At 65.6% G+C, this 56,316-nt stretch carries 52 protein-coding genes (2 of these 52 running past the window's edge); 23 read left to right on the plus strand and 29 right to left on the minus strand.

What is annotated here, in order from left to right; all coding sequences use genetic code 11:
- Positions 1-134 carry the end of a phasin family protein gene (locus tag J6500_RS12460; protein WP_225712998.1) on the plus strand. Its footprint begins 211 nt before the window's first position, so the window shows 134 of its 345 coding nt (coding positions 212-345); its start codon lies beyond the left edge, outside the window; its stop codon occupies positions 132-134.
- A 104-nt stretch (positions 135-238) separates the two neighbouring features.
- Here the strand turns inward: J6500_RS12460 and J6500_RS12465 are convergent, their stop codons facing one another.
- Positions 239-1,672 carry a TadE/TadG family type IV pilus assembly protein gene (locus J6500_RS12465; protein ID WP_225712999.1) on the minus strand — a complete coding sequence of 478 codons (1,434 nt, stop codon included), beginning with the start codon at positions 1,670-1,672 and terminating at the stop codon, positions 239-241.
- Positions 1,673-2,160: 488 nt separating this feature from the next.
- On the opposite strand from J6500_RS12465, the gene clpS reads away from it, so the two are divergent.
- Entirely contained in the window at positions 2,161-2,493 is a 333-nt protein-coding gene (gene clpS, locus J6500_RS12470) for an ATP-dependent Clp protease adapter ClpS (RefSeq protein WP_225713000.1), read from the plus strand.
- Between the two features lie 274 nt (positions 2,494-2,767).
- Positions 2,768-5,176 (plus strand): ATP-dependent Clp protease ATP-binding subunit ClpA, encoded by a 2,409-nt coding sequence (gene clpA, locus J6500_RS12475; RefSeq protein ID WP_225713001.1) that lies wholly within the window; start codon positions 2,768-2,770, stop codon positions 5,174-5,176.
- A gap of 430 nt (positions 5,177-5,606) precedes the next feature.
- Here clpA and J6500_RS12480 read toward each other — a convergent pair whose 3' ends face one another.
- Complete coding sequence (locus J6500_RS12480; protein WP_225713002.1) at positions 5,607-5,960, minus strand: PilZ domain-containing protein; 354 nt, start codon at positions 5,958-5,960, stop codon at positions 5,607-5,609.
- Between the two features lie 154 nt (positions 5,961-6,114).
- A complete protein-coding gene (locus J6500_RS12485; protein WP_225713003.1) occupies positions 6,115-7,071 on the minus strand; it encodes an AraC-like ligand-binding domain-containing protein in 957 nt (318 codons plus the stop codon).
- A 209-nt stretch (positions 7,072-7,280) separates the two neighbouring features.
- On the opposite strand from J6500_RS12485, the gene J6500_RS12490 reads away from it, so the two are divergent.
- Together J6500_RS12490 and J6500_RS12495 are read left to right on the plus strand one after the other, a co-directional pair.
- Positions 7,281-8,297: a carbon-nitrogen hydrolase family protein gene (locus J6500_RS12490; RefSeq protein WP_225713004.1), complete on the plus strand. Its 1,017-nt coding sequence runs from the start codon at positions 7,281-7,283 to the stop codon at positions 8,295-8,297.
- Between the two features lie 11 nt (positions 8,298-8,308).
- Entirely contained in the window at positions 8,309-9,343 is a 1,035-nt protein-coding gene (locus J6500_RS12495) for a phenylacetaldoxime dehydratase family protein (protein ID WP_225713005.1), read from the plus strand.
- Positions 9,344-9,486: 143 nt separating this feature from the next.
- Here J6500_RS12495 and J6500_RS12500 read toward each other — a convergent pair whose 3' ends face one another.
- The gene (locus J6500_RS12500; protein WP_225713006.1) at positions 9,487-10,416 is read right to left on the minus strand and encodes a glycine/sarcosine/betaine reductase selenoprotein B family protein; all 930 of its coding nucleotides are present in this window, start codon (positions 10,414-10,416) and stop codon (positions 9,487-9,489) included.
- Positions 10,417-10,507: 91 nt separating this feature from the next.
- Here J6500_RS12500 and J6500_RS12505 point away from each other — a divergent pair, with 91 nt between their 5' ends.
- The 4 genes from J6500_RS12505 to tsaA all read left to right on the plus strand — a co-directional run bounded on the left by J6500_RS12505 (position 10,508) and on the right by tsaA (position 13,281).
- Complete coding sequence (locus J6500_RS12505; protein WP_225713007.1) at positions 10,508-11,599, plus strand: lytic transglycosylase domain-containing protein; 1,092 nt, start codon at positions 10,508-10,510, stop codon at positions 11,597-11,599.
- A 7-nt stretch (positions 11,600-11,606) separates the two neighbouring features.
- The gene (locus J6500_RS12510) at positions 11,607-11,750 is read left to right on the plus strand and encodes a hypothetical protein (RefSeq protein ID WP_225713008.1); all 144 of its coding nucleotides are present in this window, start codon (positions 11,607-11,609) and stop codon (positions 11,748-11,750) included.
- Positions 11,751-11,811: 61 nt separating this feature from the next.
- Positions 11,812-12,786: a Bug family tripartite tricarboxylate transporter substrate binding protein gene (locus tag J6500_RS12515; protein ID WP_225713009.1), complete on the plus strand. Its 975-nt coding sequence runs from the start codon at positions 11,812-11,814 to the stop codon at positions 12,784-12,786.
- Between the two features lie 3 nt (positions 12,787-12,789).
- Positions 12,790-13,281 carry a tRNA (N6-threonylcarbamoyladenosine(37)-N6)-methyltransferase TrmO gene (gene tsaA / locus J6500_RS12520; RefSeq protein WP_225713010.1) on the plus strand — a complete coding sequence of 164 codons (492 nt, stop codon included), beginning with the start codon at positions 12,790-12,792 and terminating at the stop codon, positions 13,279-13,281.
- A 231-nt stretch (positions 13,282-13,512) separates the two neighbouring features.
- Here tsaA and J6500_RS12525 read toward each other — a convergent pair whose 3' ends face one another.
- From J6500_RS12525 to J6500_RS12540, 4 genes are all read right to left on the minus strand, one after another.
- Positions 13,513-13,938, minus strand: coding sequence for an HIT family protein (locus J6500_RS12525; protein ID WP_225713011.1), 426 nt, complete (start codon positions 13,936-13,938; stop codon positions 13,513-13,515).
- 52 nt (positions 13,939-13,990) lie between these two features.
- Positions 13,991-15,226 (minus strand): GNAT family N-acetyltransferase, encoded by a 1,236-nt coding sequence (locus J6500_RS12530; protein WP_225713012.1) that lies wholly within the window; start codon positions 15,224-15,226, stop codon positions 13,991-13,993.
- Between the two features lie 156 nt (positions 15,227-15,382).
- Positions 15,383-16,135, minus strand: a complete 753-nt coding sequence (locus J6500_RS12535) for a glycerophosphodiester phosphodiesterase (RefSeq protein ID WP_225713013.1) — start codon at positions 16,133-16,135, stop codon at positions 15,383-15,385.
- A 3-nt stretch (positions 16,136-16,138) separates the two neighbouring features.
- Entirely contained in the window at positions 16,139-16,606 is a 468-nt protein-coding gene (locus J6500_RS12540; protein WP_225713014.1) for a RidA family protein, read from the minus strand.
- Positions 16,607-16,867: 261 nt separating this feature from the next.
- On the opposite strand from J6500_RS12540, the gene J6500_RS12545 reads away from it, so the two are divergent.
- Both J6500_RS12545 and J6500_RS12550 read left to right on the plus strand, forming a co-directional pair.
- Positions 16,868-17,734: a cell envelope integrity EipB family protein gene (locus J6500_RS12545; RefSeq protein WP_225713015.1), complete on the plus strand. Its 867-nt coding sequence runs from the start codon at positions 16,868-16,870 to the stop codon at positions 17,732-17,734.
- 240 nt (positions 17,735-17,974) lie between these two features.
- A complete protein-coding gene (locus tag J6500_RS12550; protein WP_225713016.1) occupies positions 17,975-18,376 on the plus strand; it encodes a RidA family protein in 402 nt (133 codons plus the stop codon).
- A 39-nt stretch (positions 18,377-18,415) separates the two neighbouring features.
- On the opposite strand, the gene J6500_RS12555 is transcribed toward J6500_RS12550, so the two are convergent.
- Both J6500_RS12555 and J6500_RS12560 read right to left on the minus strand, forming a co-directional pair.
- Positions 18,416-19,732 carry a DNA polymerase IV gene (locus J6500_RS12555; RefSeq protein ID WP_225713017.1) on the minus strand — a complete coding sequence of 439 codons (1,317 nt, stop codon included), beginning with the start codon at positions 19,730-19,732 and terminating at the stop codon, positions 18,416-18,418.
- Complete coding sequence (locus tag J6500_RS12560) at positions 19,711-20,010, minus strand: DUF3572 domain-containing protein (RefSeq protein ID WP_225713018.1); 300 nt, start codon at positions 20,008-20,010, stop codon at positions 19,711-19,713. Before J6500_RS12560 ends, J6500_RS12555 begins: the two co-directional genes overlap by 22 nt.
- A gap of 239 nt (positions 20,011-20,249) precedes the next feature.
- Here J6500_RS12560 and J6500_RS12565 point away from each other — a divergent pair, with 239 nt between their 5' ends.
- Complete coding sequence (locus J6500_RS12565) at positions 20,250-20,615, plus strand: response regulator (RefSeq protein ID WP_027538546.1); 366 nt, start codon at positions 20,250-20,252, stop codon at positions 20,613-20,615.
- A gap of 16 nt (positions 20,616-20,631) precedes the next feature.
- Positions 20,632-22,005, plus strand: a complete 1,374-nt coding sequence (locus J6500_RS12570) for a PleD family two-component system response regulator (protein ID WP_225713019.1) — start codon at positions 20,632-20,634, stop codon at positions 22,003-22,005.
- A 134-nt stretch (positions 22,006-22,139) separates the two neighbouring features.
- On the opposite strand, the gene J6500_RS12575 is transcribed toward J6500_RS12570, so the two are convergent.
- Both J6500_RS12575 and J6500_RS12580 read right to left on the minus strand, forming a co-directional pair.
- Positions 22,140-23,348, minus strand: a complete 1,209-nt coding sequence (locus tag J6500_RS12575) for a serine hydrolase domain-containing protein (protein WP_225713020.1) — start codon at positions 23,346-23,348, stop codon at positions 22,140-22,142.
- 133 nt (positions 23,349-23,481) lie between these two features.
- Positions 23,482-24,096, minus strand: a complete 615-nt coding sequence (locus J6500_RS12580; RefSeq protein ID WP_225713021.1) for a TetR/AcrR family transcriptional regulator — start codon at positions 24,094-24,096, stop codon at positions 23,482-23,484.
- Positions 24,097-24,229: 133 nt separating this feature from the next.
- Between J6500_RS12580 and J6500_RS12585 the strand changes: the two genes are divergently transcribed.
- Complete coding sequence (locus J6500_RS12585) at positions 24,230-25,462, plus strand: MFS transporter (RefSeq protein ID WP_225713022.1); 1,233 nt, start codon at positions 24,230-24,232, stop codon at positions 25,460-25,462.
- Between the two features lie 80 nt (positions 25,463-25,542).
- On the opposite strand, the gene rpmG is transcribed toward J6500_RS12585, so the two are convergent.
- The 6 genes from rpmG to topA form a co-directional block, all read right to left on the minus strand.
- Complete coding sequence (rpmG, locus tag J6500_RS12590) at positions 25,543-25,710, minus strand: 50S ribosomal protein L33 (protein ID WP_018271988.1); 168 nt, start codon at positions 25,708-25,710, stop codon at positions 25,543-25,545.
- 127 nt (positions 25,711-25,837) lie between these two features.
- Positions 25,838-27,163: an LLM class flavin-dependent oxidoreductase gene (locus J6500_RS12595; protein WP_225713023.1), complete on the minus strand. Its 1,326-nt coding sequence runs from the start codon at positions 27,161-27,163 to the stop codon at positions 25,838-25,840.
- A 235-nt stretch (positions 27,164-27,398) separates the two neighbouring features.
- Positions 27,399-28,136, minus strand: coding sequence for an NUDIX hydrolase (locus J6500_RS12600; protein ID WP_225713024.1), 738 nt, complete (start codon positions 28,134-28,136; stop codon positions 27,399-27,401).
- Positions 28,137-28,172: 36 nt separating this feature from the next.
- Positions 28,173-28,613, minus strand: a complete 441-nt coding sequence (locus J6500_RS12605) for a DUF983 domain-containing protein (RefSeq protein ID WP_225713025.1) — start codon at positions 28,611-28,613, stop codon at positions 28,173-28,175.
- Entirely contained in the window at positions 28,601-30,940 is a 2,340-nt protein-coding gene (gene rnr, locus J6500_RS12610) for a ribonuclease R (RefSeq protein WP_225713026.1), read from the minus strand. Before rnr ends, J6500_RS12605 begins: the two co-directional genes overlap by 13 nt.
- A complete protein-coding gene (topA, locus tag J6500_RS12615) occupies positions 30,941-33,694 on the minus strand; it encodes a type I DNA topoisomerase (protein WP_225713027.1) in 2,754 nt (917 codons plus the stop codon).
- A 229-nt stretch (positions 33,695-33,923) separates the two neighbouring features.
- Between topA and J6500_RS12620 the strand changes: the two genes are divergently transcribed.
- Entirely contained in the window at positions 33,924-34,163 is a 240-nt protein-coding gene (locus J6500_RS12620) for a hypothetical protein (protein WP_225713028.1), read from the plus strand.
- Positions 34,164-34,354: 191 nt separating this feature from the next.
- Here the strand turns inward: J6500_RS12620 and J6500_RS12625 are convergent, their stop codons facing one another.
- Positions 34,355-34,870, minus strand: coding sequence for a winged helix-turn-helix transcriptional regulator (locus tag J6500_RS12625; RefSeq protein WP_225713029.1), 516 nt, complete (start codon positions 34,868-34,870; stop codon positions 34,355-34,357).
- 49 nt (positions 34,871-34,919) lie between these two features.
- Between J6500_RS12625 and J6500_RS12630 the strand changes: the two genes are divergently transcribed.
- Complete coding sequence (locus J6500_RS12630) at positions 34,920-35,693, plus strand: SDR family NAD(P)-dependent oxidoreductase (protein WP_225713030.1); 774 nt, start codon at positions 34,920-34,922, stop codon at positions 35,691-35,693.
- Positions 35,694-35,853: 160 nt separating this feature from the next.
- Positions 35,854-36,012: a hypothetical protein gene (locus tag J6500_RS12635; RefSeq protein WP_225713031.1), complete on the plus strand. Its 159-nt coding sequence runs from the start codon at positions 35,854-35,856 to the stop codon at positions 36,010-36,012.
- 63 nt (positions 36,013-36,075) lie between these two features.
- Here J6500_RS12635 and J6500_RS12640 read toward each other — a convergent pair whose 3' ends face one another.
- Entirely contained in the window at positions 36,076-36,684 is a 609-nt protein-coding gene (locus J6500_RS12640) for an FMN-dependent NADH-azoreductase (RefSeq protein ID WP_225713032.1), read from the minus strand.
- 99 nt (positions 36,685-36,783) lie between these two features.
- On the opposite strand from J6500_RS12640, the gene J6500_RS12645 reads away from it, so the two are divergent.
- Positions 36,784-37,185, plus strand: a complete 402-nt coding sequence (locus J6500_RS12645) for a winged helix-turn-helix transcriptional regulator (protein WP_225713033.1) — start codon at positions 36,784-36,786, stop codon at positions 37,183-37,185.
- A 45-nt stretch (positions 37,186-37,230) separates the two neighbouring features.
- Here J6500_RS12645 and dprA read toward each other — a convergent pair whose 3' ends face one another.
- Positions 37,231-38,340, minus strand: a complete 1,110-nt coding sequence (gene dprA, locus J6500_RS12650; RefSeq protein WP_225713034.1) for a DNA-processing protein DprA — start codon at positions 38,338-38,340, stop codon at positions 37,231-37,233.
- 104 nt (positions 38,341-38,444) lie between these two features.
- On the opposite strand from dprA, the gene J6500_RS12655 reads away from it, so the two are divergent.
- The gene (locus J6500_RS12655; protein ID WP_225713035.1) at positions 38,445-39,683 is read left to right on the plus strand and encodes an amidase; all 1,239 of its coding nucleotides are present in this window, start codon (positions 38,445-38,447) and stop codon (positions 39,681-39,683) included.
- 116 nt (positions 39,684-39,799) lie between these two features.
- Here the strand turns inward: J6500_RS12655 and plsY are convergent, their stop codons facing one another.
- The 4 genes from plsY to J6500_RS12675 form a co-directional block, all read right to left on the minus strand.
- Positions 39,800-40,396: a glycerol-3-phosphate 1-O-acyltransferase PlsY gene (gene plsY, locus J6500_RS12660; protein WP_225713036.1), complete on the minus strand. Its 597-nt coding sequence runs from the start codon at positions 40,394-40,396 to the stop codon at positions 39,800-39,802.
- A gap of 332 nt (positions 40,397-40,728) precedes the next feature.
- Positions 40,729-42,030 carry a dihydroorotase gene (locus tag J6500_RS12665; protein WP_225713037.1) on the minus strand — a complete coding sequence of 434 codons (1,302 nt, stop codon included), beginning with the start codon at positions 42,028-42,030 and terminating at the stop codon, positions 40,729-40,731.
- Positions 42,031-42,035: 5 nt separating this feature from the next.
- Positions 42,036-42,989, minus strand: a complete 954-nt coding sequence (locus J6500_RS12670; RefSeq protein WP_225713038.1) for an aspartate carbamoyltransferase catalytic subunit — start codon at positions 42,987-42,989, stop codon at positions 42,036-42,038.
- A gap of 270 nt (positions 42,990-43,259) precedes the next feature.
- Positions 43,260-45,002 carry a SulP family inorganic anion transporter gene (locus J6500_RS12675; protein ID WP_225713039.1) on the minus strand — a complete coding sequence of 581 codons (1,743 nt, stop codon included), beginning with the start codon at positions 45,000-45,002 and terminating at the stop codon, positions 43,260-43,262.
- A gap of 252 nt (positions 45,003-45,254) precedes the next feature.
- Between J6500_RS12675 and J6500_RS12680 the strand changes: the two genes are divergently transcribed.
- Both J6500_RS12680 and J6500_RS12685 read left to right on the plus strand, forming a co-directional pair.
- Positions 45,255-46,913, plus strand: coding sequence for an acyl-CoA dehydrogenase family protein (locus J6500_RS12680; protein WP_225713040.1), 1,659 nt, complete (start codon positions 45,255-45,257; stop codon positions 46,911-46,913).
- A gap of 10 nt (positions 46,914-46,923) precedes the next feature.
- Positions 46,924-47,697, plus strand: coding sequence for a CPBP family intramembrane glutamic endopeptidase (locus J6500_RS12685; protein ID WP_225713041.1), 774 nt, complete (start codon positions 46,924-46,926; stop codon positions 47,695-47,697).
- Positions 47,698-47,857: 160 nt separating this feature from the next.
- On the opposite strand, the gene J6500_RS12690 is transcribed toward J6500_RS12685, so the two are convergent.
- Positions 47,858-51,100 (minus strand): cadherin-like domain-containing protein, encoded by a 3,243-nt coding sequence (locus J6500_RS12690; RefSeq protein WP_225713042.1) that lies wholly within the window; start codon positions 51,098-51,100, stop codon positions 47,858-47,860.
- A gap of 215 nt (positions 51,101-51,315) precedes the next feature.
- Between J6500_RS12690 and J6500_RS12695 the strand changes: the two genes are divergently transcribed.
- A complete protein-coding gene (locus J6500_RS12695) occupies positions 51,316-52,251 on the plus strand; it encodes a LysR substrate-binding domain-containing protein (RefSeq protein WP_225713043.1) in 936 nt (311 codons plus the stop codon).
- A gap of 261 nt (positions 52,252-52,512) precedes the next feature.
- Here J6500_RS12695 and J6500_RS12700 read toward each other — a convergent pair whose 3' ends face one another.
- From J6500_RS12700 to J6500_RS12710, 3 genes are all read right to left on the minus strand, one after another.
- Positions 52,513-53,439 carry an AEC family transporter gene (locus tag J6500_RS12700; protein ID WP_225713044.1) on the minus strand — a complete coding sequence of 309 codons (927 nt, stop codon included), beginning with the start codon at positions 53,437-53,439 and terminating at the stop codon, positions 52,513-52,515.
- A gap of 2 nt (positions 53,440-53,441) precedes the next feature.
- Entirely contained in the window at positions 53,442-53,924 is a 483-nt protein-coding gene (gene ruvX / locus J6500_RS12705) for a Holliday junction resolvase RuvX (RefSeq protein WP_225713045.1), read from the minus strand.
- Positions 53,925-54,117: 193 nt separating this feature from the next.
- Positions 54,118-55,053 (minus strand): cyclase family protein, encoded by a 936-nt coding sequence (locus J6500_RS12710; protein ID WP_225713046.1) that lies wholly within the window; start codon positions 55,051-55,053, stop codon positions 54,118-54,120.
- A gap of 311 nt (positions 55,054-55,364) precedes the next feature.
- Between J6500_RS12710 and J6500_RS12715 the strand changes: the two genes are divergently transcribed.
- Positions 55,365-56,316, plus strand: partial view of a DNA/RNA non-specific endonuclease gene (locus J6500_RS12715; RefSeq protein ID WP_225713047.1) — the beginning only. Its footprint extends 1,208 nt past the window's final position; only the first 952 of its 2,160 coding nucleotides appear in the window; it begins with the start codon at positions 55,365-55,367; its stop codon lies off the right edge, out of view.

Genomic DNA, 56,316 nt, shown 5'->3' on the forward strand with positions numbered 1-56,316 from the left:
TGCGCACCAGCTACGAGACGTTCGTTGCTGAGTCACAGAAGATCGCCGGTCTCTACGGCGATTGCGCCAAGCAGGCGTTCAAGCCTTACGAAGGTCTGGTCGCGAAGTTCGCTCCGGCGACCGCCTCGCACTGAGCCGGGCGCCGCCAAGCGCGTCGGATCGTCAAAAACAAAAGCCCGGCCAGCAATGGCCGGGCTTTTTCGTATGCGCTTGATGCGCCGCCTGCTTGATCCGCGGCCTACTTGGAGACGCGCAATTGTGTGAGCTGCGTGCCGATCGTGTTGAACACCGTCAGCGTCTGCGACGCTGACTTGACCAGGAAGAACTTGTCGGGGCTGCTGGCGCAATATTGCAGGACCTCCGAGGTCGGATCGCCCGGCGTACCGGTGTTCACCTGGATGGTGTAGATCGTGTAGGCCGGCGCACCGGTCTTGGGATCGGTCACGGCCTTGATGTTGTCGCACAGGGCCTTCTGCCGCGCGTCGATCTGGCCGCCGAATTGGGTCTGGCCATCGCCGTAGGACGGCCAGCGGTCCTGGGTGTTGAGACCATCCGAGAGCAGGATGATTGCGCGGGTATAGGTGTAGTTGCCGTCCTCGGCCGGTGCGTTGAGCGGCGCGCCCGTCTGCAGCGACTGCCAGGCCCAGGCGAGCCCGATCGGCTGATTGGTGCCGCCAGTGGGCTGCATGGCGTTGATCATATTCTTGATCGCGGTCCAGTCGTAGCTCAGCGCCATAACCGGCTGCAGCAGTGGGTTATTACCGGGTTTGCAGTAGTATTCGCTGTTCGAATAGTATTCCTCGGCCGGAAATAGCGTCGCGACATTGGTTGTAGTCGGCGCTGTGCTTTGTGCGTCGTACGGCTGGGTACGGTCGGTGACGCAGCCGGTCCATTTCGAATGGTCCGGCGTCCAGGTCTTGCCGTTGTTTACGCAGCGGCTTTTTTTCGTGTAGCTGGGATCGCTACAGCTTCCATAGGTGTTGCCCGGACTGCTGTTCTCCCAGTCGGTCCAATCGATCCAGCTCTGATTGTAGTTGCTGGCGCCGACATTGACGTCCTTGGCGAACGGAACCACCGAGATGTAGACGTCGCCGGCGTTCTTGGAGAGCCCGCTGAGTTGATCGACAAGGCTCGCAGCCGCGGTTCGCAGCGCCTCGATCTTGCCGTCGTCCTTCATCGATCCGGTGTTGTCGAGCGCCATTGCCACGCGCATCCGGTTGACGCCCCAGGTCGACGTGGAACTGGTGTTGAAATTGACGCTGGGAAAGCCGGCGAGCTTCAGGAAGTCGGTGTTCACCGCGCCGGAGCCGTTGACCTTGACCGTGGCGTTGGTCGAGCCGCTAGCCGCCGTGTAAGTTGCGTTAATGGTGACCGACTTGGCGTCCGTATTGGTATAAAGCGCGGTGAAGTAGGCCTGCGCCTTTGTGTTGATATCAGCCGCCGTTATGGTGCCGTTGGTAAGATCCTTAGCAATCATCAGCGAGGTGGAATCCAGCGCGGCCTGCATCGAGGAGCGGGCGCTGTTGGCACGGGAATAGTCGATTGCAACGCCCACGAAGCTGAGGATCGGGACTGCCGCGAGGGCGAAGATCACCGCGATATTTCCGTCAGTTGCCGCCGAAAACCGGCCAACCGCCGTCCGTGCGCGAGAAAAAATGGTCGAACTAAGCATGGCGCTCTCGTCAGAATGGACCAGGTGCGCCATTTCGGCGCGCGCCACTAAACAGATGATGAATCCGGCGGCGTAAACGGCGGAAGCTGCGCCGCGCCGGGTGCAAGGCCGGGCAAAAGCCGCATTTATCCTCAACGCCGGCTAAACCGGAGGCCCGACTCCTTTGTCAAATCGCGCGGAAACCATTAACCTTGCCGGGATTGCCGCCGCCGGAATCGGGCGGCTGTCAGCCGGGTGGGCGGACGCTTCCGCGCTTGCGGCAAGCTGCCGTCGGCCCCATATTCGGAAGGCCGACCCAGCCGCTGGGTCGGGACCGGGAGCGGCAGTCCGGAAGGCGTTGCTGGAAGTTTCCGTAACGCTGCGGCCAGTTGCGCCAGCGTTCCGATACGCCTCCGGTTCTCCACGGGAATTCGAACGCTTGAGCCATGTTGCGATCCACGTCCATCATCCAATCGCCGCCGGCGGCATCCACGGCGTCAGCTGCCCGAATGAGCAATGACGAGCCCCGCAACGGCGGGACCGGAGGGCCGTCGACCTCGGTCATCACCAAGGTCAAGCCGAAGACCAAACGTCCGAACCTGTATCGCGTCCTGATCCTGAACGACGACTACACGCCGATGGAGTTCGTCGTTCACGTGCTGGAACGGTTCTTCAACAAGGACGCCGAGGCGGCAACCAAGATCATGCTCCATGTGCATCATCACGGGATCGGCGAGTGCGGGGTGTTCACCTACGAGATCGCCGAAACCAAGGTGACGCAGGTGATGGATTTCGCGCGCAAGCATCAGCATCCGCTGCAATGCGTGATGGAAAAGAAATAGTTCAGCGGTAACGGCAGGCGGCAACCGGTGCCCTTGATCCGCCGCCGCGGCGGAACGGGACCTCCAGCTGTGACTGAAACGAGCGGCGTTCCCGTACGAGTACGGATGCCAGCCGCGCGTTCGCACCGGTGCCTGAAATTTAGAGGAAAACCACCGCGGCGGGACCGGCCTTTCGCCACGATCCGTCGTAACTATATCAGAGGGGATCACGAAGGTTGCTGTTGCCTGACCGGGTAAGGGCGATCATGATGGCCGGGGGCCATAGAGGACGCGAATGCCTACTTTTTCCCAAAGCCTGGAACAATCTCTGCATCGTGCATTGGCGATCGCGAACGAGCGTCACCATCAATACGCGACGCTCGAACATCTGCTGCTGTCGCTAATCGATGACTCGGATGCGGCGGCGGTGATGCGGGCCTGCAGCGTCGATCTCGACAAATTGAGGACGAGCCTCGTCAACTATCTCGAGACCGAATTCGAGAACCTGGTGACGGACGGCGCCGACGACGCCAAGCCGACCGCCGGGTTCCAGCGCGTGATCCAGCGCGCGGTGATCCATGTCCAGTCGTCCGGTCGCGAGGAAGTGACCGGGGCCAACGTGCTGATCGCGATCTTCGCGGAGCGCGAGAGCCATGCCGCGTATTTCCTGCAGGAGCAGGACATGACGCGCTACGACGCCGTCAACTACATCAGCCACGGCATCGCCAAGCGGCCCGGCGTCTCCGAGGCACGGCCGGTGCGTGGCGTCGACGAAGAGACGGAGACCAAGGGCAACGAGGACGCCAAGAAGAAGGGCGAGGCGCTCGAGACCTATTGCGTCAACCTCAACAAGAAGGCGCGCGACGGCAAGATCGATCCGGTGATCGGGCGCAACGCCGAGATCAACCGAGCGATCCAGGTGCTGTGCCGCCGCCAGAAGAACAACCCGCTGTTCGTCGGTGAAGCCGGCGTCGGCAAGACCGCGATCGCCGAAGGCCTCGCCAAGCGCATCGTTGACAGCGACGTGCCGGAGGTGCTGGCGGCTGCGACCGTGTTCTCGCTCGACATGGGCACGCTACTGGCGGGCACCCGCTACCGCGGCGATTTCGAGGAGCGGCTCAAGCAGGTGCTGAAGGAGCTGGAGGCGCATCCGAACGCCATCCTGTTCATCGACGAGATCCACACCGTGATCGGCGCAGGGGCCACCTCCGGCGGCGCGATGGACGCATCCAACCTGCTGAAGCCGGCGCTGGCCTCGGGCACGATCCGCTGCATGGGCTCGACCACCTACAAGGAATACCGGCAGCACTTCGAGAAGGACCGCGCGCTGGTGCGGCGCTTCCAGAAGATCGACGTCAACGAGCCGACGGTGGAAGACGCCATCGCGATCCTCAAGGGCCTCAAGCCTTATTTCGAGGACTACCACCGGCTGAAATACACCAATGAGGCGATCGAGGCGGCGGTGCAGCTCTCCTCGCGCTACATCCACGACCGCAAGCTGCCCGACAAGGCGATCGACGTGATCGACGAGTCCGGCGCGGCGCAGATGCTGGTCACCGAGAGCAAGCGCAAGAAGACGATCGGTATCAAGGAGATCGAGACCACGATTGCGACCATGGCGCGGATCCCGCCGAAGAGCGTGTCGAAGGACGACGCCGAGGTGCTCAAGCATCTCGAGCAGACCCTGAAGCGCGTCGTGTTCGGCCAGGACAAGGCGATCGAGTCGCTGTCGGCGTCGATCAAGCTGGCGCGTGCCGGCCTGCGCGAGCCGGAGAAGCCGATCGGCTGCTACCTGTTCTCGGGCCCGACCGGCGTCGGCAAGACCGAAGTGGCGAAGCAGCTGGCGGCGTCGCTCGGCGTCGAGCTGCTGCGCTTCGACATGTCCGAATACATGGAGCGGCATACCGTGTCGCGCCTGATCGGCGCGCCTCCCGGCTATGTCGGCTTCGATCAGGGCGGCCTCTTGACCGACGGCGTGGACCAGCATCCGCATTGCGTGGTGCTGCTCGACGAAATCGAGAAGGCGCATCCGGATCTGTACAACGTGCTGCTGCAGATCATGGATCACGGCCGGCTCACCGACCACAACGGCAAGCAGGTCAACTTCCGTAACGTGATCCTGATCATGACCACGAATGCGGGCGCCGCCGATCTCGCACGGCAGGCCTTCGGCTTCACCCGCAGCAAGCGGGAAGGCGACGACCATGAGGCGATCAACCGGCAGTTCGCGCCCGAGTTCCGCAACCGGCTGGATGCGATCGTTTCCTTCGCGCACCTCAATGCCGACGTTATCGGCATGGTGGTCGAGAAGTTCGTGCTGCAGCTGGAAGCTCAGCTCGCCGATCGCGACGTCACGATCGAGCTGTCCGAGCCGGCCAAGGCCTGGCTGATCGAGCACGGCTATGACGAGCAGATGGGCGCCCGTCCGATGGCGCGCATCATCCAGGAGCACATCAAGAAGCCGCTGGCGGACGAGGTGCTGTTCGGCCAGCTCAAGGGCGGCGGCCACGTCCGCGTCGTCATGGTCAAGGACGAGGCGACCGCCAAGGACAAGATCGGCTTCGAGTTCGTCGAGGGTCCGGTCACGCCGAAGCCGGAAAACCTGCCGCCGCGCAAGCGCAAGCCGCCGAAGTCGGGGGGCCAGGGCGGCGGTGGAGGCGGCACCAAGGGACCCGCCTCGCGCGGGCCGATGGTCAAGGTCTGAGGCGTAACGAACGATCAAATGAAAAGGCCGGCTGAACAGCCGGCCTTTTTTGTTGCCGCGAAGGCCTCACTCGCCCTTCAGCCGCTGGCTTTCATGGACCCGCACCTGCTCGGCGCCGCGGCCGCCGGTTGCGGCAGGCGTCGATCGGTGGCGGTGGCATGAAGGAGGGATTCGATTGGAGCGGTGATTGATCCCCGCATTAGGAAATTGCCGGATCGGCTGCAAGCGGGTTGGGGGAGGGACGATGTCCGCGCGGGAAGCAACGTCCCGCAGGATGACGCTCAACCGTTGTGGGTCCCGTCACCCTGAGAGGGTGTGAAGCTTTGTCCTGATCCCCTGCTGTCGTCGCCCGGTCCATGTGCGCAATTGCGCACAGGCCGGGCGATGACAGCGGTGGGTGACGGCGACGGAGTTGATGCGGCGGCGCCGGTCAGCCCTGGCCGAGCAGTTCGTTGATGCGGCGCTGGAGCTGGCGCTTCTTGATCTCGCTGCGGCGCAGGCGCTCGTCGAGGTCGCTGACCGGGGTGTCGGAGGTCATGATGCGGAAGGCGAGGCCGACCTTGTTGGCCTGGCGCCAGATCAGCCGTGCGAGGTACGAGCGGCCCTTGCGGGCGATGGTCAGCTTCATCTCGTCAGGCACGCGCGCAGCATCGCCGAACTCCACGCAGGCGCCGCCATCGCTGATGTTGCGGACCGTGCAGTCCATCGTCGAGCCGCGTTCGTTGATCTCCGCAACGCCGCCGTAAAGCACCTTGTCGCGAATGGTCCGGCGCCGGTCCAGCATCGCAAAAAATCCTCCAAATGAACGGCAGGACTGTACCGCTCCGCTGCGCGAAAAGAAGGCCGGCGGCAAAACCGCTTGCAGTTAACGTAAACTGTTCGCAGCCGGCAGGGTGCGGATTCTCCGGTAGTTTTTGCGGCGCAAACGTGCCAGCGCGTCAGTTCGGCAGCCGGCTGTGCCGCCAGTCACGCGGCGACTGGCCGTAGTGCTCGCGGAACACCCGGCCGAAATGCGAAAGGTCGTTAAAGCCCCAGGCGAAGGCGATCTCGCCGATATGGCGATGCGCATGCGCCGGCGAGGCGAGGTCGCGCCTGCAGCGCTCCAGCCGCTGCGCCAGCAGAAAGCGCTGGAACGAGGTGCCCTCGTCGGCGAACAGGCTGCTGGCGTAGCGCGGCGAGATGCCCAGCGCCGCGGCGGTTTCAGTCAGGCCGAGATCGGGGTTTTGCAGATGCGCCAGCACATGCGCCTTGAGCCGGTAGAGCAGCGCCGAGCGGTGGGTCGAGGCCGGCAGCGCGGCGCTGCCGAGCCGCTCGGCCATCGCCATCGCGAGCAGGTCGGCGGCCTGATCGGAGAGCCGGATCGCATTGTCGGGATCGAGCCGGTCGGCGACCTCGGCAAGGCCCGCGATGAACTGGCAGGCGAGCCGCTGCACCGGGCTGTCCGACGTGAACGTGGTCGCGGTGAGGGCCTGCGTGCCAGCGAAGCGCCGGTGCAGCATCTCGCGCGGCATCTGGAAGATGGTCTGGGTGAAGTCGTCGTTGAAGCGCAGCTCGTAGGGGCGGGTGGTGTCGTAGAACGCGAATTCGCCCGCCTGGATCACGGTCTCGCGGCCGTCCTGCAGCACGCTGCCTGTGCCGCGCCTGCCGAGCGCGATCAGGATGAAGTCCTCGCTGGCGCGCGCGATCCGCGACGGCGTGCGCAGCACCCGCTGCCGGCTCGACGACACCGTCGAGCATCGGGCCGCGCCGAGCTGCGCAGAGGTGATGGCGCCGTGGAAGGCGGTGCCGAGGTCGGACCTGCAGTCGAGCTGCACGAAGACGTCGCAGACGATGTCCTGCCAGAGCGCGAGGCGCCGGTGCGTGGGCGCGTCTTCCGTGGTGAACAGGGCCGGCATGATGTGCTCCCTTCCTTCACGAGTCCAAACGCTGGCCACTCGACACAAAGCAAGGTTCGTACCGGGCGCGGCGGGGTGCGATCTCCGCCACAGTCGAATTTTCCTTCCGTCCTGGTCGAACGGCATTCCCGGTCCCGGGGCAGCATGATGTCAGAGGTCGCTAGGGCCGATCAAGTGCGAACCGGCTTTGCCGGTGCAGGAGGAGCATCATGGGCATCGAACATCCCAAATATCGCGTTGCGGTGGTGCAGGCGGCGCCGGCCTTTCTCGACCTCGACGCGTCGATCGCCAAGTCGATCGCACTGATCGAGGAGGCGGCCGCCAAGGGCGCCAAGCTGATCGCGTTCCCGGAGGCCTTCATCCCCGGCTATCCCTGGTACATCTGGCTGGACTCGCCGGCTTGGGCGATCGGCCGCGGCTTCGTGCAGCGCTATTTCGATAATTCGCTGAGCTATGACAGCTCGGAGGCCGAGAGACTGCGGCTTGCAGTGAAGAAGGCCGGCATGACCGCCGTGCTCGGCCTGTCCGAGCGCGACGGCGGCAGCCTCTACCTCGCGCAGTGGCTGATCGGGCCGGACGGCGAGACCATCGCAAAACGGCGCAAGCTGCGGCCGACCCACGCCGAGCGCACCGTCTATGGCGAGGGCGACGGCAGCGATCTTGCGGTGCATGACCGTCCCGGCATCGGCCGGCTCGGCGCGCTGTGCTGCTGGGAGCACCTGCAGCCGCTGTCGAAATACGCGATGTATGCCCAGAACGAGCAGGTCCACGTCGCGGCCTGGCCGAGCTTCTCGCTGTACGATCCGTTCGCGCCGGCGCTCGGCTGGGAGGTCAACAACGCGGCGTCGCGCGTCTACGCCGTCGAGGGTTCGTGCTTCGTGCTGGCGCCTTGTGCGACGGTCTCGCAGGCGATGGTCGACGAGCTCTGCGACCGCGACGATAAGCATGCGCTGTTGCATGTCGGCGGCGGCCATGCCGCGATCTACGGGCCCGACGGCAGCGCGATCGCCGAGAAGCTGCCGCCCGACCAGGAGGGGCTGCTGCTCGCCCACATCGATCTCGGCGCGATCGGGGTCGCCAAGAACGCCGCCGATCCGGCCGGGCATTATTCGCGGCCCGACGTCACGCGGCTGCTGCTCAACAAGAAGCCCTCGAAGCGGGTCGAGCATTTTGCGCTGCCGTTCGACAACCTGCCGGGCGATGAGCTCGACGCGGCCGCGAGCTGACGGAGGCGAGCATGGAGTCAGCCATTCCATCACACCTGCAGACCGCGCGGTCTCGCCACAAGCGGGTGCCCGACGACTACGCGCCGCCTTACCCGTCCTTCGTCGCGCGCCACAAGCCGGCGGTGACGCGGGTGATCATGGCCTATTTCGGCGTGCAGTATCGCGGCGAGCCGACGGCCGCGGTGGCCGCGGCGCTGGCGCTGATCGCTGAGCGCTTCGCGAGCGAGAACGGCCCGTCGCACTGGGATCGCGCGCAATATGTCGATCAGGCCGGCTTCACCGACGTCGTCTCGGCCGCCTATTGGGACGACGCCATCAGGTTCGATTCCTGGTTCGAAGGGGCGCGCGAGGCCTGGACCGGCGGCGGCGCGGCCGACGGCGTTGGCCGCTTCGTCGAGGTGTTGCGGCCGCATGTTGCACGCTACGAGACGCTGTTCTCGTCGCCCGATCGTGCCGAGGGCGTCGCCCTCCTTGCCGACGGCATGAGCGGGGAGATCCAGGAGCACGCTTACTGGGGCGGCATGCGCGACCGCATCCCGCTGTCGCAGACCGATGCGATGGCGCCGGGCGGCGAGCCGCGGGTGATCCGCGACGGTGCGCGCATCCGCGTGCTCGCGCACGACAATCTCTGCCTGATCCGCTCCGGACAGGACTGGAGCGACACCGAGGCCTCCGAGCGCAAGATGTATCTCGACGACGTCGAGCCGGTCTTGCGCGAGGGCATGGACTTCCTGCGCGACGACGGCGTGCCGGTCGGCTGCTACGCCAACCGCTACATGCGGATCGTCGATGCCGAGGGACGGCCGACCGAGAAGTCCTACGGCCAGAGCTGGTGGAAGAGTCTGGCGGCGCTGGAGCGCTGGTCGGAATCGCATCCGACGCATGTGCGGATTTTCGGCGCGGCGATGAAGTATCTGATGGCGCTGGGGCCGAGCGCCAAGCTCCGGCTGTATCACGAGGTCACCGTCGCTGCCGCGGACGAGCAGTTTTTCGAATATCTCGGCTGCCATGAGCGGACCGGGATGCTCAACGCGGTCAACACGTAAGGTCTGGCCGTCATTGCGGGGAGCGTGGCGACGAAACAATCCATGCTTCCGCATATGCGGTGCGATGGATTGCTTCGCTTCGCTCGTAATGATGTGGGGCTGCCACAGTGCTGCGTTGGGCTGAAAGCGCAGGCACAGAGAAATCAGGCGACGCGGAGGCCCTTGGCGATTTCCTTCTGGGCGTCGAACTCGCGGCGCAGGCGCGCCAGCTCCTCGGCGCTCAGCGCGTCGGCATTGCTGTAGTCGCGCTTCCAGGAATGGTCCTCGCTCCAGCGCAGCGGCGACTGCACCGTGGTTTGCGGGCCGGGCGCGGACTCGAGTACGCGCAGCGCCAGCTCCAGCGTGAAGGCCTGCGAGGCGACGTCGTGCGGCTTGCCGGCGGAGTTGCCGAGCGGGAAGTCGGAGAACAGAAAGCGCGGCACCGCGGCGTGCTCGACGATGTCCTTGGCGCAGCCCATCACGACGGTTGGGATGCCGTTCGCTTCGAGGTGACGTGCGACGAGGCTGACGGTCTGGTGGCACACCGGGCAGTTCGGAACCAGCACCGCGGCATCGACATTGTCGTCGCGGCAGCGCTTCAGGATTTCGGGCGCATCGGTGTCGATGGTGACGCGGTGGCTGCGGTTGGTCGGCGCGCCGAAGAAGCGCGGTGCGACCGCGCCGATCCGCCCTTCGCCGGCGAGCCGCTTGAGCTGCGCCAGCGGGAACCAGGTGCCGCTGTCGGTCGCCGTGGTGTGCACGCGGTCGTAGGCGATGTGGGAGATTCGCAAATCGTGCTGCTGCGAGGTATTGCCGTCATAGACCGAATAGAATTTGGCGCCGCCGTTGTATTTCGCGCCGGGGCCCTGGTCGCCCTTGGCCGGATCGAACGGCGCCGCCGTCGTGATGATGGCGACGCGGGACTGGCTCAGCGGCTTGTTCAGCGGCTGGAACGGGGCCGAGGTGTAATGCGCCCAGCGGTAGGGCGTGGTGTAGCCGATCGCCGCGTAATAATCGCGGGTCCGCTTCATGTAGCCGATCGGGGCGTCGTCGTCGGGCGCGAAACCGAGCTGATCGTCCGAAGGTGCGGCCATTTTGCGCTCCCTTTTGCGCGCCATCATTATCAGCCATAGCTAGACGAGCAGCCTGCGGTGTCAAGCCGCGCCGCGCGGGAACAGAACTGCGATGCGAACAGGTCTTTGCGCCGCATGGATCATGCTTGCGATGCTGGCGCCGGCGATCGGCGCCGGCGCGGAAGACACGCCGGGTGCTGCGACCGGTCCGCCGAGCGCCGAGCAGCCCGTGCCTCCTCCGGCGGAGAAACCGGCAATGCCACCTGCTGCCCCCTCGGCGGAGAAGCCGGCCGATCCGCCTGCGGCGGCTCCCGCCGACAAGCCCGCAACGCCCGAGGAGAAGTCCGCATCGTCTCCACCCGAGAAGCCCCAGGCGGCCGATAAACCCGCTGATGGGCGCGAGAGCGACACCCGCGAGGCGATGTGCCTAATGATCGAGTCGGCGGCCCGCGCCAACGACCTGCCGCTCGAATTCTTCGCCCGCGTGATCTGGCAGGAGAGCCGTTTCCAGGCCGATGCGGTCGGACCGGTCACGCGCAACGGCCAGCGCGCGCAGGGCATCGCGCAGTTCATGCCGGGCACCGCGAGCGAGCGCGGGCTGCTCGATCCCTTCAATCCGGTGCAGGCGCTGCCGAAATCGGCCGAGTTCCTCAGCGAGCTGCGCGGCCAGTTCGGCAATCTCGGGCTTGCCGCGGCGGCGTACAATGCCGGCCCGCGCCGGATCCAGGAATGGCTCGCCGGCACCGGCTACATGCCGCAGGAGACCCGCGCCTATGTCTACGCCATCACCGGCTCCAGCGTCGACGACTGGGCCGCCGCCGGGCGCACCGGCAAGATGCCCGAGCGCAAGCCGACCTCGAGCTGCCGCGAGCTGATGGCGCTGCTCAAGCGCGCGCCCAATCCGTTCGTCGCCGGGCTCGAGCAGCACGTGACGCTGTCGGCCGCCAAGGCCTGGGGCGTGCAGCTCGCCGCCGGCTTCAGCCGCGACAAGGCGCTGGCGATGTATGCCCGCGCGATGAAACGGCTGTCCAACGTGATCGGCGACCAGGACCCGAGCCTCTTGAGCTCGCGGCTGCGTACCCGCGGCAGCGCGACCTTCTACCAGGTCCGCATCGGCGCCGACACGCGGCCCGAGGCCGACGGCCTCTGCAACCGCATCCGCAAGGCGGGCGGTGCGTGCTTCGTGCTGAAGAACCGGGCGTGATGTCGCAGTGATCCGCAGCCCGGATGCAGCGCAGCGCAATCCGGCGCGCTCGCCGCGGGTCGTCGTCTTCATGCTGACGCGGCGATCGATCTTCGCCGGCGTTATCGCGGGCGAAGTCGTCATGCTTGGCCGCAAAACCTGGCTCGGCTGATTGCGGCGAGCGCATTATCGGCTAGTCTCGCGCCCCAACAAACAACAATCGGGGAAACGGCATGAGATGGCGGGCAGCAGCAATCATAGTCGGTCTGATCGCAGCGCTCGCAGCGCCGCCGTCCCGCGCCGCCGATTATCCGACGCGCCCGATCAAGCTGATCGTCCCCTATGCCGCGGGCGGACCGACCGACGTGCTGGGCCGTCTGGTCGGCGAATATCTCGGGCGCGACCTCAAGCAGGTGGTCGTGATCGAGAACAAGGCCGGCGCGCAGGGCGCGATCGGCGCCGAGGCGGTGGCGCGCTCCGATCCCGACGGCTACACGCTGTTCGTGACGGCGGCCTCGATCTTCGTGCTCAACCCGCTGCTCTACAAGAAGCTGCCCTACGATCCGGCGCGGGACTTTCGGCTGCTGGCCGTCGTCACCGACGCGCCGATGATCATGGAGGTGCATCCCTCAGTGCCCGCCAAGACGATCGCGGAGTTCGTCGCCTACGCGAAGAAGAACCCCGGAAAGCTCAACTTCGGTTCGGCTGGTACCGGCGGCACCGTTCATCTCGCCGGCGAGATGTTCAAGCAGATGGCCGGCGTCGAGATGACCCACGTGCCCTACAAGGGCGCAGGTCCTGCGCTGACCGACCTGTTGTCCGGCAATATCCAGCTGATGTTCGACACGCTCGGCACCGCGCTGCCGCCGGTGAAGTCGGGCATGCTGCGTCCGCTCGGCGTCAGCTCGACGCAGCGGATTCCCGATCTGCCCGATTTGCCGACCATTGCCGAGAGCGGCTATCCCGATTATGCCGTCAGCGTCTGGTACGGGGTCGCGGCGCCGTCGAAAGTGCCCGGCGAGATCGCCGACAAGGTCAAGGCGAGCCTCGACCGGGCCTTGAACGACGAGGCGTTTCGCGCTTCCCTGATCAAGATCGGCTTCCCGCCGCTGCGCCCGAAGAGCCAGGCCGAGATCGACAAATTCGTGGACACCGACCGCGCGCGCTGGGCGGGCGTGGTCAAGGCGCTGAACATATCGTTGGACTGACAGATGGTACGTGAAAGTGAACTGCGCACGGGCGAGGTCGCCGTTGATATGCCGACAGCGCGCGATGCCGGCCTCGTCTTCATCGGCCGCATCCGCACGCCGTGGACCTCGCGGCTGGAGACGCCGCGGCAGGGGCGGCATGACGGACCGGTGTGCCGGCTCGAAATCTTCGAACCGTGGATCGCGGCGATCAAGGGCGTCGATTTCTACGAGAACCTCGAAGTGCTGTACTGGCTGCACCAGTCGCGCCGCGACATCGTGCTGCAGAGCCCGAAGAACAACAACAAGACCCGCGGCACCTTCTCGCTGCGCTCGCCGGTGCGGCCCAACCCGATCGGGACCTCAATCGTGAAGCTGGTCGGCGTCGAGGGCAACGTCATCCTGGTCCGCGGCCTCGACTGCCTCGACGAGACGCCGCTGATCGACGTCAAGCCCGACCGCTGCGAGTTCACACCGCTGGCGCCGCCGCAGCCAGGGGATTTTCAGACGGAGTAGCGCCGTAGCCGTAGCCCGGATGGAGCGCAGCGTAATCCGGGGGCCGTTTCATCCGCGGATAGTTTCGCCCCGGATTACGCTTCGCTCCATCCGGGCTACGAAGCTCGCGCTCCGCCGTCATTCCGGGGCGTCGCGCAGCGACGAGCCCGGAATCCATTGGGCCGCAATGTTCGCTGAAGAAGGATTCCGGACTCGCGCCAATGGGCGCGCCCCGGAATGACGGCGGTGAGATTATTTCAACGCCGCGATCAGCTTCGCCGCGGTTGCCTCCAGCACCTTGGCCTCTTCCTTGCGGCTGGCGGGCGGCAGCAGCGGCTCGCCGTCCTTGCGCGGCATCACATGCATGTGCAGATGGAACACGACCTGGCCGCCGGCGGGCTCGTTGAACTGCTGCACGGTGATGCCGTCGGCCTCGAACGCTTTCATCGCCGCGGCGGCGATCTTGTGCGAGGCGCGCGCGACATGGGCGTAGTCGTCGGGTGTGACGTCGAGGATGTTGCGTGCAGGGGCCTTCGGGATCACCAGCGTGTGCCCGTGCGAGCGCGGCATGATGTCGAGGAAGGCGAACACGTGCTCGTCCTCATAGACCTTGTAGCAGGGCAGCTCGCCGCGCAGGATCTTTGCGAAAATGTTGTTGGTGTCGTAGGCGGCGGGCATCGGCGGGCTCCTCAAGTTCTACGGGTGTAATGTCTCGCGTGCGGCGAACAGGTCAAGCGTCGTCGTCGGCCATCTTCCTGAACGGGCCGGCCTCGGCGAGCTCGCGGCCGACTTCGGCGACATAGGCGCGTTCGCGCTTGAGATAGTCGTCGATGGCGCGGCGCAGCGAGGGGTCGGCGATGAAATGCGCCGAGTAAGTCGTCTGCGGCAGGTAGCCGCGCGCCAGCTTGTGCTCGCCCTGCGCGCCGGCCTCGACCACCTTGAGCCCGCGCTGGATCGCGAAGTCGATCGCCTGATAGTAGCAGACCTCGAAATGCAGGAATGGATGGTGCTCGACCGCGCCCCAGTTGCGGCCGAACAGCGTATCCGAGCCGATGAAGTTGATCGCGCCTGCGATCCAGCGCCCGTTACGCTTGGCCATCACCAGCAGCACGTCCCGGCTCATGCTCTCGCCGATCAGCGAGAAGAAGTTTCGGGTCAAATACGGCCGGCCCCATTTGCGCGAGCCGGTCTCCATGTAGAACTCGAAGAACGCGTCCCAGGCGTCCTCGGTGATATCGGCGCCGGTCAGATGGTGGATGGTGATGCCGGCGGCGACCGCCTCGCGGCGCTCGCGCTTGATCGCCTTGCGGTGGCGCGAGTTCAGCGAGGCAAGGAAGTCGTCGAACGTCTTGTAGCCATCATTGTGCCAGTGGAACTGCTGGTCGGTCCGCTGCAGGAAGCCGTGCGTGCCGAGGAACCTGGCCTCGTCCTCGCGGGCGAATGTCACGTGCACGGAGGAGGCCTCCGTGGCGTTGCAGAGCGCCCGCAGGCCGCGCGCCAGCGCCGAGCCGATCTGCTCGCGGTCGACGCCGTCGCGGATCAGAAGCCGCGGACCGGTCGCCGGCGTGAAGGGGACGGAGACCTGGAGCTTCGGGTAATAGCTGCCGCCGGCGCGGTGATAGGCCTCGGCCCAGCCGCGGTCGAACACGTATTCGCCCTGTGAGTGGGACTTCAGATAGCAGGGCACCACGCCCACGATCCTGCCGTCGAGCTTGGCGATCAGGTGCCGCGGACCCCAACCGGTGCGCGGGCAGGCCGAGCCCGAGGCTTCCGCCGCGGCGAAAAAGGCGTGGGAAACGAAGGGATTATAGCTCGATTTTGAGATCGCCTGGCAGTCGCCTGCGAGCGTATCGAGGTTGTCCAGGCTCTCCGGATCCGGCTGCGGATTGGCGCAGGCGTCCCAGTCAGCGGCGGGGATGTCGCTGATGTCTGGAACGGCCTCGAGGGTGATATCGGACGACGTCATCGAGAATGAAGACCGGTGCCTCGTTTGAGCAGGATCCCTCCGGAATAGCTGGCTCCACTTCCGGATCATGCTCCGCATTCCGCCATCGCTGATGACGACCAACCCCAGCCAAGATCGTGCATCGCAGCGACGACTTCAAGGCTTGCCAGGGACATGTCAGGTTCCCGGAACAAACCCTTCGAAAATCATCTGATCGGCGTAGCGTGCCGCGCGCTCGCGCTGCTCGGTGGTCCGCACCGTCCAGGCCAGCAGCGGGCAGCCGAAGAGATTGCGCGCGATCCAGGGCGCCGGGGCCGGCAGCTGGTTGACCCAGTAGGCGACGAAATGCGGCTGGGTGCTGAAGCCGTGGCGGAGATGGAGCATGCTGCCGCGCTGCGCCTCCGTCAGCTTGTCCCAATGGCCGTCGTCGTAGCTGCGCTGCGCGGTGATGCCGCGCGGCAGGTTCGGCATGATCTCGCGCAGCGCCAGCACCTGATCGGGATCGAACGACATGCCGACGACGGGGCCGGAATAGGATGACAGCACCTCCGCCATCCGCCGCACCAGTCTGCGGTCGCCGTCAAAATGGCTCTTCACCTCGACGACCAGCGGAACGCGGCCGGCGACCAGCGTGCAGAGGTCGCCGAGCGTCATCATCTGCTCGGCGGTACCCTTGAACTTCACCGCCTTGAGTTCCGCCGCGGTCTTGGTCAGGAGCAGGCCGGAGCCCTCGGTGAGGCGGCCGAGCGCATTGTCATGATGCACCATCGCCTCGCCGTCGGCGGTAAGCTGGATATCGCACTCAATCGGGAAATTACCGGCAACCGCAGCTTGGGCCGCGGCCGGCATGTTCTCGATAATGCCGCGTGCGGCGTCATGCAGGCCGCGATGGGCGACCGGCCGCTTGGTCAGCCAATCCGGCGCGCGCATCGATCAGGCGACTTCGAAGATGCCTTCGACTTCGACCGCAGCATCGGCCGGCAGCGAGGCGACGCCGACGGTGGTGCGGGCATGGCGGCCCTTGTCGCCGAACGCCGCGACCATCAGGTCGGAGGCGCCGTTCAGCACCTTCGGGCCATCGAGGAAGTCGGGCGCCGAATTGATGAAGCCGCCGAGCCGCACCACGCGGACCACCTTGTCGAGGTCGCCGAGCGCGGCCTTGATCTGCGCCAAGAGGTTGATCGCGCAGCCGCGCGCCGCGGCGGCGCCTTGCTCGAGGGTGACACCGGCCCCTAACTTGCCCTTGGCGATCAGCTTGCCGTCGGCATCGAAGCAGACCTGGCCGGACACGAACAGCAGGTTTCCGGTGCGGACGAAGCCGACATAGTTCGCGACCGGGGACGTCGGCTCGGGCAGTGTGATGCCCTGTGACGCCAGTTTTTGTTCGACCGTACCCGCCATGTTGTTCGTTCCCGGTTGGATTTCGACACGAAGCCTGAGAACGCGCTCAGGCGGCACATTGTTTCGCGCATCGTGCCGCCGGTTGCAAGCGAGCGGGCGGGCTGGGGAGGGCTACCATCCGCCTGGGGAGGCCCCGAAAGCTGCCAGAAAAGCCGGCATGTCCCCGCAGTTATCCGTTACCTTTTTGTGAGATTTGCCCCAGTTGCGGCGCAATAGGGCCGTCTCTATTGTGGCGAATCGTCATTCCTCCGAGGAGAAACCATGACCCTGCCGTTCCTTGCTCCGTCGCGCGCTTTGGTGCTGACGATCGCGGTGGCTGCGGGACCGGGGTTGGCTCACACGCCAGCTGTTGCGGCGGCGAGCGGGACGTTTCTCGCGCACCAGGCGCTCTACGATCTCAGCCTGGTCAAGGCGCGCGGCGGCAATTCGATCAGCGATGCGCGCGGGCGGATCCTCTACAATTTCTCCGGCAATGCCTGCGAGGGTTACACATCGGAATTCCGCCAGGTGTCGGAGCTCGACAGCGGCGAGGGCAAGGTCACGCTGTCGGATCTGCGGTCGTCGTCCTGGGAGGACGCCGCGGGCAAGAGCTATCGCTTCAAGATCGACACCCGTATGAACGACAATGCGACGGCGCCGGTGGACGGCATGGCCGAGCGGGTCGGCGACCATATCACCGTGAAGCTGACGCAGCCGGTGAAGAAGACCTTCAATCTCGACGGCAAGATCGTGTTCCCGACCGAGCAGATCCAGCACATCATCGCCGCCGCCCGTGAGGGCAAGTCGGTGCTCGAGCTCACCGTCTATGATGGTTCCGACAATGGCGAGAAGGTCTACAACACGCTGAGCGTGATCGGCCGCCCGATCCCCGGCGACCGCGCGCCGACCTCGCCCGATCCGTCGACGGCAAACGACGTGATGAAGACCATGACGCGCTGGCCGGTGACGGTCAGCTATTATGATCGCGATGCGCGGGCGAGGGACGGCGAGCAGACGCCGGTCTACGCGATGTCGTTCGAGCTCTACGAGAACGGCGTCTCCCGGGCGCTGGTCCTCGATTACAACGACTTCGTGATCTCGGGCGCGATGGACAAGTTCGACGTCAGGGATTCCAAGCCCTGCAAATGACGATGTAACCGACATCGCCACATGCTCGATGTCGCCCCGGGCAAGCGAAGGCGACCCGTAACCACAGGTTGAGTCGTAGAATTCATTGTGGCCGCTGCGTCGTGCAACAACACGGACCTGTGGTTATAGGTCCCTGCTTTCGCATGGACGACAGCGGAGTAGGGGTGGCTGGCGAGGCTCTGGCCGAGCGCGCCTGACCGCGATACGCTTCCCCAAACACGCGTGTCAGGGAGGCACCACATGAGCCAGCTCGATCATCTTCGCCCCAGCGGCCTGCATCACAATCCGGCCTATTCCCACGTCGTCGTCGCCTCGGGTGCGCGCACGATCTACATCTCGGGACAGGTGTCCGTCGACGAGGAGGGACGCGTGGTCGGCCCCGGCGATCTCGCCGCGCAGACGACGCAGGTGATGACGAACCTCGGCCTCGCGCTGAAAGCGGCCGGTGCCGGCTATGGCGACATCGTCAAGATCACGACCTTCGTCGTCGGCTACAAGCCGGAGCTGCGTCCGATCATCGGCAAGGCGCGCGGAAAATTCTTCGAGGGCATGGAGCCGCCAGCCTCCACGCTGGTCGGCGTCTCCGCACTCGCCGCGCCGGAATGGCTGATCGAGATCGAGGCGGTGGCGGTGGCGGATTGACGCTCACTCCACGTCATTGCTGTCGAGGGCCGCGGTGGACTACTCCTCCGCCTGCTTCTCCGGCCCCTCATAGGCAATACCCCTGATCACGGCGGCATTGCCGAACTTCTTGCGCAGATTGTCCATCGCGCGCTCGGCGTGGGCCGAGCGGCGGTCGAGCATGTCGGAATCGTTTGCCTGCGAGCCCGGCCGCAATGCGCTGACGCCGGTGCCCATCAGGCGGAAGGCGGTGCCGTCGATCTCCTTTGCCAGCATTTCGCGTGAGACCGCAAAAATCTTGGCGGCGAGCTGGGTCGGGGTCTGGATCGATTGCGAGCGGGTGCGCTGGCGGAAGTCTGCGGTCTTCAGCTTCAGCGTGATGGTGCAGCCTGAAAGTTCGCTGGTCTTCAGGCGCGCCGAGACCTTCTCGGACAGTTTCCAGAGCAGCCGTTCCAGCGTCGCGAAATCGCGGATGTCGGTCTCGAAGGTGGTCTCGCTGGAGATCGTCTTGGCGCCGCGGTCGGGCACCACGCTGCGGTCGTCGATGCCGCGCGCCAGCCGCCACAGCCGGCGGCCTTCGCCGGCGAACTGCTTCATCAATTCGTTCTCGTCGGCGCGCTGCAGATCGGCGATCAGGCGGAAGCCGCGCTGGACCAGCTTCTCCTGCGTCGCGGGACCGACGCCATAGATGAAGCCGACCGGCTTGTCGGCCAGCATCTCGCGCGCCTCCTCCTGGTCGAGCGCGGCAAAGCCGCGCGGCTTGTCGAGGTCGGAGGCGATCTTGGCGAGGAATTTGTTGCAGGACAGGCCGACCGACACCGTGATGCCGACCTCGCGCTCGACGTCACGGGCGAATTTGGCAAGCACCTTGGCAGGGATCATGCCGTGGACGCGCTGCGTGCCGGAGAGATCGAGGAACGCCTCGTCGATCGACAGCGGCTCGACCAGCGGCGTCAGGGCCTGCATGGCGCGGCGCACCTCGCGGCCGACCCGCACATATTTCGCCATGTCGGGCGGGATCACGGTTGCGTTCGGGCAGAGTTCCAGCGCCTTGAACATCGGCATCGCCGAGCGGACGCCGTAGGTGCGGGCGATGTAGCAGGCGGCCGACACCACGCCGCGCTTGCCGCCGCCGATGATCACGGGACGGTCGGCGATCGCGGGATTGTCGCGCTTCTCGACCGTTGCGTAGAACGCGTCGCAGTCGATATGGGCGAGTGTCAGCGCGGGCAGGGTGCGGTGACGCACCAGCCGCGGCGAGCCGCAATGGCTGCACCGCTTCGTCTTGATGTCGAGGTCGCCGAGGCAGTCTCGGCAGAAACTGAGGGGGCCGTCGAAAGCTGCCGCCGCTGGCGTCACGGCACGTCGCGCTCCCATTTCGGGTCACGCAGCGCCTGATGCGCGGCGGCGATGTTGGTCGGGTGCAGCTCGGAGGCCTTGGCGAACGCCGTCACGGTGGCATCGTCGCGCATCACGAAATCGAGCACGCTCGCAAGAAATTGAGGATCGGACGCCGCGTTCCGCAGCGTCTCCGGACCGATTCCGGACTCGGCCAGGAACAGGCCCAGCCTTTCGGGCTCGCCGGCAATAAAGCTCAGCGCCTGAATCGCAACGATTTCAGCGACTTCCCGCGGGTTGTGAACAGGCTTTTTCAACGGTCCGGTTTGCCTTTCCGTTAACTTATGGTCTCTATTGAGGGCCCATCATGCCCGAGTCTTCCCAGCGTGTTCAAGCAAACGGAAACCACGCCGCGGACGTTACCGATACCGGACTCGGGGGTTAACGGGTTAGAGCGATTCTGGCGCTAGTTTGAATTCACATTTTCAACGCGCCCCGAGCGCGGTGCGTGAGGTGCCGCAGCCGGGCCCGTTTCTTGAGGTTTGGGAGGGACGGGATGGCCAAAACCGTCCTGATCGTGGAGGACAACGAGCTCAATATGAAGCTCTTTCGCGATCTGTTGGAAGCGCATGGCTATCAGACCTCGGGCACCAGCAATGGCTTTGAGGCGCTCGATCTCGTCCGCAAGCTGCGTCCCGATCTTATCCTGATGGATATCCAGTTACCCCAGGTTTCCGGCCTCGAGGTCACGCGCTGGATCAAGGACGATCCCGAGCTGCGCGCGATTCCGGTGGTTGCAGTGACCGCCTTCGCGATGAAGGGTGACGAAGAACGCATCCGCGAAGGCGGCTGCGAAGCCTATTTGTCCAAGCCGATCTCGGTCGGCAAATTCATTGAGACTGTCCGACGCTTTATCGGATAGGGGGAGTAGTGGTTCGATGTCCGCGCGTATCCTCGTCGTCGATGACGTTCCGGCGAACGTCAAGCTGTTGGAAGCCCGTCTGTCGGCCGAATATTTCGACGTGCTGACTGCTTCCAACGGGACGGAGGCGCTGCAGATCTGCGCGCGCGCCGAATGCGACATCATCCTGCTCGACGTCATGATGCCCGACATGGACGGTTTCGAGGTCTGCCGCCGCCTGAAGTCCAATCCGGCGACGCATTTCATTCCCGTCGTGATCGTCACCGCGCTCGACAGCCCAGCCGATCGCGTGCGCGGTCTCGAGGCCGGCGCCGACGATTTCCTGACCAAGCCGGTGTCCGACGTCGTGCTGATTGCGCGCGTGCGGTCGCTGACGCGGCTGAAGATGATGACCGATGAGCTGCGTATGCGCGCCATCACCTCGCTCGAGATCGGCATGCAGGCGCCCGAGCGCAGCGCGATCGCCGACAAGGGCATGGGCGGGCGCATCCTGCTGGTCGACGACCGGCCGTCGTCCTACGAGAAGCTGGCGCCGATCCTGTCCAGCGAGCACAGCGTCGATGTCGAGACCAATCCGTCGGAAGCGCTGTTCCATGCCGCGGAGGGCAATTACGATCTGCTGATCGTCTCGCTCAGCCTCGACAATTACGACGGCCTGCGGCTGTGCAGCCAGGCGCGCTCGCTGGAGCGCACCCGCCAGGTCCCGATCCTCGCGATCTCGGATGCCGACAACAACACGCGGCTGATGCGCGGGCTCGAGATCGGCGTCAACGACTATTTGCTGCGGCCGGTCGACAAGAACGAATTGCTGGCGCGGGCGCGCACCCAGATCCGCCGCCGCCGCTACACCGATCATTTGCGCGACAATGTGCAGAACTCGATCGAGATGGCGATCACCGACGCGCTGACCGGGTTGCACAATCGCCGTTACATGGAGAGCCATCTCGGCACGCTCGCGGAGCAGGCCTCGATTCGCGGCAAGCCGCTGGCGCTGATGATCCTCGACATCGACTACTTCAAGGCGATCAACGACACCTACGGCCACGATGCCGGCGACGACGTGCTGCGCGAATTCGCGGTCCGCATCCGCAAGTCGATCCGCGGCATCGATCTCGCCTGCCGCTACGGCGGCGAGGAGTTCGTGATCGTGATGCCGGAGACCGATCTGCATGTCGCCGGCATGGTCGCCGAGCGGCTGCGCCGCTCGATCGCCGGCGAGCCCTTTACCGTCGACAAGGGCGGCACCCGCATTGCCGTGACGATCTCGATCGGCCTTTCGACGCTGGAGCGCAAGGGCGAGGCGGTCGCCGACGTGCTCAAGCGTGCCGACACTGCGCTGTATCGCGCCAAGCACGACGGCCGCAACCGCGTGGTTTCGGCGGCGGCATAGCGCGATCCCGTAGTCCCGTAGCGCGGATGAAGCGAAGCACGATCCCGGGCCCCTGCGTCCGCGGATGGCGCGTTCCCGGATTTCGCTGCGCTCCATCCGGGCTACGAACCCTCATCGTGTCTAGGAAGCGCGGCTTACCGCCCGCGCTTCATCGCGTCGTACGCCATTCGCTTGAACTCGAACGCGAAGGGATGGACGAACGCCATCTGGCGCTGCGCCATCATCACGCCCGCGGTGCCGGTCTTCGGCGAGATCCACCACTGCGTGCCGGCCACGCCGCCCCAATAGAGTTCGCCCGCCGCATCGGGATGATCGATCGGCGCGGTCGGATTGAGGATCAGTCCGCCGGCGAGGCCGTAGGCCTTGCCGGGTTGCTCGCCCATCATCGCAAAGCGGATCCATTGTCCCGGCGTGAGCTGGTTGGTCATCGCCTGCGCGATCGTCTCCGGCTTGAGCAGCGTCGGCCCGCCCGGCAACAGGCTGCGGATCAGTGCGACCATGTCAGGCAGGGTGGAGACGAGACCGCCGCCGCCGTTGAAGCGCGGCACGGGCTTTAGGTAAGCGCCGGGGTAAGGCGAGTTGTCGGTGCGCGTCAGCCCCGGCTTCATCGGATCCATCAGGTCGGCGCCGGCGTAATAGGCGACGAGCCGGTTGTGATCTTTCTCCGGCACGAAGAAGCCGGTGTCGACCATGCCGAGCGGATCGAGAATCCGCGCCTTGATGAATTTGTCGAACGGCTGGCCGCTGATGACCTCGACCAGCCGCGCCACCACGTCGATGGCGACCGAATATTCCCACGACGTCCCGGGATGGAAGACCAGCGGCAGGTCGGACAGGCCGTCCACCATATCGGCGAGCGTCGTCAGCGGATTAAGGATCCTGCGCTCGTTGTAGGCCTTGAAGATCGGCGTGCCCGGATCGAACAGGCCGTAGCTGAGCCCGGCGCTGTGGCTGAGCAGGTGGCGAATGGTGATCGATGATCGCGCCGGCTCGGTGTCGTCGATCGAGACTGCACCCGGCCGCAGCACCTTGCGCTTGCCGAGTTGCGGGATGAATTTCTCGATCGGATCGTCGAGCTGCAGGCGGTCATCCTCGAACAGCAGCAGCGCGGCGCACGAGGCGATCAGCTTGGTGTTGGAGAAGATGCGGAAGATGTGGTCGGTGCGCAGCGGCGTCTGCGCTTCCTTGTCGGCCCATCCGACACAGCCGACATCGGCGAGCTCGCGCCCGGTCATGACCGCCCAGGAGATGCCGGAGAGGAGATTGTTGTCGATATAGCGCTGCATGGCCGCGCGCGCTGGCGCGAAATCATAGCCGGTGGCGGTCACCTTCAGATCTTCCATGGTCGCTCCCCTGTTGTGTCGCAGGCCGCTCGGGCGGCCGCCGGCAATCTCGCGTGGCGGAATATCCTGTTCGGGACATGGTAACGCGCTGCCGACGCTAACAACCAAACGGGATCGCGGCACGCAACCTTATTCAACCGGGGCGCTTTTTCCTTGTCGCGGCCTGCGGGCTGTCGGGCTTGTCGAGCTCCACCCCGGCATTGATCAGCAGCACGCGCGCGGCTTCCCTGGCCGCACGTGCCATCGCCGGATCGTCCCGCACGAGATCCTGCGCGATCGAGCCGTCGACCAGCAGCACCAGCTGGGTCGCCAGGGCCTCGGGATCGGCGACGCCAAGCTGTTGCAGCAGATCGCGAAACCAGATGCGGCGGCTTTCCTTGAAGGCAATCGCGATGGTCTTCACGCTGTGGTCTCCATCGTCCGGGCCGAGCTCTGCGACCGCGTTGACGAACGGGCAGCCGCGGAAATCCTTGGCCGCAAAGCGCCGCTCCAGCGAATCGAAGGTGGCGAGGATCTGCTCGGCCGGCGGCTTGTCGGAGGGACGCGGCTGCACGAAGCGGCCCTTGAGATAGGCCGCGATCAGCGCGTCCTTCGACGGGAAGTGGTTGTACAGCGTGCGCTTGCTGATGCCGATCTCGGCCGCGATGGTATCGACGCCGATGGCGCGAATGCCTTGCAGATAGAACAGCTTGTCGGCGGTCTCGAGGATCCGCTCTTTCATGGTCTGTTTGGGGGGCGGGGAAGCCATGCGCGGGCCGTGATCGTTGTCGCTTGACAGCACCACCCCTCTATAGCGTAATTACACAGGTCTGTGTAACTAAAACATATGGGAATCGCAGGCTGCGGCGGTCGTGCCGTGGCCCAACGGGAGAACAAGAACAATGCCCCTGCTGCAGGTCCTGCGTCCCACGCTTCCCATCCTGATCGGCGCCTCGATCATGCTCACGCTGAGCATGGGGCTGCGGCAGAGCCTCGGCATCTTCCTGCAGCCGCTGACGCACGACATCAAGATCTCGGTGTCCGATTTCACGCTGGCGCTGGCGGTGCAGAACCTCGCCTGGGGCTTCCTGCAACCGGTGGCCGGCGCGATGACGGTACGATACGGCTTTCGCCCGATCATGGTGATCGGCGCGCTCGCCTATATTGCGGGCCTTGTGCTGATGACGACAGCGCACGGGCTCATCAGCATCATGATCGGCGCCGGCGTCCTGATCGGCATCTCGCTGGCCTGCACCGCGAACGCGATCGCGATGTCGGTATCGGCGCGCGCGGTGCCGGAGACGGTGCGCTCGACCGTGCTCGGCATCGTCTCAGCCGCGGGCTCGCTCGGCGCGCTGCTGTCGGCGCCGCTCGGCCAGATGCTCAATGAGGGATTCGGCTGGCGCGTCGGGCTCGCCGGCTTCGTGATCCTCTCGGTGTTCATGATCCCGGCCGCGCTCTACGCCGGCCGCGTCGACAAGATCCCGCTGCCGAAGCCCGCGGCCGACGATATCGGCAACGCCACCGCGGTGACCGCGGCGAAGACCGCTTTCAGCAACGCGTCGTTCGTGGTGATGACCTGCGCCTACATGGTCTGCGGCATGCAGCTGGTTTTCCTCACCACGCATCTGCCGTCGTATCTGGCGATCTGCGGCCTCGATCCGATGCTGAGCGCGCAGACGCTCGGCATGATCGGCGGCTTCAACGTGCTGGGCTCGCTGTTCTTCGGCTGGGCCGGCCAGCGCTGGAACAAGCTGGCGCTGCTCGGTGCGATCTACATCCTGCGCTCGCTGGCGCTGGCCTGGTACTTCATGCTGCCGGCGACGCCGGCCTCGACGCTCTTGTTCGGCGCCATCATGGGCTTCCTCTGGATGGGCGTCGGCCCGCTGGTTGCGGGCGCGGTGGCGGAGATGTTCGGCCTGCGCTGGCAGGCGATGATCCAGGGCCTTGCCTTCATGAGCCACCAGGTCGGCAGCTTCCTCGGCGCCTATGGGGGCGGGGTGATCTACGACTCGCTCGGCTCCTATACGATGGCCTGGCGCATCGGCGTCGCGCTCGGCCTTGCCGGCGGCATCATCCAGCTCGCCTTCGCGCTGATCCGGCCATCGCAGCCGCCGCTCTTGAAGGCGGCCTGAAGCCGCTTCGCACCGATCACGCTCCGGAAACGCAAAACGGGACCCGAAGGGTCCCGTTTGAACGCTGGAAGCGGACCGGCTTACTTGATCTTGGCTTCCTTGAACTCGACGTGCTTGCGCGCGACCGGGTCGTACTTCTTCTTGACCAGCTTGTCGGTCATGGTGCGCGAATTCTTCTTGGCGACGTAATAGAAGCCGGTGTCCGCCGTCGACACGAGCTTGACCTTGATGGTGACCGCCTTGGCCATGTGCAAAACCTCGAAAACTGGGGAATATCGGGAGCCGGCCAAATCGGCCCGCGTTTGGCCGGGAAACTAGCCACAAACCGCCAGAAGTCAAGGATTTCCGGGCTGAAACCGTCCCGATTCCGGCCGATCAGCCCTCGAAGAAGCGGTTTTTCGGCCGCGGCAGGCCCAAATTCTCGCGCAAGGTCCGTCCTTCGTACTCGGTCCGGAAAATCCCGCGCTTCTGCAGTTCCGGCACCACCTTGTCGACGAAGTCGAACAGCCCCTGCGGCAAATAGGGGAACATGATGTTGAAGCCGTCGCTGCCGCGGCCGGTCAGCCATTCCTCCATCTGATCGGCGATGGTCTGCGGCGTCCCGACGAAGGCGAGGCCGCCATAGCCGCCGACGCGTTGGGCGAGCTGGCGCACCGTGAGCTTGTCGCGGGCGGCGACGTCGACGAGGCGCTGCCGGCCGCTCTTGCTGGCGTTGGTCTCGGGGATTGGCGGCAGCTGCCCGTCCGGATCGAAGCCCGTGGCATCGGTGCCGAGGATCACCGACAGCGAGGCGATCGCGCTGTCGTAATGCACGCGGCTGTCGAGTAGCGCGCGCTTCTCCTTGGCTTCCTCGACACTGTCGCCGACCACGACGAACGCGCCGGGCAGGATCTTCAGATGCTCGGGATCACGGCCGACCTTCTCCATGCGGCCCTTGATGTCGGCGTACAGCTTCTGCCCGTCGGCGAGGCTGCCGCCGCCGGTGAACACGGCCTCCGCGGTCTCGGCCGCAAGCTGCCGACCGTCGTCGGAGGCGCCGGCCTGTACGATCACCGGCCAGCCCTGCACGGGCCGGGCGATGTTCAGCGGGCCGCGCACCGAGAGATATTTGCCCTTGTGATTGAGCACATGCATCTTCGCGGGATCGAAGAACAGCCCGGACTCGACGTCGCGCACGAACGCGTCGTCGGCGAAGGAATCCCACAGGCCGGTGACGACGTCGTAGAATTCGCGAGCGCGCTTGTAGCGCTCGGCATGCTCCATGTGGTCGTCGAGGCCGAAGTTCAGCGCCGCGTCCGGGTTGGATGTGGTGACGATGTTCCAGCCGGCGCGGCCGCCGGAGATATGGTCGAGCGAGGCGAAGCGGCGGGCGACGTGATAGGGCTCGTCGAACGTGGTCGAGCCGGTCGCGATCAGGCCGATATTCTCGGTGACGGCCGACAGTGCGGACAGCAGCGTGAACGGCTCGAACGAGGTCACGGTGTGGCTGCGCTTCAGCGCATTGATCGGCATGTTGAGCACGGCCAGATGGTCGGCCATGAAGAAGGCGTCGAACTTGCCGGCTTCGAGCTTCCGGATCAGCGTCTTGATATGATCAAAATTGAAATTGGCGTCGGGCCAGGCCCCCGGATAACGCCAGGCGCCGGTGTGGATGCTGATCGGCCGCATGAACGCGCCGAGCTTGAGTTGACGCTTCGCCATTGCCCCGTTCCGTCCTTGAGGTCGTTAGCGGAACAGATAGGGAGGCGGCGTCCGGCGCGCCATCGGGAAGATTATTTTGTTTTTGGCCGATCTATCGACATCGTCATTCCCGGTGCGCAATTGCGTACCGGGACGGCGCGAACCGACGAGCCCGGAATCCACTCTTCAACGAACATGCGGCCTGATGGATTCCGGGCTCGCGCCAAGAGGCGCGCTCCGGAATGACGGGGTCATACTACGCCCCCAGCACGTCCTTCTGCATCTTGCCGCCGTAGAAGTGGAAGAACGGCACCGGCGCATCGTGGCGGAGCGGGCCGGTGGCGAGGCGGCGGTCGAGCTCGGCGAGCACGTTCTTGGTCATGGCGTGCGCGTCCGCGAGCGGCTCGGAGCCGATCTCGACCCACACCAGCTCGACCAGCTCGGCATCGGCATGCACCACGCCCTCGACCCTGTGCGCAATGGACGATGCATCTGCGGTGAAGAAGCGCGTGTCGAACCGGCGGACGCGGCCGGGCGGGGTGATGGCGCGTGCGATCAAAAACAGGCTGGACGGATCGGGCAGCAGCCCGGCGTCGGCGAACGGCTTCCAGGGACCGTCGAGCTTGGTCGCCTTCTCGACCTTGCGACCGAGGCAGAGGCCGGTCTCCTCGCAGGCCTCGCGGATAGCTGCATTGGCGAGCGCGCGTGCGCGGCCGACGGTGATCTTCGGGCTGCCCTTCAAGAGATTGGCTTCGAGCTCCGGCGTGATCGGTGCGGCGACGGGCACGCGGTTGTCGGCCTTGTCGACGCGCCCGCCGGGGAAGACGTACTTGCCCGGCATGAACACCACCTTGTCGTGACGCCTGCCGACCAGCACTTTCGGTTTGGGACCGGAGCGATCGATCAGGATCAACGTCGCCGCATCCTTCGGCCGGAAATACGGGTGATGATCGGCTTCTTTTTCCCCCTGGTGGACAGCAGCGGCTTCAGTCATTTCATCCCTTTCGGCTCTTCTTGCCGTTCGGTTTAGCTAGACCGGAGGGATGTCGCTAGGGGGATTCTCGTCAAAGCCATGCATGCGCAGGGCCCATTGCAAGCCGATCACGGCTCCCTTCACCGGCTGCAGCAGCGCCAGCGATGCGAACAAGGTGAATGGCAGATAGATCGCAAGTTGCAGCCACACCGGCGGCGAATAGTCGGTCTCGATCCACAGCACCATCGGTACCACGATATGGCCGACGATGACGATGACGAGATAGGCCGGCAGATCGTCGGCGCGATGCGGCGTGAAATCGAGATCGCAGACCGGGCAGTGGCCGTCGCATTTGAGAAACGCACGAAACAGCTTGCCCTTGCCGCAACGCGGGCAGCGGCTGCGGAAGCCGCGCTTCATCGCGGTCCAGACGTCGCGCTTCTCGGGCGCGGCCGTCTCGCGGCTCCAGACGACCGTGGGCGGGGTCACTGTTTCCATGACTTGCCTCGCTTCGACTTGCCGGACTTTGACTTCTTCGGCTTGCGATCCTTCTTGCCGCGCGCCTTGCGCTCCGGCTCGGGCTTGCCTTGACGCTTGGGATGACGCCCGGGTCTTGCGCCGTCGCGTTTTCTGCCACGCGGAATAGTCTGCCCTTCGGACAGCAGCTCAAAGCGCAGCGCGCCGGCGATCGGCGCCGTCTCGACGAGGCGCACGTCGACGACATCGCCGAGCCGGTACATCGTGCCGCTGCGCGAGCCGATCAGGGCGTGGCGCGTCTCGTCGTAGTTGAAATATTCGCTGCCGATGGTGCGGATCGGGATCAGGCCGTCGGCGCCGGTGTCGTCGAGTTTTACGAACAGGCCGCTGCGCGTCACGCCGGAGATGCGGCCCTGGAATGAGGCGCCGACCTTATCGGCGAGGAAATGCGCGATCAGCCGGTCGGTAGTCTCGCGCTCCGCCTTCATCGCGCGCCGCTCGGTGACGGAGATCTGCGCCGCGATCTCGGCCAGCGTCTCCATGGTCTCGTCGGTTGGCAGCGCGCCTTCGCCGAGGCCGAGTGCGCGGATCAGCGCGCGGTGCACAATCAGATCGGCATAGCGGCGGATCGGCGAGGTGAAGTGCGCGTAGCGGCGCAGATTCAAGCCGAAATGGCCGTAATTCTCGGCGGAATATTCCGCCTGCGCTTGCGAGCGCAGCACCACTTCGTTGACCAGCGGCTCGTAATCCTCGCCCGCGACCTGCGCCAGCACGCGGTTGAACTGCGCGGGCCGCAGCGCCCCCTGCTTGGTGAAGGGCAGGTCGAGCGTCTTCAGAAATTCCTGGAGGTTGTGCACCTTCTCCTGGGTCGGCTCGTCATGCACGCGGTAGATCAGCGGAAGGCTCTTCTTCTCCAGCATCTCGGCCGCGGCGACGTTGGCGAGGATCATGAACTCCTCGATCAGCCGGTGCGCATCGAGCCGCTGCGGCACGATCACGCGGTCGACGGTGCCGTCCGCCTTGAGCAGGATCTTGCGCTCGGGCAGGTCGAGGTCGAGCGGGTCACGCTCGTTGCGCGCCAGCTTGACCAGCTCGTAGGCCGACCACAGCGGCTTCAGGATCGGATCGAGCAGCGGGCCGGTGGTATCATCGGGCCTGCCGTCGATTGCGGCCTGCGCCTGCGCGTAATTCAGCTTCGCAGCCGAGCGCATCAGCACGCGATGGAAGGTGTGCGAGCGCTTGCGGCCGTCGGCGCCGATCACCATCCGCACCGCGAGCGCGCCGCGCGGCTCACCCGGCACCAGCGAGCACAGGTTGTTGGAGATGCGCTCCGGCAGCATTGGGACCACGCGATCCGGGAAATACACCGAATTGCCGCGCTGGAGCGCGTCGCGGTCGAGCGCCGATCCCGGCCGCACATAGAAGGCGACGTCGGCGATCGCGACATGGACGATGTAGCCGCCCTTGTTGTTTAGATCGGGATCGACCTCGGCATGCACGGCGTCGTCGTGATCCTTGGCGTCGGGCGGATCGATGGTGACGAGCGGCACGTCGCGCCAGTCCTCGCGGCCCTGCAACGTCGCCGGTTTCGCGTCCTCGGATTCGCGTACGGCGGCGGGAGAGAACACCTGCGGGATGTCATGGGCGTTGATCGCGATCAGGCTGATCGCCTTCTCGCTGGCGATCGAGCCGAGCCGTTCCTTGACGCGGCCGGAATTCAGCCCGAAGCCGCGGCTGCGAACCAGGTCCACGCTGATGAGATCGCCGTCCTCGGCGCCGCCGGTATCCTGCTTGGCGATGCTGAGCTCGCGGCCGGCCTGCTTCTTGTCGACGGGTATCAGCCGTCCGCTGCCGTCGGGGTTGCGGCGGAAGATGCCGAGGATGCGGCTGCGCGCATGGTCGATGATCTTGATGACGCGGCCGCGATAGGGCGTGCCGTCGTGCTCGCCCGTCACGTCGACCCGCAGCAGCGCGCGGTCGCCGACACCGGCGGTTGTGCCGGGCTTCGGCCGCCGCGGCGTCTCGATGCGGATCTTCGGGGCGGTGCCGTTCTCTTCGAAATCCCACTCGGCCGGGGTAGCGATCAGTTCGCCGTCGCTGTCGCGGCCGGTGATGTCGGCGAGCAGGGTCGGCGGCAGCGCCGCCGGCTCGTGCATCTTGCGACCGCGCCTTGCGATCGTGCCATCATCGGCGAGCTCGCGGAGCATCCGCTTCAGCTCGACGCGGTCGGCGTTCTTCAGGCCGAATTCGCGGGCTATTTCCCGGGTACCGACCTTGCCTGGATTGGCACGAATGTAGGCGACGATGGCGTCCCGGCTCGGAAAGCCATGGTCGGTTTTTTGTTTCACTTATCCTCTTGCCTTGCCGGCGCTCTTCTTCGCGGGCGCCTTCGCTCCGCCGGCCGGTTTTGCGGCCGTGGTCTTGGAGCCCGATGCGACCGGCGCGCGCGCCTTGCTGGTCGCGTCGGTCTTGGGTTTCGCTACGGCCTTCTTCGCCGCTGATTTCTTGGCGGGCTTGGCCGCGGCATCGCCGTCGGCCTTGGCGGCCTTCGCCGGTTTGGCCGCCTTCGCCTTCTTGCCCTTCGTCTTGCCGCCGCCCTTGGCCGCGCGCTCGTCGATCAGCGCGATCGCCTCCGCCAGCGTGACTTCGTCGGGCGTGCGGTCGCTCGGGATTGTCGCGTTGACGCCACCGGCGGTGACGTAGGCGCCGTAGCGTCCGTTCTTCAGCGCGACCGCACCGAGCGAGGGATGATCGCCGAGCGGCTTGCCGGGATCGGCGCCGAAACGGCGGCCGCTCGGACCCTTGGCGATCTTCTCGGCGATCAGCGTCACGGCGCGGTTCAGCCCGATCGTGAACACCTCGTCGCCGGCCTCGAGGCTGGCATAGGTCTTCTCGTGCTTGACGAACGGCCCGAAGCGGCCGAGGCCGGCGGTGATCGGCTGTCCGGTCTCTGGATGCTTGCCGATCTCACGCGGCAGCGACAACAGCTTCAGCGCCAGTTCGAGATCGACATCCGCAGGCGAGGTGCCCTTCGGAATGCCGGCGCGCTTCGGCTTCTCGCCCTCCGCATAATCCTTCTGCTCGCCGAGCTGGATATAGGGCCCGAAGCGGCCTGCCTTCACCGCGACCTCGAACCCGGTATCGGGATCGGTGCCGAGGATGCGGTCGGCGCTCTCGGCGCTGTCGGCGGCGAGCGGGCGGGTGTAGCGGCACTCCGGATAGTTCGAGCAGCCGACGAAGGCGCCGAACTTGCCGGCCTTCAAATTGAGCCGGCCGGTGCCGCAGGTCGGGCACTGCCTGACGTCACCGCCATCCGCGCGCGGCGGATAGATGTGCGGGCCGAGCATCTCGTCGAGCGCGTCGAGCACCTCGGCGACCCTGAGATCCTTGATGTCGTTCACAGCGCCGATGAAGTCGCGCCAGAAATCCTTCAACACCTGCTGCCAGGCGATCTCGTTGTTGGAGATGCGGTCGAGCTGCTCCTCGAGATCGGCGGTGAAGTCATATTCGACGTAGCGCGCGAAGAAATTTTCCAGGAACGCGATCACGACGCGGCCCTTGTCCTCGCCGTGCAGCCGCTTCTTCTCCAGCTTGACGTAGCCGCGGTCCTTCAGGACTTGCAGGATCGAAGCGTAGGTCGAGGGCCGGCCGATGCCGAGCTCTTCCATGCGCTTCACCAGCGATGCCTCCGAGAAGCGCGGCGGCGGCTCAGTGAAATGCTGGGTGACGGCGAGGCTCTGGCGCTTCACCGCTTCGCCCTCGCTCATCGCGGGCAGGCGGCGCGAATCCTCGTCCTCCTCGTCGTCGCGGCTCTCCTGATAGAGCGCGAGGAAGCCGTCGAACTTGATCACCTGGCCGGAGGCGCGCAGCTCCAACACGCGGGAGCCGGCCTTGGCCTCGATATCGACGGTGGTGCGCTCGAGTTCGGCGGATTCCATCTGGCTGGCGATGGTGCGCTTCCAGATCAGCTCATAGAGCTTGGCCTGGTCGGGATCGAGCCGGCGGCCGATCGAAGCCGGGCGGCGCGACAGATCGGTCGGGCGGATCGCTTCGTGGGCTTCCTGCGCGTTCTTGGCCTTGGTCTGATATTGGCGCGCGGAGTCGGGGACATAAGCGTTGCCATAGTCCTCGCCGATCACCTTGCGCGCCTGGGTGATCGCCTCGGGCGCGATCTGCACGCCGTCGGTTCGCATATAGGTGATGAGACCGGTGGTCTCGCCGCCGATGTCGATACCCTCATAGAGCCGCTGCGCGATGCGCATGGTGTGCGCCGGCGCGAAGCCGAGCTTGCGGCTGGCTTCCTGCTGCAGGGTCGAGGTGGTGAAGGGGGCCTGCGGGTTGCGCCGCGCGGGCTTCGCCTCGACGCTGGCGACGCGGAAGCTCGCGGCCTCGATCGCTTTCTTGAAATCCTCGGCTTCCGCACCCGAGCCGATGTCGAGCCGCGCGATCTTCTTGCCGTCGGCGCCGACCAGGCGCGCCTCGAAGGCCTCGCCACGGGTCGTCGTCAGTGTCGCGACCAGCGACCAGTACTCCTTCGGCACGAATTTCTCGATCTCGAGCTCGCGGTCGCAGACCAGCCGCAGCGCGACCGACTGCACGCGGCCGGCGGAGCGGGCGCCGGGCAGCTTGCGCCACAGCACCGGGGAGAGGGTGAAGCCGACCAGATAGTCCAGCGCGCGGCGCGCCATATAGGCGTCGACCAGCGCGCCGTCGATCTGGCGCGGCGCCTTCATCGCCTCGGAGACGGCCTGCTTGGTGATGGCGTTGAACACCACGCGCTCGACCTTCTGGTCCTTCAGCGCGCGCTTCTCCTTCATCACCTCGAGCACGTGCCAGGAGATCGCCTCGCCCTCGCGATCAGGGTCGGTCGCGAGAATCAGGCGGTCGGCACCCTTCAGCGCCCTGGCGATGTCGTTCAGCCGGCTGGCGGCCTTGGCGTCAACCTCCCAGATCATCTGGAAATTGGCGTCCGGATCGACCGATCCGTTCTTGGCCGGGAGGTCGCGGACATGGCCGAACGACGCCAGGACCTCGTAGGAGGACCCCAGATATTTATTGATCGTCTTGGCCTTGGCCGGCGACTCCACAATGACGATATTCATGTCATTCCAATAGCTTACGGGAAAACTTGAAGGCGGGTTCCGCAAGACTCGCGGCCCGCTTTGTCGGGGCGAACATGGGTGCTGAGGCGGCCCCTGTCAAATCGCCAGATATTGAAGGGCCGGTTCCCGATGTGGACTTCCTATCGCAGCAGTTGAAAAATTCGCCCTAGAGTTGCGGCCGGAAAGGGCGTATCTCTCTGTATATTGGGCGGGAATCGGAAGCGGCCTTTTGAGCACGACAGGGGGCGGCCGGAAGCGCAAGGCGTCCGGCCGGCGGCAAGCGACAGGCGAGCAGAGCGCGGGGGAAGGCGGCCCTGACGACGTACTGGTCCTGATCGCGGCCGCCGCGGCCGAACTCGCCAAACTCGCCCGGCGCCACAAATTCGAAATCCTCGAGCACCTGCTGGCGATGGCCCGCCTGGAAGCCGACGAGCAGCTGCGCTTGCGCCGGCGACGCAAGCTGTCGTGAGGGCGGCAGACTCAGCGCAGGCTTCTCCATGATGTCGTCCTGGCGAAAGCCAGGACCCATAACCACCGGCTTTGATCGTGAACGGGATCGCGGCCCCAGCGTCGCGCACCAGCAGGCCTTAGGGGTAATGGATGCTGGCTTTCGCCAGGACGCCATCGAGAAATGCCTTTCCGTTATCCGTCTAGCACGCGCTACGCCGGCACGCGTCGCGCCTTCCGCGGCTTCAGCGTGATGTCGGCCTCATTCAGCAGCCGGCCGTCCTGCGAATACAGCGCGAGCTTCTTCACCGGCTTGCCCTTCTCGCGGTCGACCAGGATGGTCGCGATCTCCTCCGGATGCTCGTCGAACTCCTCGCTCCATTGCCGCAGCGCGACCAGGATCGGGAAGATGCCGTGGCCCTTTGGCGTCAGCACGTATTCCTGATAGGCGCTGCCGTCCGAGGCGGGGACCGTCTTCAGGATCCGGTGCTCGACCAGCGTGCGCAGGCGGCTTGCGAGGATGTTCTTGGCAAGGCCGAGGCTGGCCTGGAATTCGCCGAAGCGGCGCCGGCCGAGGCTGGCGTCGCGGATGATCAGGAGCGACCACCAGTCGCCGAACACGTCGAGCGCGCGCGCCACCGGGCAGCTGTCGCCGGCTAGGCTGGTTCGTTTCACGGGCCTCTCCAAAATGCCATCACGGCCTTGTGTGGTTGCAATATTAAACCGCATGCCCTAGTTAGGCAATCAGGTTTAATAATGCAACCACGCGGAGGCGGACATGAGACTGGCTAACAAGACGGCATTGATCACGGGCGGCAACAGCGGCATCGGGTTCGCAACGGCAAAGCTGTTCGTGGCCGAAGGCGCCAAGGTCGTCATCACCGGGCGCAACAAGGAGCGGCTGGTCGCGGCGGCGAAGGAATTGGGTGCCAACGGATTTGCGATCGAGGCCGACGCGACCGACGTCGCGGCGCTCGAAGCCGCGGCGAAGCAGGGCGCGGAGAAGTTCGGCAAATACGACATCCTGTTCGCCAATGCCGGGATTCCCGGCCAGACGCCGGTCGGCGGCACCACGCTGGCGGCCTTCGAGAACGTGATCCGCACCAATCTTACCGGCGTGTTCTTCACCGTGCAGGCGGCGGCGCCGTATCTCAACGACGGCGCCTCAATCATCCTCAACGGCTCGGTGATCTCGGTGCTCGGTAATCCCGGCTATTCGGCCTATGCCGCGAGCAAGGCGGGCGTGCGCGCGATGGCGCGGGTGATGGCCTCAGAGCTGTCGCCGCGCAACATCCGCGTCAACGTGATCTCGCCGGGCGCGACCCGCACGCCGATCTGGGGACCGGCGACCGCAACGCCGGAGGCCGAGAAGATTTTCGAGGCGCGGATCGGCAAGTCCACGCCGCTCGGCCGCATCGGCGAGCCAGATCACATTTCGAAGACGGCGCTGTTCCTCGCATCCGACGATGCCGCCCATGTGCAGGGGCAGGAGCTGTTCATCGATGGCGGCGCCACCGCTTCGCCCGCCGGCGCGCCGATCTATCGCGGATAAATTGCTTCAATTGTAACAAACGGCCGGTGTGAAACCGATCACACCGGCCGTTGTCGTGCGCGACTACCATCGATGCGGCAGACGTTGAACCTTTGATGGCCTCGCGGGACTCCAGAAAGGGCGGGGAATTTTTCACACGGAATCATTTGGGAGTGCCGCCATGCCGACCGCAGTTCGTATTTCGACGTCAATCCCTGTTTCGTCCGCATCCGAAAATTCCGACACGTCACAGCTTGTGGCGGTCGTGCTGTTTTCCGGCATCGGTTTGTTGATCTCACTCGTCGCCTGCATCTTCGGTGTTCAGGGCGTCTGGTTCTGACATCATTCCTCTGACAACAAACGGCCTGCCGTCGCAGAAGCGCGGCAGGCCGGAACTATCGCATCAAGCCGCGGTCAGGCTGCCCGCGGCCTGCAGCGCACCGGCGACCGCCTTCTGGCGATGCTCCGGGCCGACCTGGATGCCGTCGGCAGGGATGAACTCGATATTCTTGACGCCGATGAAGCCGAACACCCCACGCAGATACGTCTCGAGATGCTCGAGCGCAGCCATCGGCGTGTCGGCGCCGTAATAGCCGCCGCGCGAGATCGCGATGACGACGCGCTTGTTGCCGGCCAGTCCCTCGACGCCGGCAGGGCCGTATTTGAAGGTCTTGCCTGCGACCAGGATGCGATCGATCCAGACCTTGAGCTGGCTAGGAATGGTGAAGTTGTACATCGGCGCGCCGATCACGACGATGTCGGCGGCAAGAAACTCCTCCAGCACGGTCCGGCCGGCGGCGACGTCGTCACGGACCGACGGGTCCGGCGCCGCACCCTGGCCGGCGGCGAGGTGCAGGCCGGTGAGGTGGCCGAGCGGGCTCTGGGTCAGATCGCGGTAAGTCACGGCGAGGCCCGGGTTGGCCTGGCGCAGCCGCTCGACGGCGGCGGCGGAGACCTGGCGGCTGACGGAGTGGGGGCCGAGGACGGAGGAATCGATGTGCAGAAGTTTCATGGCAGGGGTCACCTTTGGTATAGGTTTGTAACTGGCGCTATATGAGTGACTGCCCTAAATTTCCGCAAGAACGCACATTTTTGAAACCCGAGCACACCAATGAGACCCGAGAACATCCATGTGCCTGCCTCGTCGGCCCGTCCCGGTCCCCAACATGAGGACTGCCGCGGCGTCGCGTCGGTGCTGTCGCGGGTCGGCGACAAATGGAGCGTGCTGGTGATCATGCTGCTGATCGACGGCCCGCGCCGCTTCAACGAGCTGAAGCGGATGATCAACGGCATCTCGCAGCGCATGCTGACGCTGACGCTGCGCGGCCTGGAGCGCGACGGCCTCCTCACGCGCACCGTGTTCCCGACCGTGCCACCGCGGGTCGACTACGAGCTGACCGCTCTCGGCCGCGGCCTGGCCAAGCCGGTCCGGGCGCTCGGCGAATGGGCGTTCGCGCATCTGCCGGAGATCGAGGGCGCGCGCAGCCGGTTCGATGCGCGGAAGGAGGAGTGATCGCTTGGCTCGCAGTGACGGATAAAGGTTCGCTAGCGCGGCCCGCTAGATCATCGACACCAGGCCGCCGCCGTGGCGTTCGAGCTTGCCGGCGAGCTCGAGCTCCAGCAACACGGTGCGCACCACGGCGGGCGGCAGGTCCGACATTCTGATCAGGTCGTCGATGCTGATCGGGCTCGGCCCGAGCAGATCGATGACCCGGTTGCGGTCGGGCGCGCCGGTGGAGAAGTCCAGCGGCTCGTCGTCCTCGCGGGCGCCGAGCATGATCGGCCGCTCCATGATCGGCGTCACCGCGTTGATGATGTCGGCGGCTTCCGTGACCAGGGTTGCGCCTTGCTTGATCAGGTCGTTGGTGCCGGCGGCGCGCGGATCGATCGGCGAGCCTGGCACCGCAAACACCTCGCGGCCCTGTTCGGCCGCCATCCGCGCCGTAATCAGCGAGCCCGAGCGATGCGCGGCTTCCACGATGACGACGCCGAGCGCGGCGCCCGAGATCAGCCGGTTGCGGCGAGGAAAGTCGCGCGCCCGCGGCACATGGCCGAGCGGCATTTCGGAGATCGCAGAGCCATACGTGAGCAGCGCAGCCAGCAGATCCTCATGCTCCGGCGGATAGATCTTGTCGTGGCCGCCCGCGAGCACAGCGACCGTGCCGCTGGCGACCGTGGCGCGATGCGCGGCCTGGTCGATGCCGCGGGCGAGGCCGGAGATCACGACAAAGCCGGCCTCGCCGAGATCGCGCGCAAGCTGGCCGGCGAATTTCAATCCGGCGCCGGAGGCGTTGCGCGAGCCGACGATCGCGATCATCGGGCGCGCCAGCGTCTCGCGCGCGCCGCGCACGCTGAGCAGCGGCGGCGCATCGTCGATGGTGGCTAGCCGCGAGGGATAATGCGCTTCGCCTGCTGCGACGAGGTCGACGCCGAGCTTCCGGCAGGCCGCGAGCTCCGCGCCGGCCTCGGCCTCGCTGCAGATGCGCGCGGCGGCGCCGCCGCGCCGCGCGAGGTCGGGCAGGCGCTCCAGTGCGGCAGCCGCGTTGCCGAAATGGCGTAGCAGCGATGCAAAGGTGCGGGGGCCGACATTCTCGGAGCGGATCAGCCGCAGGCGGTTGAGCCGTTCGGCGTCGGTGAGCGTCACTGCGCTGGTGGATCGGTCATGCATTGCGGGACGCAGCTTCGCCCAACCGGAGATTGTGATCAACCGCGACATTGGCTTGGTCGCACCCGCCGCGCTACAACCGGCCGGCAGGAACAGGAATGCAGCCCATGATCTCACTTGCCGAACTCCAGGTGCGCATCGAACGCGGCGAGCTTTCGCCCGATACCGCCGTCGCGCATTCGCTGGAGGCGATCCGCGCGCATGAGGGCACCGTCGGCGCCTTCGTCTGCCGCGACGACCATGCGCGAGCGCAGACGACCGGGCCGCTGCGCGGCATCGCGGTCGGCATCAAGGACATCATCGACACCGCCGACTTCCCGACCGAGATGGGCTCGCAGATCTACCGCGGCCACCGTCCGCGCGGCGATGCGCCGGTGGTGATGGCGCTGAAGCGGGCCGGCGCTACCATCGTCGGCAAGACCACGACGACGGCGTTCGCGGCGAACGATCCGACCGCGACGCTCAATCCGCACAATGGCGCGCACACGCCGGGCGGGTCGTCGTCCGGCTCGGCGGCGGCGGTCGGCGCCGGGATGATCCCGTTGGCGCTGGGCACCCAGACCGGCGGCTCGGTAATCCGGCCGGCCTCGTTCTGCGGCGTCGCCGCGATCAAGCCGAGCTACCGCCTGCTGCCGACCGTCGGCGTGAAGTGCTTTTCGTGGACGCTCGATACGGTCGGGCTGTTCGGCGCCGGCGTGCGCGACGTCGCGTTGGGGCTGGCCGCGATGACGGGCCGGCCGGACCTTGCGGTGCCAATGAACGTGGCGCCGCCGCGCATCGGCGTGGTGACGCAGGCCTTCGCCGGCACCCCGGAAGCTGCCGGCGCCGAGGCACTGCAGAAGGCGGCGCGCGCGGCGGGGCAGGCGGGCGCGGCGGTGCGCGAGCTCGCGCTGCCCGAGATCGTCGCGGAGGCCTGGCGCATCCATCCCGTGGTGCAGGATTTCGAGGCGCAGCAGTCGTTCGCGTGGGAATACGAACAGAATTACGACGCGATGCCGCCGCTGCTGCGCAGCCGGCTCGACGAGAGCAAGGACGGCACGCCGCGCGACTACGACGCCGCGCTCGACGTCGCCGCCCGCGCGCGGGCGGCGCTGGCGACGGTGTTCGATGACGTCGACGTGCTCCTGACGCTTTCGGCGCCGGGCGCCGCGCCGGCGGGTTTATCCTCGACCGGCGATCCCCGTTACAACCGGCTGTGGACGCTGATGGGCGTGCCCTGCGTCAACGTTCCGACACTGGTGGTGGAGGGCGGATTGCCTGTCGGCGTCACGATCGTCGCGCCATTCGGCGCCGATGCGAAGGCGCTGGCGGCGGCGAGTTTTGTCGAGGGAGCACTGGGAAAGTAGTTCCCGTCATTCCGGGGCGGCGCGAAGCGACGAGCCCGGAATCCATTGCTCTGCAATACATGCGGCCGATGGATTCGGGGCTCGCGACTTAGTCGCGCCCGGAATGACGGGGCGCGTTACTTCTTCTCGCCGATCTTGCCTTCGGTGCCGGCTTGCAGGCGCTTGATGTTCTCGCGGTGCATGTAGAACAGCAGCAGCGTCAGCACGACGAACAGCGAGGCCAGTGCGTTGTGGCCGAACCACCACAGGAACAGCGGCGTCAGGAAAGCGGCGATCAGGGCCGACAGCGACGAGTAGCGTGTGGTGTAGGCGGTGCCGAGCCAGATCACCGCGAAGATCAGCGCCGCCGGCCAGAACAGGCCGAGCAGCACCCCGATATAGGTTGCGACACCCTTGCCGCCGCGGAATCTCAGCCAGATCGGGAAGAGATGGCCGAGGAACGCGCCCAGCGCGGCCAGCATCGCCGCATTCGGGCCGCCGAAGGAGCCCGCGATGATGACGGCGACCGTGCCCTTGAGCATGTCGCCGAGCAGTGTTCCCGCCGCGAGGCCCTTGCGTCCGGTGCGCAGCACGTTGGTGGCGCCGATATTGCCGGAGCCGATCGAGCGCAGGTCCTGGGTGCCGGCGAGCCGGGTCAGGATCATGCCGAACGGGATCGAGCCGAACAGGTAACCGATCAGGAAAGCCGGCAGCAGCAATGCGTCAGAGGACATCGCGAAGGCTCCCTAAGGCATGATCCGGAAAAGTGCGAAGCGGTTTTCCGAAAAGATTCATGCTCAAACAAAGAGCTAAAGCGCGATGACGATCCAACCAAACCTCATCGCGCTTTAGACGGCCGCCCATGCCGCCCGCGTCGGGCTGCTCTATCAATCGAAAATTAACCATAAATCGACATCATCGGCTTCGGAAAGAGGAGCTTATCATGGCTTCGGTGCGCAAGCGTCTGGAGCAGGCCGTGTTCGGCCTTTATTTCGTGATCGTCGCCGTCGGCACGGCGATGGAGGCGATTGCGCAACTCGTGGTGCGCTGAGTTCCGCAAACTCCTTCACACGTGCTCATAGACGGTACGGCCGCCGACGATCGTCCTGACGACGCGCCCCGAGAAGCGGGCATCGTCGAACGGCGTGTTCTTGCACAGCGATTTGAGGTCGTCGCGGTCGAGCACCCAGGGCGTATCGGCATCGATCACGATCACGTCGGCCGGTGCGCCGGCGCGCAGCGTGCCGCCGGGCAGGCCGAGCAGTTCCGCCGGCCGGGTCGACATCGCCCGGATCAGCGTCTTGAATTCCATCTCGCCATTGTGGATCAGCCGCAGCGCCGCCGGCAGCATGGTCTGCAGCCCAACCGCGCCGCTCGCCGCTTCCGCGAACGGCAGCCGCTTGACCTCGACGTCCTGCGGATTGTGGTCGCTCATCACGACGTCGATCAGCCCGGAGGCGAGCGCTGCGACCAGCGCCCTGCGGTCGTCCTCGGTGCGCAGCGGCGGCGCCAGTTTCAGGAAGGTGCGGTAGGGGCCGATATCGTTCTCGTTCAAGGTCACGTGGTTGATCGAGACCGAGGCCGAGACGTCGAGGCCGCCGTCGCGGGCGCGCTTGAGGATTTCCAGCGACTCCATCGAAGACAGCGAGGCCGCGTGGTAGCGGCCGCCGGTCAGCGCCGCGAGGCGCATGTCGCGCTCCAGCATGATCGACTCGGCGGCGGTCGGAATCCCCATCAGCCCGAGCCTTGTGCCGAACTCGCCCTCGTTCATCACGCCTTCGCCGACCAGGTTGGGGTCCTCGGTGTGATGCACGATCAGCGCGTCGAAATCGCGGGCGTAGGTCAGCGCGCGACGCATCACCTGCGCATTGGTGACGCTCTTGTCGCCATCGGTGAAGGCGACGGCGCCGGCGGCCTTGAGCAGGCCGATCTCGGTCATCTCCTGGCCTTGCAGGCCCTTGGTCAGCGCCGCCATCGGATGGATGTTGACGATCGCGGTGTCGCGGGCGCGGCGCAGCACGAAGTCGACGGTCGCCGAATTGTCGATCACCGGCGAGGTGTCGGGCTGGCAGATGATGGTGGTGATGCCGCCGACGGCCGCGGCCTGGCTGGCCGAGGCGAAGGTCTCGCGATGGCTGGCGCCGGGCTCGCCGACGAAGGCGCGCATGTCGATCAGGCCCGGAGCCACGATCTTGCCGGCGCAATTGATGATGTCGGTGCCCTCAGGAACTCCGGCGGCGCCGATGCCGCGCCTGGCGTCACGGATGACGCCGTCGGCGATGAGAACGTCACCGGGACCGTCGAAATCGCGCGACGGATCGATGACGCGGGCGTTGGCGAGCAGAATGGGGCGGCGGTCGGTCAGCATCGGTTTCACGCGTTCGGCAGGTTGCGGGCGAGTGCTTCCAGCACCGCCATGCGCACTGCCACTCCCATTTCGACTTGTTCACGGATCAGCGACTGCGTACCGTCGGCCACAAAGGTGTCGATCTCGACGCCGCGGTTCATCGGGCCCGGATGCATCACCAGCGCGTCGGGCTTGGCGTAGGCGAGCTTTTTCTGATCGAGGCCGAAATAGTGGAAATACTCGCCCGACGACGGCACGAAGGAGCCGTTCATGCGCTCGCGCTGCAGGCGGAGCATCATCACGATGTCGGCGCCGTTCAGCCCCTCGCGCATGTCGCGCGCGACCTCGACGCCCATCCGCTCGATGCCGGGCGGCAGCAGCGTGGAGGGGCCGACCACGCGGACGCGGGCGCCCATCGTGTTCAGCAGCAGGATGTTGGAACGTGCGACCCGCGAATGCAGCACGTCGCCGCAGATCGCGATCACGAGGCCCTCGATCCGGCCCTTGTTGCGGCGGATCGTCAGCGCATCGAGCAGCGCCTGGGTCGGGTGCTCGTGGCTGCCGTCGCCGGCATTGATCACGGAACCGTCAACCTTGCGCGCCAGGAGCTCGACCGCGCCGGAGGCGTGGTGCCGCACCACCAGGATGTCCGGGTGCATGGCGTTCAAGGTCACCGCGGTGTCCATCAGCGTCTCGCCCTTACGGGTCGACATCGAGGACACCGACATGTTCATGACGTCGGCGCCCAGCCGTTTGCCGGCGATCTCGAACGAGGACTGGGTCCGCGTCGAGGCCTCGAAGAACAGATTGACCTGGGTGCGGCCGCGCAGGGAGGCGCGTTTCTTGTCGACCTGGCGGTTGAGCTCGACATATTCCTCGGAGAGGTCGAGCAGGCCGGTGATGTCGTCGGCGGAAAGGCCCTCGATGCCCAGCAAATGCCGGTGGCCGAGGACGAAAGTCGATTTCAATGATGGGGTCATTAAAGCCAGAGCTATAGGCGCGGATGGCCCGGGGGGCAAGCGCGAAGAGGGGGCCGAAGAGTTTTCCCCCGCCTAAGTGTCGGCTTCGGTCATGTCAGGGCTTCATGCCCTGTTTTGCGGTAGCGTTTCGAGAACGACGTGAACGTCCGGGACGCGCCCGGACATGACGAATGTGGGTCAATTTCGTGAAACTGATTGCAGGCGGACCTCATGACGGATCCGAAGCGGCCTGCGTCGCCTGTGGCGATCTCAGCGCCGAGCGCGGGCTGCTCAGGCGGTGCTGACACCGCGGCCGGGATCTGCCGCGGAGTCCCGATCCTCCCAGTCCTCCCACGCGACATCGTTGATCTCGAGATAGCGGGCGACGGCGACGCCGATGGTCGGGAAGAAATAATGCTCGCCAACCTGCGCGAACAGGCCGAACCGCTTCAGCTTGTCTTTCACCGGATCCTTCAGCTCGGCAAAGCAAAGCTCGATTCCCTGCGCGTGCAGCGTCTCATCCAGTTCGGCGATGACGTCGCAGGCGGTGACGTCGACGCTGGTCACCGGTTCGGCGGCTACGACCAGCCAGCGGACCGGCGTCGGCGACGTCGCGACGGCTTCCATCACACGTTCCCTGAAGAATTCAGCGTTGGCGAAGAACAGCGGCGCATCCCAGCGGAACAGCACCAGCCCCGGAATCCGTCGCGCATCCGGGTATCGCGTGATGTCGTGATAGCCTTTGACGCCTTGCGCGCGCCCCAGGATGGCGGAGTGCGGGCGCCAGCCGTCCCACAGGAACTCGACGATCGCGAGCGCGATCGCAAGGCCGATTCCCGGGATGACGCCGAGCACCGCGACACCGACGAGGCAGACGATCGCCAGCCAGAATTCCCATTGCTGGATGCGATAGATCCGTTTGAGGTCGGTGACTTCGAACAAGCCGATCGCCGCGGCGATCACGACGGCGGCGAGCGCGGAACTGGGCAGATGTTGCAGGAGGCTCGGCGCGACCAGCAGCAGCAGGGCGATGGCCAGCGCGCCAACGACGCTGGTGAGCTGGGTGCGGGCACCGGCGGCTTCCGCGACGGGGGTACGCGAACTGCTGCTGCTGATCGGGAACCCCTGGAAGAAGCCCGTCACCAGGTTGGCGGCACCCAGCCCGACCATCTCCTGGTTCGGATCGACGTGCGTCCCCAATCGCGCCGCATAGGCACGCGAAAGCACGCTGGTATCGGCAAACGAAACCAGCGCGATGGCGCAGCCGCCGAGCAGCACCGCGACGATGTCGCTGGTGCCGATCAACGGGACGGCGAAACCCGGCAGACCCTGAGGCAGCGGACCCAGCACCTTGACGCCATATCGCGCTCCGAGATCGAACAGACCGACGACGAGCGTCGCTGCGATAACGGCGATCAGAATGCCCGGCACCCGCTTGTTGTTCTTCAGCAGCAGAATCACGATCAGCGTGGCGAGCCCGATGGCGAACTCGACCCAATTGATCTTTCCGTCAAGGATCGCACGGACGATCGCCCATGCGCTCTGTAACGGTCCTTCGCTGTCGATGGAAAAGCCAAACAGTTTGGGCAATTGGCTGATCAAGACGGTCAGCGCAATACCGTTCATGTAGCCGTAGCGGATCGGCTTGGACAGAAGCTCGGTCACGAAACCGAGACGCGCGAGGCCTGCCAGGATGCAAACCGCTCCCGAGACGATCGCCATCATGCCGGCGAGCGTCACCGCCCGCACGGGGTCACCGTGCGCCAGCGGCGCGATGACCCCTAGCAGGATGCCTACCAGCGCCGAGTCCGGACCGAGGACGAGGATGCGGCTTGGGCCGAACACCGCGTAGGCGAGCAACGGTACGATCGTTGCGTACAAGCCATTGATGCCGGGCAGGCCCGAGGCCGTTGCATAGGCAATTCCGACAGGGACCAGCATGGTCGCCAGCACGATACCGGCAAAGATATCGTGCGGAAGCCATGCCGCTTCATAGCGGCGGAGCGTGTCCAGTCCGGTCAACCAGTGTTTCACGTTGGTCACTCCCTAACCCGCTTGGAGCAAGTCAGCCTCGTCCAACAGGTGGTCCGGACAGTCGACTGGCGAGGTTGACGCAGATCAAGATGACCGATCGCCTTGTCTGTCGTTGCGCATTTTTCCTGCCCGGCACCGGCTGGGCCGCCTATGATCGCCCGATTCCATGAGGCTGCAGCCGGGGCATGACCGCGCAGCCGAGGCTGGGACGTCCTTGTATCATGTGCGCAGATAGCGTTCCCTGAGGAGACCATGATGCAGTCTCGATTTGCGACCCACGAGGTCCTCAATCAGTCGCCGCCGTTCGAGGATGTCGACCTCTTCACGGCGGATGCGCCGCTGGTCGCGGCGGTCGCGGCCAATGGTGGGGCCGGGGCTGCCGCCGAACTGTCCGATTTCGGCAGGCATTGGGGTTCCGCCGGGATGGCCGAGCGCGGCCGCATCGCCAACGAGAACACGCCGAAACTGCGGCTGTTCGACGCCAGGGGCAACCGCCGCGACGAGGTCGAGTTTCATCCGGCCTATCATGAGCTGATGGCGCATTCGGCGCATGCCGGCGTGCACAACTCGACCTGGACGGCTGACGGCAAGCCGGCCGGCGGCACGGCCGAGGTGGTGCGGGCGGCCAAATTCTACATCGCTTCGCAGGTCGAGACCGGGCATCTCTGCCCGATCACGATGACGCGGGCCTCGGTTGCGGCGCTCGCATCGCAGCCGGACATCCTCGCCAGGACAATGCCTGTGATCGGCACGCGTGCCTATGATCCGAGCTTTGCGCCGTGGTGGACCAAGCGCGGCATGACGCTCGGCATGGGCATGACCGAGAAGCAGGGCGGCACCGACGTACGCGCCAACATGACGCGCGCGGACCGCGACGGCGATGCCTGGCGCATCACCGGGCATAAATGGTTCATGTCGGCGCCGATGTGCGATGCGTTCCTGGTGCTGGCGCAGACCGACGGCGGCCTCAGCTGCTTCTTCATGCCGCGCTTCGCGCCGGATGGTTCGGTCAACGCCATCCACTTCCAGCGGCTGAAGGACAAGCTCGGCAACCGCTCCAACGCCTCGTCCGAGGTCGAATTCCACGGCGCCCATGCCGAGCTGATCGGCGAGGAGGGCAAGGGCATCCGCACCATCATCCAGATGGTGCAGCTGACGCGGCAGGACTGCGCGATCGCCTCCGCCGGACTGATGCGCTCGGGGCTCGCGCATGCGCTGCATCACGCCCGGCATCGCAGCGTGTTCCAGAAGCATCTCGCCGACCAGCCGCTGATGCGTTCCGTGCTCGCGGACATGGCGCTGCATGTCGAGGCGACGGTTGCGCTGGTGATGCGGCTGTGCCGCGCGTTCGACCGTGCGCCGGCCGATGCCGGCGAGGCCGGCTATATGCGGCTGCTAACGCCGGCAATCAAATACTGGACCTGCAAGAGCGCGCCGCCCTTCCTCTATGAGGCGATGGAGTGTCTTGGCGGTAACGGCTATGTCGAGGAGGGCATCCTGGCGCGCCACTACCGCGAGGCGCCGGTCAACGCGATCTGGGAAGGCTCCGGCAATGTGATGTGCCTCGACGTGCTGCGTGCGCTCGGCCGCGAGGCCGACGCGGCGCTGGCGGTGTTGCGCGCACTCGCCGACGGCACCAAGGGCCTGCCGGGCGCCGCGGAGACCGTCGCGCTGATCGGAAAATCCTTCCGCCGTCCCGACAGTGAACGGGTGGCGCGGCTTGCGGTCGAGCAGCTGGCGCTGCTCGCGGCGACGGCGGCGCTGAACCAGGTCTCACCAGGGAGCGCTGAACTGTTTGCCGCGACTCGGCTCGCCGCCGGCCACGCCGCCATGTACGGTGCGGCTGATCTCTCCGATGACGACCAGCGCGCGCTGCTGCAGCGGGCGCTGCTGCAGCGGGCGCTGCCATGAAGGCCTGCTGATGGACGCATTTAATTCCGACACGCCGCCTGCTGCGATCGAGCCGGCGCCGCGCCCGCCGCGGGTCTGGAAGTTCTGGGGCACCGCGCTGTGGGGCCTGCTGATTTTCCTCGCGATGTTCCTCGGCCAGCTCGCCGTGGTGATCTACACCGTCCTGCTGCAGGGTGGACCGCTGTCGGTGACCGGCATCACCCAGGTCGTTGCCAACGGCCTGACGATTTCGCTCTCGGTCATCGCCGGCCTGCCGATGGTGCTGCTCGTGCTGTGGGTCGCGATCCGCCCGACCCGGATCCCGTTTGCCGACTATCTCGGGCTGCACGGGACGTCGTGGAAGAACGTCGTCATCAGCGTCATTGCGCTGGGCGTGCTGGTCGGCGTCTGGGACGCGGTGTCGCGCGCGGTCGGCCGTGAGGTGACGCCCGGATTCATGGGTGATGTGCTGAAATCGGCGCAGGCCGACGGCGCGCTGTGGCTGCTGGTGCTGGCATTCGCCGTCGCCGCGCCCGTCTGGGAAGAGCTGTTCGCGCGCGGCTGGCTGTATCGCGGCTGGTCGGAATCATTTCTCGGCCCCTACGGCGCGATCGCGCTGTCGTCGCTGGTCTGGACGCTGATGCACCTGCAATACGACTGGTTTTTCCTCTGCGAGGTGCTGTCGATCGGGCTGCTGTTCGGCTTCCTGCGCTATTTCACCGGCTCGACGTGGCTGACCATTCTGCTGCACGGACTGAACAATCTGGCGGCGACGATCCAGACCTGGTGGATGACGGGGTCGTAGGCGCGTATTCGGCCGTCATCGCTCGGCAGCGCCGCACAGATCGCGCTGCTCTTCATCTACTCAGTCTTTTGCGCTGACGCTGTATGTCGTCGCGCCGGCCGGGATGATTTGGAGCCCAGCCGCGGCGACCACGATGGGGATCGTGATGGCGGCAAGAGCGTCAGATCAACAGGAAGCTGTTGGCGCTGAGCTGGCTCAGATTGACGTGATCCACGGTGATTGTGTTGTCAGCGTTATGGGGATCGCTGATCACGACGTTGCCGTGCCCGTCATTGACGGCGTAATGCGCAAGGATGTTGGCAACGCTGCCGAACGTCGATGCCTGTAGCTCGATCACGTCAGGCTTGCCGAAGTCCTTGATCTCGTTGTGGCCGAAGTCGGACTGGAAAACGAAGTGGTCCGGACCGCTTCCGCCGGACAGCACATCATTGGGACCTCCGAGCAGGACATCCTGGCCGTTGCCACCCGAAAGGGTTTGGTGACCAAGACTTCCATCGACGATGGTTTGGCCATTGCCGGCCGAGACCGTCTGGCCCGGCGTCCCCGCAATGTAGGTCTGGCCGGGCGCGGCGGTGGTGACCGTCAGGCTTGCGGTCGAGATGCCGCCCTGAGCGTCGGTGACTTGGTATGTGAACCTGTCTTGAGCGACGCCGAGGGCCGCAAGATGGCCGTTCGACTGATAGGTGTAGTGCCCGTCGGCGGACAAGGTCAGCCAGCCATATTTGCCATGCACTTGCTGGCCGAGGGTGCCGCCGTTCAAGGCCGCGACCGCGATGGCGTCGCCATCGGGGTCGGAATCGTTGGCGAGCACATTTCCGGAGACCAGGCCGGCCCTGCTGACACCGGCAATCTCGGCATTGGCGACCGGAGCGCGGTTGATCGTGATGTCCAGCGCGGCAGTGTCGGTGCTGTTGCCGTCGCTGACCGTGTAATTGAAGCTGTCGTGCAGGTGGCTGCCGGTCGGCGCCGAGGCGAGGGCGGCGCTGTTGTCAGCCGCGTAGCCGTAGTGTCCGTCCGAAAACAGTGACAGATGGCCGTAAGTGCCGGCCGTGGCGATGCCGACATTGGCCGCAAGCCCGTTGACGGCACTTACGACAAGGGCGTCGCCCTCCGGATCGGTATCGTTGCCGAGCACGCCGGGTGCAGCGACCGAAAGGCCGGCCGCTTGCGCATCGGCGGTATCGTTCGACGCCACCGGCGCGTCGTTGTAGCTGCCATTGAGCGTGACCGCGATGTCGCGCTGGGCGAGGCCGCCGTTGGCATCCGACAGCGTGACGAGAAAATGCTCGACGCGGGTTTCGCCTGTTGCGAGGAACGCAACGGCGGCATTGTCCACGGTGTATTGCCAGTTGACCGAGCCGCCGGTGCCGTCGCCGGTGGTATCGGTGTGCAAGGCAGCCGTGAATGTTCCGACTGACCCGGGCGTCAGCGGGGTCACGGTGACGGTGTGGGTGTCGGCGATATCGGAGTCCGAGAAGCCGAATGACCCGGCGGTCGCGAGCAATCCGGTGACGCCGCCCTGGAGCTCGGTGACCTGTCCAGGCGCCGTCCAATGCGCATTCAGCGAGAAGCCGAGCGTCGCCGCTGCGACGCCTTGCAGCGCCGCGGCGACTTCCGGCGTGATGCCGAGATCGGAAGCGGCATGCTCGGCGGCACCGAGCGAGCGCGGATCGAGGCCCGTGAGGGTTCCGAACAGGGTGAGCGCGCTGAGATAGGAGCCGTATTTGCTGGCATGCAGATTGTCATCCCACCACAGGTCGACCTTGCCGTTCGTGCCTGCATCGGGCGCGTAGGGATTGCGGATCGCGGTGCCGTTCTGAACGGCGGCGAGGAAGGCGGCGCCAACCGGAGCCACGCCGGCGAAGATCGGATTGGCCGCGGCCAGGCCCTCATAGGCGGCGCGCAGATCCGCCGTCATCGCCTCGAGTGATTGGTAATACTCGGGCGCCGTCGTCGCCGTGTTGGTGACGGCACCGGTCTCGTCGTTAGTGTTCGCGACCACTGCGCCCGTCACCATGTTCGGCCGCGCCCAGGTCTCGTACAAATAGACCTCGGTTGCGGCATTGGCGTGCGGGTTGGCCGGAACGGCGCCGTCGGCCGCGCCCGTGGTGGCGTACTGCGCGAGCTTCACGGCGTAGGTCTTGAAGTCCTGGAGATCCGGATTGGCTGCGCCGGCCGTCGAGAAGCTGTTGGCGCCGGTGACGGTGAAGTCGTGTCCTGGCAGCGTTGCCGTTCCCGATACGCTGAAATTGACGGTCAGAGGCGCGGTGTTCGGGCCCGAGCGGGTGAACTGGTAGACCAGATTGCCGGAGCTGTCCTCGTAGACCGCTGACGCGGCCAGGCTGAGCGAGATGTTCGGCAGCGAGGTATCGGTGCCGGGCGCAAAGTCGTCATTCAAAATGGTGGCAGAGATCGTACCCTGCGTGCCGACGTTGTAGGTGGCGCTTGCGCTGAGCGTCAGGCGGATCGATTCATCGTTCTCCACCGTGGTGTCAGCCTTCGGATCAAGCGTGAGGGTCGCGCTGCTGGCGCCCGCCGGAATGACGACCGAGCCGCTGTTGCTCGTGAAGCTCATGCTGCCAGTGGTTTGCTGGCCGTTGGCCTCGAAGCTGGTCGTGAACAGGTTGACGAAGTTCTCGAAGTCGCCGGTCGAGGTGTTGACCGAGGGCGCCGTGCTGCCGTCGCGGGCGGCGCCGAATTGAATGGTGAGCGGTGTGTCCGTAGGTCCCGTGCGGGTGGAGGTGTAGACGAGCTTCTGCGTGCCGTCCTCCAGCACAGCGCCGGGAGAGGCGACGAGCGTGACGGTCGGGAGCGCCGGATTGATGACGGGTCCGCCCGGATCGTCGTTCAGGATGGTTCCGGTGACGACGCCCGCGCTGGTCCGGTAGGAGGGATCGGCGGTGATCTGGAGCCCGATCGTCTCGTCGGTTTCCTTCGTCGTGTCGGCGGTCGGATGGATGACGAGCGTCGCGGTCGACGACCCTGCTGCGAAGGTGATGGAGCCGCTGCCCGAGGGAAGGGCTTGGGTGCTGTTGTCCTGCAGCACGACGGTGTCCCAGGCCTGGCTCGCAACGTTGCCGCGCAAGTCCCAGCCGGCGGGATTGCTGTTGAGGTATTGGCCCTGCAGCGTCGCGGCATTGCGGGCCGAGATGGCGACGTCGAGCTGGAGGCCGGACTGCTCGGCGAAGGCCTCGAAGATGCCGGGGACGCCGCCCCAGGGATGTGGCTCGTACGGATTGGAGCCAGTCGTGTTCGCGAACGTGGTGCCCGGCACCGGCGCCGTCAGATCCCTGACATTGTCCGAATTGTAGCTCATGACCGGATCGACGCGGCCGAACGTGAAGCTGTTGCCCACGAAGAGAATGGAGCCGCCGGAATCCAGCTGGATCGAGCTGTCAGTCATGAACTTCCTCCCAACGATGAGCGGCCCAGACGCTCATCACATGATTGTTTTTGTTCGGTCTGACCCGCCGTCGCGATCTATGGCGCGTATCGGGCGGGTTTAGCGCTGATGGCGGGGGCAGTTTCGATTTGCAGGCATGTGCCGAGCATTCAGAAGCAACAAAAACCACGTCGGACGTGATGTCAAATATATGAAAATGCGATATGCCATATCTTATGGATATGGAGCTCCGACACCTGCGCTACTTCCTGGCTGTTGCCGAAGCGGGGCATCTGACCCGCGCCGCGGCTCGCCTCAACATCCAGCAGCCGCCGCTCAGTCAGCAGATCAAGGCGCTGGAGAACCATCTCGGGGTGGCGCTGTTTCGTCGGCACGCCAAGGGCATGGCCCTGACCGAGAGCGGTGAACTCTTCCTCGAGGAGGCCCGGCGCATTCTCGACAGCACGGCCGTCATGGAGCAGCGCATGGCGCGTGTTGCGCAGGGCGTGCGCGGCCGTCTCGCGATCGCCTTCACCACCTCGGCGGCGGCCCATTTGTTGACGCCGCGCGTGCTGCGGCTGTTCCGCGGTCGCTATCCCGAGATCGAGTTGTCGCTCTCCGAGAACAGCGCAGCCGAGATCACCGAGCGAATTGCCGCGCGCGACCTGCATTGCGGTTTTCTACGCGTGCCGGTGGGGCGGCCGCCGGGCCTTGTGTTCCGAACGTTGTTGAAAGAACCGGTGCTCGTCGCGGCGCCGCTCGACCACCGCCTGGCGCAGAAGCCGCGCACCGGCAAGAACGCTGCGGTCGCGCTGAAGGATTTCCAGGACGAAAACCTGATTCTGGTGCGACGCGCCGGAGCGCCCGGGCTCTATGCCAACCTGCTGGCGCTGTGCGCGGAACGCGGAATCTGCCCGAACGTCGTGGCCGAAGTCGAACGCATGATGACCAATCTCAATCTGGTGGCGGCGGGGGCCGGGATTTCCGTCGTGCCGGCTTCGATGCAGCAGGTGCACGCAAAGACCGTCGCATACCGCCCGCTCGGCAAGAGCATCCACCTCAATGCGCCCCTGAACCTCGTATATCGGGCCGCCGACGAGACGGCCGCGACCGGTTTTTTCGTCGACCTGGTGACATCAACCACCGCCGGCGATGACGGCGCGCGTTCCTGAGAAAGGTTCTGGCGCGTCGGGAGGGCTATCACAAAGGGCTATCGGCCGCGCCCCGTGGCTCGCCATGCCCCGGGGCCTTTGGGCGAGTGTTCGTACGATTTCGGAATAATAAAATAGTAACGCTGAGTTGCCCGACGTGTCAAGTCGCCATGTCAAATACCGGTAGCCGGCCTCCTTTGCATGGGGTTGTTTTTCGGTATTTGGCTGGAGAGGTGCTGTGGGGTCGGTCGCAAGACTGAATCAGGCTGACTCCATCCCGCGTCAGGGGCCGACCAGGGCAATCGCGATCGGCATCGTGACTGCGGCCAGGATCGTCTGCAGCGTGATGATCTGGGCGAGCAGCGGCGCGTCGCCGCCCATCTGGCGGGCCAGCACATAGGCCGAGGGGGAGGTCGGGACGGCGCCGCAGGCCGCGACAATGGCGAGGTTGGAGCCGGTGACGCCGAACCACACCGCGAGCGCGATGGTCAGCACGGGCATTAGCACCAGCTTCAGGAACAGTGCCACGCTGGCGGCGAGGCTGGGACGGAAGATGCCCTTCAGCTGCAATCCGGCGCCGGTTACCAGCAGGCCGATCGCCAGCGACGAGCCGCCGAGAGCATCGGCGACGTCATGCCAGAGTTTTGGCAACGGGATGTGCGTCAGGTTGATGGCGAGCCCGATGACGCAGGCCCAGATCAGCGGATTCTTCACGACTGTCATCACGATCGCCCCCGCCGACCGCTTTTCGGATGAGGCATACTTCGCCAAGACCGCGACGCTGAACACGTTGACCAGCGGGATGATCGCGACCATCGCGACCGATGCCAGCGCGAGCCCGACCTTGCCGTAGAGATTGCCTGACACCGACAGCGCGACATAGGTCTGCCAGCGGATCGCGCCCTGGAAGATCGAGGTGAAGGCCGCCCCGTCGACCCCCGCGCGGGCGAGCGGGCCCCGCAAGCCGAGGCACAGCAGTGACATCACCAGCGCCGCGAGCAGCAGCGCACCGCCGACGCCGGCGATCGGCACCGTCGTCAGATTAGCCTTCACCAGGGTCTGCACCAGCAGCACCGGGAACAGCACGTAGTAGGTGAGCTGTTCCAGCCCGTGCCATTGCGTGTCGAGCCGCATCAGCGTGTGCCTCAGCACGACGCCGAGCACGATCAGCAGGAACACCGGCAGCAGCGCCGCGATCACCACCGCCATGGTCAGCGCGCTCCGCGCAGCTTGGCGAGCCGGTCCAGCGCGCCCTGCAGGATGAAGATCGCGGCGTGCTCGTCGATCACCTCGGCACGCCGCGCCCGGCTGACATCCATCCCGATCAGCTCGCGCTCGACCGCGGCGGTCGAGAGCCGCTCGTCCCATAGCGCGATCGCCAGCGTGGTGAGGCCGGCGAGGTTGCGGGCAAAGGCCCGGGTCGATTGCGCGCGCGGGCCTTCGCTGCCGTCCATGTTGATCGGCAGGCCGAGCACGAAGCCGACCGCACTGCGCTCGGCCGCAATCGCCAGCAGCCGCGCCGCGTCGGCCTTGAACGCCTTGCGCTTGACGGTCTCGACGCCGGCCGCAAGCCGCCGGTCCGGATCGGAGACGGCAACGCCGATGGTCTTGGTGCCGAGATCGAGGCCGACCAGCGCGCCGCGCTCGGGCCAGTGCGGTGCGGCTTCGATCAGGGGGAGGATGGGGGCGGGCATGGCTCAGCGCATAACATCGCGATGCCAGAAGCGCAAAGCCCTGGCTTCATCTCTCCCCATCGGGGAGAGGTCGATTTGCGCCAGCAAATCGGCTGAGGGGTTGGGTACTACCGAGGGACCGTAACCCCTCACCCGCGCCTTCGGCGCGACCTCTCCCAACGGGAGAGGTGGTCACCGTCATTCGCGGAGAGATCTACCTGATCGCGATCGGGTTGATCATGCTCTGTACGCCGCCGCGCCAGCGCGGCTGTCCGAGCACGAACAGGAACTCGTAGCCCTTGTCCTTGGCGAGCTCGGCGGTGTCCATGTTCTCGAGGATGTAGGTGCCGTTCATCGCGAGCAGGATCTGGTGCACCTCGAACACGTTCGGGGATTCGAACGGCAGCACCTCGAGGCCCCAGGTGTCGGCGCCGACCGCGACCACGCCCTTGCCGGTGAGGTATTTCGCGCCATCGACGCCGAGTCCGGGTTCGCCGGCCGAGTAGCGCTTGTCGTCCTTGCCGATCAGGCTGAGCCAGCCGGTGTGGAAGATCACGACGTCGCCCTGGCGGATCTCGACGCCCTGCTTCTTGGCGGCTTCCTCGATCTCCTTGGTGTTGAAGGCGGTGCCTTCCTTGACGACGTCGGTGTTGAAATAGGCCGCCATATCGAGCAGCACGCCGCGGGTGACCATCGGCGGCACCTTCTCGATGCCGAGCTTCTTCAGCCCGTTGGGATCGGCGAAATCGCCGAGCTTGTTGCCGTTGTAATAGACGTGCTCGATGCCGAGATGGCCGAGGCCGTCGAGTTGGCTGCCGATGCCGACCCAGGTATCGAGGATGTCGTCGTTGTAGGTGGCCTTGTTCGGGCCGAGACCGGCAATGCCGGCCTGTCCGGGTTGCACGATGGTGATCTTGAAGGTCCGCGGCGGGTATGCCGGCGTCTTGGTGTCGACGGGAATGCCGAGCGCATAGGTCTTGCCGGTCTTCACCAGCGAGGCGGCTTTGACCACCAGCTCGGGCGTCATGTAGTTCGCCGCGCCGATCTCGTCGTTCGGGCCCCATTTCGATTTGGTCCAGTCCTGGGCGGCGGCGGTCTCCGGTATCCCCAACAAGGCAATCGAGCAGCACAAGACGAATGCGTTGCGCATCGCAGTTCCTCCCAAAGCTTCACGTTGTGGTTATGAGCTAGCGTTTCATCCTAACGCAGCAGGGATATCGCTCAAAGAAGGCTATTGCCGAGGCGGCGGCGCATCGCAGCGGCACTCTCTGCGACAAATTGTCCTTCAGCTGTCGCGCTGTCTTCACAGGAATCGTGCTCTCGAAATCCGGGAATAGAGGCTGGAATATTATTTCAGGTTGTGACCTCGACAACACCCGCCTGGTTTCGACTGTGCGACGCTTACGACGGGTACGATCCTGCAGCGCAAAGTTCATTTCTTGACCTTGAGCGGAGACCACCATGCTGATCAAGCCGACCCTCATTGCCAATTCGGAGCAACGGTTGAAGCAGGCGAATTTCTCGCCGGCCGAGCTGAACCGAAAGCTCGGTGACGGCCCGATCAAGATGTCGGTCGAGAGGAAGCAACTGCGCCAGCGCCAGCTCCTGGAGCAGACCGACAACCCGGCGATGGTCCAGCTCGGGCTGGAACGGATCATTCAGGGCAACGACCTCGACAGCATCAACTACCTGGCCAAGGGGATGCAGGCGTCGCGCCCGATCTGCCGTATTCAGCTCAAGGACACGCGCGGGAATCTGGTCGGTTATGCAAGCGGATTCTTGATCGGGCCCGGCCTGCTGATGACCAATCACCATGTGTTCGGCAAGCCCGCGGACGCCACCACCTCGATCGCCGATTTCGACTACGAGCTCGACATCCAGGGCATGGAGCGCACGCCGGTTCGGTTCGGCTTTCAGCCCGAGAAGTTCTTCTACACCAATGACCGGCTCGACTATTCGATCGTGGCTGTGGCGCCGACGTCGCAGGCGGGGGGACGCGATCTCGCCGAGTGGGGATGGCTGCCGCTCAGCGGGGAGCCCGGCAAGGGCGATCCCGGTGAATATCTCACCATCATCCAGCATCCTGGCGGCCAGCCCAAGCAGGTCTGCGTGCGCGAGAACAAGCTGCTGAAATATGTCGGCGACTTCGTCTGGTACATGACGGACACCAACGGCGGCTCCTCGGGATCTCCTGCCTTCAACCGGTTCTGGCAGGTGATCGCCCTGCATCACAGCGGCGTGCCGAAGAAGGATTCCCAGGGACGCACTCTGACCAAGGACGGCAAGGTCTGGGATGCCTCGATGGACGAGACGCTGATCGACTGGGAGGCGAATGAGGGGACGCGGATCAGCTCGATCGTGGCCGACCTCAAGGTCGCCGTCGGCTCCAATCCCGTCATCAAGCCCGTGCTGG

Origin of the sequence: Bradyrhizobium semiaridum (assembly GCF_020329505.1) — a bacterium.
GTDB classification, from domain to species: Bacteria; Pseudomonadota; Alphaproteobacteria; order Rhizobiales; family Xanthobacteraceae; genus Bradyrhizobium; species Bradyrhizobium semiaridum.

Excerpts from the sequence above, each read along its gene's own strand:
- J6500_RS12570 (WP_225713019.1), top strand. The coding sequence starts at position 20,632 with ATGTCCGCGCGTATCCTCGTCGTCGATGACGTTCCGGCGAACGTCAAG.
- rpmG (WP_018271988.1), bottom strand. The coding sequence starts at position 25,710 with ATGGCCAAGGCGGTCACCATCAAGGTCAAGCTCGTGTCGACGGCGGAC.
- J6500_RS12490 (WP_225713004.1), top strand. The coding sequence starts at position 7,281 with ATGGGCATCGAACATCCCAAATATCGCGTTGCGGTGGTGCAGGCGGCG.
- clpS (WP_225713000.1), top strand. The coding sequence starts at position 2,161 with ATGAGCAATGACGAGCCCCGCAACGGCGGGACCGGAGGGCCGTCGACC.
- J6500_RS12595 (WP_225713023.1), bottom strand. The coding sequence starts at position 27,163 with ATGGCGAAGCGTCAACTCAAGCTCGGCGCGTTCATGCGGCCGATCAGC.
- J6500_RS12540 (WP_225713014.1), bottom strand. The coding sequence starts at position 16,606 with ATGGCGGGTACGGTCGAACAAAAACTGGCGTCACAGGGCATCACACTG.
- J6500_RS12495 (WP_225713005.1), top strand. The coding sequence starts at position 8,309 with ATGGAGTCAGCCATTCCATCACACCTGCAGACCGCGCGGTCTCGCCAC.
- J6500_RS12600 (WP_225713024.1), bottom strand. The coding sequence starts at position 28,136 with ATGACTGAAGCCGCTGCTGTCCACCAGGGGGAAAAAGAAGCCGATCAT.
- dprA (WP_225713034.1), bottom strand. The coding sequence starts at position 38,340 with ATGCATGACCGATCCACCAGCGCAGTGACGCTCACCGACGCCGAACGG.
- J6500_RS12500 (WP_225713006.1), bottom strand. The coding sequence starts at position 10,416 with ATGGCCGCACCTTCGGACGATCAGCTCGGTTTCGCGCCCGACGACGAC.
- J6500_RS12605 (WP_225713025.1), bottom strand. The coding sequence starts at position 28,613 with ATGGAAACAGTGACCCCGCCCACGGTCGTCTGGAGCCGCGAGACGGCC.
- J6500_RS12575 (WP_225713020.1), bottom strand. The coding sequence starts at position 23,348 with ATGGAAGATCTGAAGGTGACCGCCACCGGCTATGATTTCGCGCCAGCG.
- J6500_RS12635 (WP_225713031.1), top strand. The coding sequence starts at position 35,854 with ATGCCGACCGCAGTTCGTATTTCGACGTCAATCCCTGTTTCGTCCGCA.
- J6500_RS12485 (WP_225713003.1), bottom strand. The coding sequence starts at position 7,071 with ATGCCGGCCCTGTTCACCACGGAAGACGCGCCCACGCACCGGCGCCTC.
- J6500_RS12480 (WP_225713002.1), bottom strand. The coding sequence starts at position 5,960 with ATGCTGGACCGGCGCCGGACCATTCGCGACAAGGTGCTTTACGGCGGC.
- J6500_RS12625 (WP_225713029.1), bottom strand. The coding sequence starts at position 34,870 with ATGCGGTTTAATATTGCAACCACACAAGGCCGTGATGGCATTTTGGAG.
- J6500_RS12550 (WP_225713016.1), top strand. The coding sequence starts at position 17,975 with ATGAGCCAGCTCGATCATCTTCGCCCCAGCGGCCTGCATCACAATCCG.
- J6500_RS12565 (WP_027538546.1), top strand. The coding sequence starts at position 20,250 with ATGGCCAAAACCGTCCTGATCGTGGAGGACAACGAGCTCAATATGAAG.
- J6500_RS12665 (WP_225713037.1), bottom strand. The coding sequence starts at position 42,030 with ATGCTGACCGACCGCCGCCCCATTCTGCTCGCCAACGCCCGCGTCATC.
- J6500_RS12710 (WP_225713046.1), bottom strand. The coding sequence starts at position 55,053 with ATGCGCAACGCATTCGTCTTGTGCTGCTCGATTGCCTTGTTGGGGATA.
- J6500_RS12555 (WP_225713017.1), bottom strand. The coding sequence starts at position 19,732 with ATGGGAGCGCGACGTGCCGTGACGCCAGCGGCGGCAGCTTTCGACGGC.
- J6500_RS12640 (WP_225713032.1), bottom strand. The coding sequence starts at position 36,684 with ATGAAACTTCTGCACATCGATTCCTCCGTCCTCGGCCCCCACTCCGTC.
- tsaA (WP_225713010.1), top strand. The coding sequence starts at position 12,790 with ATGGTACGTGAAAGTGAACTGCGCACGGGCGAGGTCGCCGTTGATATG.
- J6500_RS12465 (WP_225712999.1), bottom strand. The coding sequence starts at position 1,672 with ATGCTTAGTTCGACCATTTTTTCTCGCGCACGGACGGCGGTTGGCCGG.
- J6500_RS12505 (WP_225713007.1), top strand. The coding sequence starts at position 10,508 with ATGCGAACAGGTCTTTGCGCCGCATGGATCATGCTTGCGATGCTGGCG.
- J6500_RS12530 (WP_225713012.1), bottom strand. The coding sequence starts at position 15,226 with ATGACGTCGTCCGATATCACCCTCGAGGCCGTTCCAGACATCAGCGAC.
- J6500_RS12645 (WP_225713033.1), top strand. The coding sequence starts at position 36,784 with ATGAGACCCGAGAACATCCATGTGCCTGCCTCGTCGGCCCGTCCCGGT.
- J6500_RS12535 (WP_225713013.1), bottom strand. The coding sequence starts at position 16,135 with ATGCGCGCGCCGGATTGGCTGACCAAGCGGCCGGTCGCCCATCGCGGC.
- J6500_RS12630 (WP_225713030.1), top strand. The coding sequence starts at position 34,920 with ATGAGACTGGCTAACAAGACGGCATTGATCACGGGCGGCAACAGCGGC.
- J6500_RS12690 (WP_225713042.1), bottom strand. The coding sequence starts at position 51,100 with ATGACTGACAGCTCGATCCAGCTGGATTCCGGCGGCTCCATTCTCTTC.
- J6500_RS12695 (WP_225713043.1), top strand. The coding sequence starts at position 51,316 with ATGGATATGGAGCTCCGACACCTGCGCTACTTCCTGGCTGTTGCCGAA.
- ruvX (WP_225713045.1), bottom strand. The coding sequence starts at position 53,924 with ATGCCCGCCCCCATCCTCCCCCTGATCGAAGCCGCACCGCACTGGCCC.
- clpA (WP_225713001.1), top strand. The coding sequence starts at position 2,768 with ATGCCTACTTTTTCCCAAAGCCTGGAACAATCTCTGCATCGTGCATTG.
- J6500_RS12515 (WP_225713009.1), top strand. The coding sequence starts at position 11,812 with ATGAGATGGCGGGCAGCAGCAATCATAGTCGGTCTGATCGCAGCGCTC.
- J6500_RS12655 (WP_225713035.1), top strand. The coding sequence starts at position 38,445 with ATGATCTCACTTGCCGAACTCCAGGTGCGCATCGAACGCGGCGAGCTT.
- J6500_RS12700 (WP_225713044.1), bottom strand. The coding sequence starts at position 53,439 with ATGGCGGTGGTGATCGCGGCGCTGCTGCCGGTGTTCCTGCTGATCGTG.
- J6500_RS12585 (WP_225713022.1), top strand. The coding sequence starts at position 24,230 with ATGCCCCTGCTGCAGGTCCTGCGTCCCACGCTTCCCATCCTGATCGGC.
- topA (WP_225713027.1), bottom strand. The coding sequence starts at position 33,694 with ATGAATATCGTCATTGTGGAGTCGCCGGCCAAGGCCAAGACGATCAAT.
- J6500_RS12525 (WP_225713011.1), bottom strand. The coding sequence starts at position 13,938 with ATGCCCGCCGCCTACGACACCAACAACATTTTCGCAAAGATCCTGCGC.
- J6500_RS12685 (WP_225713041.1), top strand. The coding sequence starts at position 46,924 with ATGGACGCATTTAATTCCGACACGCCGCCTGCTGCGATCGAGCCGGCG.
- plsY (WP_225713036.1), bottom strand. The coding sequence starts at position 40,396 with ATGTCCTCTGACGCATTGCTGCTGCCGGCTTTCCTGATCGGTTACCTG.
- J6500_RS12545 (WP_225713015.1), top strand. The coding sequence starts at position 16,868 with ATGACCCTGCCGTTCCTTGCTCCGTCGCGCGCTTTGGTGCTGACGATC.
- J6500_RS12670 (WP_225713038.1), bottom strand. The coding sequence starts at position 42,989 with ATGACCCCATCATTGAAATCGACTTTCGTCCTCGGCCACCGGCATTTG.
- J6500_RS12680 (WP_225713040.1), top strand. The coding sequence starts at position 45,255 with ATGATGCAGTCTCGATTTGCGACCCACGAGGTCCTCAATCAGTCGCCG.
- J6500_RS12580 (WP_225713021.1), bottom strand. The coding sequence starts at position 24,096 with ATGGCTTCCCCGCCCCCCAAACAGACCATGAAAGAGCGGATCCTCGAG.